The organism is Falsiruegeria litorea R37 (assembly GCF_900172225.1).
Lineage (GTDB): Bacteria > Pseudomonadota > Alphaproteobacteria > Rhodobacterales > Rhodobacteraceae > Falsiruegeria > Falsiruegeria litorea.
In genome coordinates, this window is record NZ_FWFO01000002.1 from 506,469 (window position 1) to 548,428 (window position 41,960).

At 56.6% G+C, this 41,960-nt stretch carries 37 protein-coding genes and 1 tRNA gene (1 of these 38 only partly in view); 24 read left to right on the forward strand and 14 right to left on the reverse strand.

The window, feature by feature from the left end:
• Window positions 1–560, forward strand: partial view of a GntR family transcriptional regulator gene (locus TRL7639_RS16105; RefSeq protein WP_085796863.1) — the 3' portion only. Its footprint begins 88 nt before the window's first position; the window shows 560 of its 648 coding nt (coding positions 89–648); the start codon falls outside the window, past its left edge; the stop codon is at window positions 558–560.
• Between the two features lie 2 nt (window positions 561–562).
• Here the strand turns inward: TRL7639_RS16105 and TRL7639_RS16110 are convergent, their stop codons facing one another.
• Both TRL7639_RS16110 and carA read right to left on the reverse strand, forming a co-directional pair.
• A complete protein-coding gene (locus tag TRL7639_RS16110; protein WP_085796864.1) occupies window positions 563–2,449 on the reverse strand; it encodes a glycosyltransferase in 1,887 nt (628 codons plus the stop codon).
• A gap of 72 nt (window positions 2,450–2,521) precedes the next feature.
• Window positions 2,522–3,688, reverse strand: a complete 1,167-nt coding sequence (carA, locus tag TRL7639_RS16115) for a glutamine-hydrolyzing carbamoyl-phosphate synthase small subunit (protein WP_085796865.1) — start codon at window positions 3,686–3,688, stop codon at window positions 2,522–2,524.
• Between the two features lie 195 nt (window positions 3,689–3,883).
• Between carA and TRL7639_RS16120 the strand changes: the two genes are divergently transcribed.
• Window positions 3,884–4,369, forward strand: a complete 486-nt coding sequence (locus tag TRL7639_RS16120; RefSeq protein WP_085796866.1) for a GatB/YqeY domain-containing protein — start codon at window positions 3,884–3,886, stop codon at window positions 4,367–4,369.
• Between the two features lie 3 nt (window positions 4,370–4,372).
• Here the strand turns inward: TRL7639_RS16120 and TRL7639_RS16125 are convergent, their stop codons facing one another.
• The 4 genes from TRL7639_RS16125 to ctaD form a co-directional block, all read right to left on the reverse strand.
• On the reverse strand, window positions 4,373–4,852 hold the full coding sequence (locus tag TRL7639_RS16125; RefSeq protein WP_085796867.1) for a DUF2244 domain-containing protein: 480 nt from the start codon (window positions 4,850–4,852) through the stop codon (window positions 4,373–4,375).
• 41 nt (window positions 4,853–4,893) lie between these two features.
• Entirely contained in the window at window positions 4,894–5,799 is a 906-nt protein-coding gene (locus TRL7639_RS16130) for a glycosyltransferase family 2 protein (protein WP_165759828.1), read from the reverse strand.
• A 16-nt stretch (window positions 5,800–5,815) separates the two neighbouring features.
• A complete protein-coding gene (locus tag TRL7639_RS16135; protein ID WP_503089929.1) occupies window positions 5,816–6,460 on the reverse strand; it encodes a hypothetical protein in 645 nt (214 codons plus the stop codon).
• Between the two features lie 456 nt (window positions 6,461–6,916).
• Window positions 6,917–8,587: a cytochrome c oxidase subunit I gene (ctaD, locus tag TRL7639_RS16140; protein WP_085796869.1), complete on the reverse strand. Its 1,671-nt coding sequence runs from the start codon at window positions 8,585–8,587 to the stop codon at window positions 6,917–6,919.
• Between the two features lie 272 nt (window positions 8,588–8,859).
• On the opposite strand from ctaD, the gene TRL7639_RS16145 reads away from it, so the two are divergent.
• Both TRL7639_RS16145 and TRL7639_RS16150 read left to right on the forward strand, forming a co-directional pair.
• The gene (locus TRL7639_RS16145) at window positions 8,860–9,276 is read left to right on the forward strand and encodes an HIT family protein (RefSeq protein ID WP_085796870.1); all 417 of its coding nucleotides are present in this window, start codon (window positions 8,860–8,862) and stop codon (window positions 9,274–9,276) included.
• Between the two features lie 275 nt (window positions 9,277–9,551).
• A complete protein-coding gene (locus TRL7639_RS16150; RefSeq protein WP_085796871.1) occupies window positions 9,552–11,336 on the forward strand; it encodes a bifunctional helix-turn-helix transcriptional regulator/alpha/beta hydrolase in 1,785 nt (594 codons plus the stop codon).
• 29 nt (window positions 11,337–11,365) lie between these two features.
• Here TRL7639_RS16150 and lipB read toward each other — a convergent pair whose 3' ends face one another.
• Complete coding sequence (gene lipB, locus TRL7639_RS16155; protein ID WP_085796872.1) at window positions 11,366–12,019, reverse strand: lipoyl(octanoyl) transferase LipB; 654 nt, start codon at window positions 12,017–12,019, stop codon at window positions 11,366–11,368.
• Window positions 12,020–12,061: 42 nt separating this feature from the next.
• Complete coding sequence (locus tag TRL7639_RS16160) at window positions 12,062–12,721, reverse strand: DsbA family oxidoreductase (RefSeq protein ID WP_085796873.1); 660 nt, start codon at window positions 12,719–12,721, stop codon at window positions 12,062–12,064.
• A 211-nt stretch (window positions 12,722–12,932) separates the two neighbouring features.
• On the opposite strand from TRL7639_RS16160, the gene TRL7639_RS16165 reads away from it, so the two are divergent.
• Window positions 12,933–13,019 (forward strand) — tRNA-Leu (locus TRL7639_RS16165).
• Window positions 13,020–13,319: 300 nt separating this feature from the next.
• On the opposite strand, the gene TRL7639_RS16170 is transcribed toward TRL7639_RS16165, so the two are convergent.
• Window positions 13,320–14,741 (reverse strand): amidohydrolase family protein, encoded by a 1,422-nt coding sequence (locus TRL7639_RS16170; protein ID WP_164618642.1) that lies wholly within the window; start codon window positions 14,739–14,741, stop codon window positions 13,320–13,322.
• A gap of 233 nt (window positions 14,742–14,974) precedes the next feature.
• Here TRL7639_RS16170 and TRL7639_RS16175 point away from each other — a divergent pair, with 233 nt between their 5' ends.
• Entirely contained in the window at window positions 14,975–15,958 is a 984-nt protein-coding gene (locus TRL7639_RS16175) for an AraC family transcriptional regulator (protein WP_085796875.1), read from the forward strand.
• A gap of 13 nt (window positions 15,959–15,971) precedes the next feature.
• The gene (locus TRL7639_RS16180) at window positions 15,972–16,334 is read left to right on the forward strand and encodes a DoxX family protein (protein WP_085796876.1); all 363 of its coding nucleotides are present in this window, start codon (window positions 15,972–15,974) and stop codon (window positions 16,332–16,334) included.
• A gap of 315 nt (window positions 16,335–16,649) precedes the next feature.
• Here TRL7639_RS16180 and TRL7639_RS16185 read toward each other — a convergent pair whose 3' ends face one another.
• On the reverse strand, window positions 16,650–17,414 hold the full coding sequence (locus TRL7639_RS16185) for a creatininase family protein (RefSeq protein WP_085796877.1): 765 nt from the start codon (window positions 17,412–17,414) through the stop codon (window positions 16,650–16,652).
• A 91-nt stretch (window positions 17,415–17,505) separates the two neighbouring features.
• On the opposite strand from TRL7639_RS16185, the gene TRL7639_RS16190 reads away from it, so the two are divergent.
• On the forward strand, window positions 17,506–18,093 hold the full coding sequence (locus TRL7639_RS16190) for a helix-turn-helix domain-containing protein (RefSeq protein ID WP_165759830.1): 588 nt from the start codon (window positions 17,506–17,508) through the stop codon (window positions 18,091–18,093).
• 63 nt (window positions 18,094–18,156) lie between these two features.
• On the opposite strand, the gene TRL7639_RS16195 is transcribed toward TRL7639_RS16190, so the two are convergent.
• A complete protein-coding gene (locus tag TRL7639_RS16195; protein WP_110647157.1) occupies window positions 18,157–18,927 on the reverse strand; it encodes a transporter substrate-binding domain-containing protein in 771 nt (256 codons plus the stop codon).
• Window positions 18,928–19,066: 139 nt separating this feature from the next.
• On the opposite strand from TRL7639_RS16195, the gene TRL7639_RS16200 reads away from it, so the two are divergent.
• From TRL7639_RS16200 to TRL7639_RS16215, 4 genes are read left to right on the forward strand one after another with little or no spacing between them, the layout of a single operon-like run.
• Entirely contained in the window at window positions 19,067–19,807 is a 741-nt protein-coding gene (locus tag TRL7639_RS16200) for an amino acid ABC transporter ATP-binding protein (RefSeq protein ID WP_085796880.1), read from the forward strand.
• A 14-nt stretch (window positions 19,808–19,821) separates the two neighbouring features.
• Complete coding sequence (locus TRL7639_RS16205) at window positions 19,822–20,583, forward strand: amino acid ABC transporter permease (RefSeq protein ID WP_085796881.1); 762 nt, start codon at window positions 19,822–19,824, stop codon at window positions 20,581–20,583.
• Between the two features lie 12 nt (window positions 20,584–20,595).
• Window positions 20,596–20,937, forward strand: coding sequence for a carboxymuconolactone decarboxylase family protein (locus TRL7639_RS16210; RefSeq protein WP_085796882.1), 342 nt, complete (start codon window positions 20,596–20,598; stop codon window positions 20,935–20,937).
• A 3-nt stretch (window positions 20,938–20,940) separates the two neighbouring features.
• Entirely contained in the window at window positions 20,941–21,990 is a 1,050-nt protein-coding gene (locus TRL7639_RS16215) for an aromatic ring-hydroxylating dioxygenase subunit alpha (protein WP_085796883.1), read from the forward strand.
• A gap of 52 nt (window positions 21,991–22,042) precedes the next feature.
• On the opposite strand, the gene TRL7639_RS16220 is transcribed toward TRL7639_RS16215, so the two are convergent.
• On the reverse strand, window positions 22,043–23,152 hold the full coding sequence (locus TRL7639_RS16220) for a hypothetical protein (protein ID WP_085796884.1): 1,110 nt from the start codon (window positions 23,150–23,152) through the stop codon (window positions 22,043–22,045).
• A gap of 149 nt (window positions 23,153–23,301) precedes the next feature.
• On the opposite strand from TRL7639_RS16220, the gene TRL7639_RS16225 reads away from it, so the two are divergent.
• From TRL7639_RS16225 to TRL7639_RS16250, 6 genes are all read left to right on the forward strand, one after another.
• Entirely contained in the window at window positions 23,302–23,892 is a 591-nt protein-coding gene (locus tag TRL7639_RS16225; RefSeq protein ID WP_085796885.1) for a carboxymuconolactone decarboxylase family protein, read from the forward strand.
• Window positions 23,893–24,254: 362 nt separating this feature from the next.
• On the forward strand, window positions 24,255–24,785 hold the full coding sequence (locus TRL7639_RS16230; protein WP_165759831.1) for a MarR family winged helix-turn-helix transcriptional regulator: 531 nt from the start codon (window positions 24,255–24,257) through the stop codon (window positions 24,783–24,785).
• Between the two features lie 54 nt (window positions 24,786–24,839).
• Window positions 24,840–25,787 carry a Bug family tripartite tricarboxylate transporter substrate binding protein gene (locus TRL7639_RS16235; RefSeq protein WP_085796887.1) on the forward strand — a complete coding sequence of 316 codons (948 nt, stop codon included), beginning with the start codon at window positions 24,840–24,842 and terminating at the stop codon, window positions 25,785–25,787.
• A 51-nt stretch (window positions 25,788–25,838) separates the two neighbouring features.
• Window positions 25,839–26,264, forward strand: coding sequence for a tripartite tricarboxylate transporter TctB family protein (locus TRL7639_RS16240; protein ID WP_085796888.1), 426 nt, complete (start codon window positions 25,839–25,841; stop codon window positions 26,262–26,264).
• A gap of 12 nt (window positions 26,265–26,276) precedes the next feature.
• Window positions 26,277–27,788: a tripartite tricarboxylate transporter permease gene (locus TRL7639_RS16245; RefSeq protein ID WP_085796889.1), complete on the forward strand. Its 1,512-nt coding sequence runs from the start codon at window positions 26,277–26,279 to the stop codon at window positions 27,786–27,788.
• Window positions 27,789–27,842: 54 nt separating this feature from the next.
• Window positions 27,843–29,402: a sulfatase family protein gene (locus TRL7639_RS16250; RefSeq protein ID WP_085796890.1), complete on the forward strand. Its 1,560-nt coding sequence runs from the start codon at window positions 27,843–27,845 to the stop codon at window positions 29,400–29,402.
• Window positions 29,403–29,707: 305 nt separating this feature from the next.
• On the opposite strand, the gene TRL7639_RS16255 is transcribed toward TRL7639_RS16250, so the two are convergent.
• Window positions 29,708–31,762 (reverse strand): alkyl/aryl-sulfatase, encoded by a 2,055-nt coding sequence (locus TRL7639_RS16255; RefSeq protein ID WP_235820413.1) that lies wholly within the window; start codon window positions 31,760–31,762, stop codon window positions 29,708–29,710.
• A gap of 309 nt (window positions 31,763–32,071) precedes the next feature.
• Between TRL7639_RS16255 and TRL7639_RS16260 the strand changes: the two genes are divergently transcribed.
• Together TRL7639_RS16260 and TRL7639_RS16265 are read left to right on the forward strand one after the other, a co-directional pair.
• Window positions 32,072–33,781, forward strand: coding sequence for a tetratricopeptide repeat protein (locus tag TRL7639_RS16260; protein WP_133057665.1), 1,710 nt, complete (start codon window positions 32,072–32,074; stop codon window positions 33,779–33,781).
• A 408-nt stretch (window positions 33,782–34,189) separates the two neighbouring features.
• Window positions 34,190–35,779, forward strand: coding sequence for a tetratricopeptide repeat-containing sulfotransferase family protein (locus TRL7639_RS16265; protein WP_133057666.1), 1,590 nt, complete (start codon window positions 34,190–34,192; stop codon window positions 35,777–35,779).
• Here TRL7639_RS16265 and TRL7639_RS16270 read toward each other — a convergent pair.
• Entirely contained in the window at window positions 35,776–37,113 is a 1,338-nt protein-coding gene (locus TRL7639_RS16270) for a S8 family serine peptidase (protein ID WP_085796894.1), read from the reverse strand. The genes TRL7639_RS16265 and TRL7639_RS16270 overlap by 4 nt on opposite strands.
• 796 nt (window positions 37,114–37,909) lie before the next feature.
• On the opposite strand from TRL7639_RS16270, the gene TRL7639_RS16275 reads away from it, so the two are divergent.
• The 4 genes from TRL7639_RS16275 to TRL7639_RS16290 form a co-directional block, all read left to right on the forward strand.
• Window positions 37,910–39,727: an ATP-binding cassette domain-containing protein gene (locus tag TRL7639_RS16275; protein WP_165759833.1), complete on the forward strand. Its 1,818-nt coding sequence runs from the start codon at window positions 37,910–37,912 to the stop codon at window positions 39,725–39,727.
• A 6-nt stretch (window positions 39,728–39,733) separates the two neighbouring features.
• A complete protein-coding gene (locus TRL7639_RS16280) occupies window positions 39,734–41,077 on the forward strand; it encodes an HlyD family type I secretion periplasmic adaptor subunit (RefSeq protein WP_085796896.1) in 1,344 nt (447 codons plus the stop codon).
• Window positions 41,078–41,115: 38 nt separating this feature from the next.
• A complete protein-coding gene (locus TRL7639_RS16285) occupies window positions 41,116–41,409 on the forward strand; it encodes a hypothetical protein (protein ID WP_085796897.1) in 294 nt (97 codons plus the stop codon).
• A 64-nt stretch (window positions 41,410–41,473) separates the two neighbouring features.
• Window positions 41,474–41,960: hypothetical protein (locus tag TRL7639_RS16290; RefSeq protein WP_207559686.1), on the forward strand; the 487-nt coding region annotated here is incomplete at its 3' end.

Here is a 41,960-nt window from a genome sequence, read left to right on the forward strand (position 1 = left end):
TCGAAAGCGATCTGGCCGAGCGCTTTGGCGTGTCGCGCACCCCGATCCGCGAGGCGCTGCAACGGCTTGAAACGCAATCGCTGCTTGAACGTGACGGGCGGTCGCTGATCGTGGCCTCGCTGGATCACAACCAGATGTCCGAACTTTATCAGGTGCGACGCGAGTTGGAGGGGTTGGCGGCGCGGCTTGCGGCGCGCCATGCCACCGAGGAAGAGATCAAGGTCCTGCGGGATATGGTGATCGCCGATGATGCGCTGGTGGGGGATCCACAGGCGCTCAGCCGTGCCAATCGTCGTTTTCACGTGCAAATCCACCTGGCCTCGCACAACCGCTATCTGGTGCAGCAGTTGGATCTGGTGCATCGCACCATGGCGTTGATGGCGACGACCTCGCTGGCGGTTCAGGGCCGGGGTGAAATTGCGCAGAGCGAACACAATGGCATCGTCGACGCCATTGAGGCGCGGGACGAAGATGCGGCTGAGGCGGCGCTCAAAGACCACATTTCGATCGCGTTCATGACCCGGCTCAAACAGGACGCGGATATTCGCGAACGCAGTTAGGGCTAATTTGGCGTCTGTTCTTCGTCGGCGTGGCCATGTTGCGTTTTGTCCCAAAAGAACGGTGCCACGGCGAGTTCATAGAGCGCCTTGTAGGCTGCAACAACGCCCAACGGGAAATACAGGATCATTGTCGGCACCCAGGGCATCAGGAACCGACGCTCTCGACGCGATACGGATGTCAGCCCGACGGCCAGAGCCAAAAGTTCAGTGGCAACGAAAAGGCCGACGCTTGCGTTGATGACCCATGCTGGCAGCACCGATTGGATCGGATGATTGAACCCCAAGAGGATCAGCCAAAAGGACCAAAGCACCGGCGCCAGCAGGAATTGACCGAATGTGCCCAGGAAAAACGCCTGGACCCCAAGAAACCGACGCGCGCCCAGATCTCGCCATAGCTGTCGGGGTGAGCGCATGTGTACAAGGTAGGTGACCATGAATCCCTTGAGCCAGCGCGAACGCTGCTTCACCCAAGGCCAGGCGCGGAAATTGGCCTCTTCATAGGTGACCGTATCGATCAGTTCGGTCCGGTATCCGGCGCGGCACAGGCGTACACCCAGATCCGCGTCTTCGGTCACATTATGCGCGTCCCAGCCCCCCAGCTTTTCCAGCGCATCGCGTTTAAAGAACAGCGTCGTGCCCCCAAGCGGAACAACCAGCCCCATGCGCGCAATACCGGGCAGGATGATACGAAACCAGCTGGAGTATTCGATGGTGAAACAGCGCGCGCGCCAGCTGCTGCGGGGGTTGTAGTAATCCAGAATGCCCTGCAGGCAAACCACGTCATCAGCAGTTTGCGCAAAGCGGCTGACCACATGTTCGATCTGATCCGCCATTGGGGCGTCTTCGGCGTCCCAGACACCGATGATGTCGCCGCGGCAGAAATCCAGCGCGTAATTCATCGCCCGTGGTTTCGTGGTCAACCCCGTGTGTGCGGGCACTTCGATCACGCGGATCCAGGCAGGCAGGTCGGTTTCAGCCACGGTCTGGCGTGTCACGTCGTCTTCTTCCTCGAGTACCAGCACCACGTCGAGCAGGGCCTTGGGATAAGTCAGGCGGCCGAGCCTGCGGATCAAAGCCGAGGCGATCTCGCGTTCTTTGAAGAGCGGTACAAGGACCGACACTTTGGGGTATTTGAACCCGACCGTACCGGGGTGACACTTGGGCCTTGGTGCGGTCAGATGGGAATGGTCCAGCAGGTGGGTGACAAAGGCCGTGACCTTGAGCGTGGCAAACATTGCCAGCGTCAACACCGCAACCAGAAACAGCGCTGTCAGGGCCCACGTTGGTGCAGCAATGGCGAGTGCGGTGACACACAGCGTGGCCAGGATTGCGGGCAAACGTTGGGTAATGCGCCAGTTGCGGCAGCTGTAATAGGGTTGGACCCGCGTTTCCGCGGCGACTGCCAGCGTGCGAGCGAATTGCTTGGCAAGGGCATCGTCGATCTGTGATTCACTGGCGAGAGCTGGCAGAACCATGACCCCGGTGCCGTCAAATGCATCGCGGATCATGTCGAATTGATCCGGGCGAGAGGTGGCAATCAAGACCATGGGCCCAAGCTGCATCCAGGGAATGGCGTTGTGGCGCAGCCAGAATTGACTGGTCTGCAATTCGCACAGAACGGGATTCGGGGGGCTTTCAGCCAGATCTGCAACCTGCACGCCGTTCTGCAAGGCGAGGGCGTTCAGGATATCGCCCGGTGCGGCCCAGCCTTCGGCGACCAGAATTTCTCCAATGGGGGCGTTCAGCTGGAGCTGCATCTGAAGCGCGCGGACCAATTGATCCTGCGAGATCACACCGTTGCGCACAAGATACCGACCGAGCGGCAAATTTGGCTGCAGCTCGTGTGTCGCCGGCGCAGCGGCGGTTAGTCGTAACAGTTGCTCACTCATGCAGCCCGCCCGATGTCTAGCACCGGGTCAGGTTTGCAATCATAAGGTTAACAGAGTGTTAACTAAGTCAACTTAAGCGTTGGATTTTTGCTCGTCCATCGCAGCCGAGAAGCGCTCGAACAGGTAGAAGCTGTCTTGCGGGCCGGGCGAAGCTTCGGGGTGGTATTGTACCGAATACACCGGGCGATCCGTCATGCGGATGCCGCAGTTCGAGCCGTCAAACAGAGACTTGTGGGTTTCGACCACGCCCGCAGGCAGGCTTTGGGCATCGACCGCAAAACCGTGGTTCATAGAGGTGATTTCGACCTTGCCAGTGTCCAGATCCTTTACGGGATGGTTGGCGCCATGGTGGCCGTGGTTCATCTTGACGGTCTGACCACCCAAGGCCAGCGCCAGCATCTGGTGGCCAAGGCAAATGCCGAACACGGGAAGTTCGGTGGTGTCCAAGATTTCCTTGATCATCGGCACGGCATACTCGCCAGTGGCAGCTGGGTCACCCGGGCCATTCGACAGGAACACGCCGTCGGGGTTGTGGGCCAGCACTTCGGCTGCGGTGGCGGTCGCGGGCAGGACGGTCACGTCGCAACCGGCACTTGCCAGGCAACGCAGGATGTTGCGCTTTGCGCCATAGTCCAGTGCTACAACCTTGTGACGAGGGGCATCCTGCTTGGGATAGCCGTCAGGCCAAGCCCACCGCATCTCGTCCCAGCGATAGCTTTGGGCGCAGGTGACTTCCTTGGCCAGATCCATGCCTTCCAGACCGGCAAAGCCGCGCGCGGCCGCGACCAGAGCCTCGATGTCAAAGTTGCCTTCGGGGTCATGCGCCAGCGCCACATGCGGTGCGCCCTGCTGGCGGATGGCGCGGGTCAGGCGGCGCGTATCAATGCCGCCGATGGCGATCCGGCCACGGCGCTCGAGCCAGGTTTTCAACTCTTCGGTCGCGCGCCAGTTCGACGCCAGCGTCGGGTCCCATTTTACCACCATGCCTGCCGCCACCGGATCTGCGGTTTCGTCATCTTCGGGTGTGACGCCGACGTTGCCGATGTGAGGGAAGGTAAAGGTCACGATCTGCCCTGCATAGGACGGGTCGGTCATGATTTCCTGATAGCCGGTCATCGCCGTGTTAAAGCACAGCTCGGCCGTGGTTCGCCCTTTAGCGCCAAATCCCACACCGTAGAAAAGGGTTCCATCTGCCAAGGCCAGACATGCGGTTGGCTTGGACGGGGCGGACTGTGTCATGGCGCGACTCTCCTGCAGGGTAAACCGGCGCATACCTAAGAGGGATACGCCGCTGGGTCAAGGGTGTGGCAAGGGTAATCAATTTTTGGGCTATTGTTATTTTTCAATAACTTAGGTGGATTGGCCTCCTGTTGTGCCAGGGTTTTTCTTTCGGTATGGTCGGGGTCTTGTGTTTCCATGGGGATGGACCAGAAAATGGATCTGAGATCTCGCGTCAATGCAGCCCTGAAACAGGCGATGAAGGACAAGGCGGCCCAACGGCTGTCGACCCTGCGCCTGATCAATGCTGCGATCAAGGACAAGGATATTGCTGCGCGCACGGTGGGCGGTGAGGAGGCGAGCTGCATCAGCGACGCTGAAGTCCTTGCCATTCTTGGGAAAATGACCAAGCAGCGCCAGGAAAGCGCGCGCGCCTATGAAGAGGGCGGGCGATTGGATCTGGCCGAGCGCGAGCAACAGGAGGTCGAGATCATCTCGGAATTCCTGCCCAAAGCGCTGAACGATGGCGAAGTGACCAAAGCCATTTCCGAGGCGATCACTGTCACTGGCGCGGCCTCGATCCGGGACATGGGCAAGGTCATGGGCGAGCTCAAGGGCCGCTATACCGGTCAGATGGATTTCGGCAAAGTGGGTCCTATGGTCAAGGACCAGCTCTGTGCGGCTTCTGGCGGACAGTGCTGACGCTTACGGGCGCAACTTGACCGACAACTCATCATAAAGCGCGAGACGTTCGTTTTCTGACAGAAAGGCGCCGATCTCAACCTCGCGCCCCGATCCTTTGAGAGTGACGTAATTCGGCACTGGGCCGCCATCGGGATGCATCTCGATCTGGGCCCAGTAGCGATTGCAGGCCCATTCCTGGTGACCTCCATTCGGGTTGTGGCGGATCAGATGCGCGTGATCGTCGGACAGTGTCAGAACCTCAAGGATGCGACGTTGGCGATAGTTGACCTCGATCGCCCACCACATGCCCCCAACGGCTAGCAATACAAAAGGCAACAGTCCCCACAGCAGGACCGAGCCCAGCATCGTAAACAAGGGGATCAGGGCGAAGCCAAAGATTGACAATACCCATGCCGCCGCCCCCCGAGGTGGGAGCGAATTGTGTGGCCACAGGCGCAGCGTTTGCGAATGGTCCTTGGAGTTTGTCCAGTCATACGGCATGCGCTGTACCTAGGTCGTGCCCTGGGCCGGGTCAAAATTATTCAAGCCATAACTTTGACATTGTGGAATTCGAGCAAATTGTAAGGTTCCAACCGCCGCTGCAAATCGGGCGACAAGACGTTCATCCGGTCAAAGAAGCTCAAAAGCTCATCACGCAAGATCGTGTCGGGGATTTGCTCGGCAGGCGTATCGGTCTGCAAACTTGGCAACGGGTAGGTAAAACCGCCTGTACGCATATTGTATTGCGGATGCCTGATCTTTCCGAGTGTCCGGTCCGCCCAGAGTTCTCGGTTTTCGCAATGCATGTGGGCCACTCTGACATCGGTCATTCTCAAGATGACATTCGTCACGTCTTCGGTCGGGCGGGGAAAGTGAATACCATGCCCCCAGCCGGGCAATCCACTGCGCAAGAAGGATTTCCCTTGATAGTGGCCGAACACACCGCTTTTGAAATGCGCCAGATCGGGCCCATAGATATGCTGGCGCGTCCGGAATTTCAGGTGCACGATAGGCAGTCTGAATGGCACCGTGGGGTGTACATCAGATTGCATCGGTTCGATGGTGCGCATGTGCGCTGTCTGATATCCGTTTGGTACCCGAGACAGCGCATCGCCCAGTGGAACCGCGTTGCTGACAATCAGTTCATCGGCGTCCACATGGGCCTGCCAATCGGTCAGGCATTGTTCATATGCGCGACGTCCGTTCAAGATTTGACGTCGTTCAACATAAGGCGGGCGGCGGCGGTTCAACCCGTCCCAATACTGCGGTCCGCAGCGTTCCGCGATCACCCCTGGTTGGAGCGCAAAATGTGCAAAAGAGGGATCGTCGGGATCATCAAAGAACAGGTGCACATAGCTGGCTCCCAGCTCCAGGTGGTGATTGACGAACCGCTCGAGAACGGGCCGGGTTTCTCTGACTTGCGAAAAAACACTCCAACTGTTGACCATCTTGAACGGCTTTCTCTTATGTCTTCGGCAGTGGCGGGATCGAGTGGTACTCGAGCAGGCCGAACCGTTCCAATCGCCACTTGAGCGTGTCAGACAGGCAATTGACCCGATCAAACAGGTCGGACAGAAGCTGCTCGGTGGACAGACGTTGATCCGGGTCGTCATGGTGCTGATGGAGCTTGTCGACCAAACCGTATTTGCCCATGGACAGGGCGCGCCGCGCATCACTTGTTCTGCGTTGTGTTCGCGCAATCCAGTCGCCCTTGTCCTCGCAATGCATATGCGCCAATCGCGAGGTTTCCATAGGATGAATGAGCAATTCGGCGTCGGCAGGGGGCAGGGGGACATGAATGCCGTGGCTCCACCCTTTCAGACCGCTGCGCAGCATGGACTTGCCATGAAAATGCCCCAGCAATCCGCGGCGCAAAAACATGTTGTCGTCGCCGTACAAACGATGGCGTTGGCGTCGATTCAGATCTTGGACCGAGCGACGAAACGGTGTGTGCCCGTATTCGTTCTTTTTGCCATGCAGCGGTTCAATGGGTTCAAACAAGGCGGCAGGACAGTTCGGGTCGACCTGCCAAAGCAGCTCACGCATATTGCTCTGATTTCCAGGGACAAGCAGCTCGTCCGAGTCCACATGTGCTTGCCAATCAGTCAAGCACTTGTCGTAGGCAAGCTGGCCATTTGCCAACTGCCTTTTTTCTTGCAAGCGTGGGCGACGTATCATGTTGTCTGCCCAATGGGACGCGTCACATCGTACTGCTATGACACCGGGCTGATTGGCGAAATGCGCGTATTGTGGATCGTCCGGGTCGTCAAAAAACAAGTGGACGTAGCTTGCTCCAATCGACAGGTGGTGCTGGACAAAGCGGTCAAGCACCGATCGTCTGTCTTTTACCATGGAGTAAACGCTCCAGGTCGACGTCATGAAATTGCCTCTAAATCTTTAACTGTCTGAGTGAGACAAATCTTACAATTGAATTAAACTCAATTCAAATTTTCCATTGCGCAAACAAACAAGTAAATCTGCGACTTTGCTGCAATGCCCTGCCCCTCGTTTGTAAAAAAAAGCCCCGGACGCTATGCCGGGGCTTTTGGTGTTTTATGCTTTGGGTCAGTGCGCGGGGCTCTTGTCCCAGTCTTCCTGCTTGGGCAGGATCTCGAAGGTGTGCTCCGGCGGAGGCGACGGCAGGGTCCACTCCAGCGTGTCGGCATATTCGTTCCAGTAGTTGTTCTGGGTGATACGTGCTCCGCGTGTCAGCGCGAAGAACATGATGCCGAAGAACAGCAGGAACGAAGCGAACGAGATGAACGCGCCATAGGACGAGATCTTGTTCCAATAGGCGAAGGCTTCCGGATAGTCGATGTAACGACGCGGCATGCCCTGACGACCCAGGAAGTGCTGCGGGAAGAACGTCAGGTTTGCACCGATGAAGAACATCCAGAAGTGGATCTTGCCCCAGAACTCGGAATACTGACGGCCCGACATCTTGCCGAAGTAGAAGTAGACACCGGCAAAGATCGCAAACACGGCACCCAGCGACATCACGTAGTGGAAGTGCGCAACCACGTAGTAGGTGTCGTGGTACGCCCGGTCCACGCCCGCCTGCGACAGAACCACCCCGGTCACACCACCAACGGTGAACAGGAAGAGGAAGCCAAAGGCGAAAAGCATCGGGGTTTTGAACTCGATCGAGCCGCCCCACATGGTGGCGATCCACGAGAAGACCTTGACCCCTGTGGGCACCGCGATGACCATTGTGGCCAGCATGAAATAAGCTTGCTGGTTCAGCGACATGCCGACGGTGTACATGTGGTGCGCCCAAACGACGAAGCCCAGAACACCAATCGCGATGATCGCCCAGACCATCGGCAGGTAGCCGAAGACAGGCTTGCGCGAGAAGGTCGCGATGACGTGGCTGATGATGCCGAAACCAGGCAGGATCACGATGTACACTTCGGGGTGACCAAAGAACCAAAGGATGTGCTGGTACAGGATCGGGTCACCGCCACCGGCCGGATCAAAGAACGCAAAGCCAAAGTTGCGGTCCATCAGCAGCATGGTGATCGCGCCCGCCAGAACCGGCAGGGACAGCAGGATCAGCCACGAGGTGACAAAGATCGACCACGAGAACAGCGGCACCTTGAACAGGGTCATGCCGGGGGCACGCATGTTCAGGAAGGTGGTGATCATGTTGATCGCGCCCAGGATCGAGGAGGCGCCCGATACGTGAACAGCGAAGATTGCGAGGTCCATCGACATGCCACCTTCGGTGGTCGACAGCGGCGGATACAGAACCCAGCCAACACCCGAGCCCAACTGGTCGTTGCCGCCCGGTGTCAGCATCGAAGCGATACCCAGCGACGTACCGGCCACGTAGAGCCAGAACGACAGGTTGTTCATGCGCGGGAACGCCATGTCCGGTGCACCGATCTGCAACGGCATGAAGTAGTTGCCAAAACCACCAAACAGTGCCGGAATGACGACGAAGAACATCATCAGAACGCCGTGATAGGTGATCATCACGTTCCAAAGGTGACCGTTTGGCGTACAAACTTCGTCGCTTGCCAGGAAACGGGCGCCTTCGAGGCACATGTATTGAACGCCGGGCTCCATGAGCTCCAGTCGCATATAAACGGTCAGCATGACCGAGATCAGGCCTGCCAGGGCCGAGACGATCAGGTAGAGAATCCCGATGTCTTTGTGGTTGGTCGACATGAACCAGCGGGTAAAGAAACCGCGGTTGTCTTCATGCTCGTGACCATGAATGGCTGCGTCTGCCATTTAGGTGCCTCCTGTTGAAACTGCACGCGCAGCCGGACCTCTCCGGGCCGCGCGGATTCCTGCTGGTTTTAGAGTGCAGCGGGACCGCCTTCAATGGCGGAGTTTGATCTAGGTCAAGATAAATAGCCGCACCCCCCTTGAACAAAAGGAGCAAATGCCGCCGCCAGGCGCCGTTTCCGGGGCCGCGGGCGAACCGGCTTTCCCTTTGTCGGGTTGACCTTGGATCGCCTGGGGCGCAACAAACAGGACAGTCGCAGCATTTGAGGTCACCCATGACATACGATCCTGACAATATCTTTGCAAAGATCCTGCGCGAAGAGATCCCCTCGAACCGGGTTTACGAAGATGGGGAAACCTTGGCGTTCATGGACATCATGCCGCGGGCGGATGGGCATCTGCTGGTGATCCCCAAAACGCCCTGCCGCAACGTACTAGATGCGTCGCCCGAGCAACTGTCAGCGGTTATCGCCACCGTTCAAAAGTTGAGCCAAGCTGTCATGCAAGCCTTTGATGCCGATGGGGTGACCATCCAGCAGTTCAACGAGGCAGCGGGCGGGCAGGAGGTTTTTCACCTGCATTTCCACGTTTTGCCCCGTCACGAAGGCGTATCGGTACGCGCACCGGGGAAAATGGGGGATTTCGACCTGATCGCGCAACATGCAGACAAGATCAGAGAGGCTCTGGCCTGAAAAGAGCCCGGTTTCGTCAAGGCGCAACGACAAATTGCATCTGAAATAGAATTGCCGCCTCGGGATGGGATCCGAGGCGGCTTAACGTCCTAAAATGGCCAAAACAAGCCGGAGCTCGCCTTCGCCAGATTGCTAAAATGTACCACTCACTCACAGAACGGCCTGTTCAATCTGCATCAGACGCCGATGCGCGACATGACCCAAATGGGTCAAAGATCATCTTTGGTTAGCAAATTTGGCTGGAATTGTTGGCGTACTCACTTAATTTAGTGGGAATGGACCGGCTGGTTCGACAAAGAGACGCAGGGACAGAATTGAAGCACGCAGGCGAGATCACTCGGGATCAGGTTATCGCGGCCATCTATGAGACGGTGCTGCGACCTGAGCTGTATGAGGCGTTCATGCAGGCGTGGGAGGAGCACATCACTCAGATCCTGAGTGAACCGCAGGTTGCTTCACACCTGGACGGGCGCGATGTCCAGGGCGGGATGGAGATCGATCCCGAACTGCAGGCGCATTTTGCCCGTGCTCACGATATTCTGAATCAGATTGGCCGCAAGGTGCCAAGGACAGCGCTGCAAGATCGCATTGCTTCGGTCGACGGATTTGCATTGCTGGCCACGACTGACGGTCGAATAATTGCCCTGGGCAAGGGCGCAGGCGCGTTTTTTGATCAACGGACGTCGATAGATGCGTTGAACGACCGGCTGACCGCTGGTTCGGTCACCATGCTGGAAGAGTTGCGCCGCGCGGCGCATCAAGCAGATGGCGGGTCTGATGCGGTTGTTCTGACGACAGATGCCACACCCCGTCACCTGATTGCCCGAATCGTTGATGACAACGGCGAAGCGCGCCTTGTGATCGAAGGGCTGGATTACCGCTGGACAGGCGAGGCAGAGCAATTGCTGGTTACCTCCTTTGGTCTGTCCAAGGCAGAGGTCGACGTCGTGCGCAACCTCATGGCAGGGCGCAGCCTGCGGGAAATGGCGGCTCTGTCGGGGCGGTCCGAACACACCGTGCGCAACCAGGCAAAATCCGTTCTGTCAAAAACCGGGGCGCCCGGGCAGGTCGATCTGATCCGGCTTGTGGCCTTTTTGGTGGGCAGCGAAGGGCCAAGCATGGCCAGCCACCCTGGAGCCGTCGAATTGCACAGCGAGCTGCGCTCGATGGACACCGGGCTGCAAATGCAGCTGTTCCAGTGCGGGGATCCCAATGGGCAACCCGTGATCTATCTGCACGGTATGCTGGATGGGATGGCGCCGCTCCATCATCTGCAGACACAGGGATCGCTTCGGGGCTATCGGGTGATCGCACCCGTGCGCCCCGGATATGGTCAGTCCGAAACCGTAAGCAGCCCCGAAGAAGCCCTGAACTCGGGCGTGGCCCACATCAATGAATTGATTGCCTGTATGGGATTGGAGCAACCTGTCATCCTTGGCCATATGGCAGGTGCCCTGCATGGGCACGTGGCGTGCAGCAGCCTGCACGGGCGAGTGAAGGGGATGGTTGCCGTTGCCGGGGGCGGGCCGGTCCTGCGGATGAAACAGATCTCGAAAATGGCACCCCGCCAACGTGTGATGGCCTATACTGCGCGTTTCGCGCCTGCATTGCTGCCGTTTTTTGTGCGCGCCGGCATCGCATTGGTCGACAGTGACGACGTGCCCAAGTTCATGGACACACTTTATAAACCCGGCAGTCACGAACGGCAGGTCGTTGACCGTTTGGATCTGGCCGAGTTGATGTATGCCGGGTATCGGTTTGCGGCTCAGGCCGGGGCGGCGGGTTTTACCTCTGATGGGCATCTGATGGTTCGCAACTGGCTGGCCATGATTCAGGGGTCGACAACGCCTGTGCTGCATCTGCATGGCGCGCTGGATCCGGTCATCCCGGCGTGCGCGACCGAGCGGTTTGTCGGCGAACATGACAACATGTCCATGCGCCTGTTCAGGGACGCAGGCCAATTCCTGATCTATGAACGCCCCGAGGCGGTTCTGGCAGCAATCGATGATTTGGTCGCATTTGATGGGCAGGATGCCCAGGTTTTGGCCCTTGGGGCCTGAAGGCGCTGATTGGGGCTATGGCGGGATGGTCAGGATGCGTTCGTAAATATCTTTTCAAACGTCCGCTTCAACGCCAGATCCACATCATCCATCGTCACAGGTAGCCCCAAATCGACCAAGGATGTTACGCCGTATTCGGCGATCCCGCAGGGCACGATGCCGCTGAAATGTTCCAGATCAGGTTCAACGTTGATCGAGATGCCGTGAAAACTGACCCATTTTCGCAACCGAATGCCGATCGCCGCGATCTTGTCTTCAGCCTTGGCGCCCGAAACCGTCAACGGTTTGTCGTCCCGTTCGACCCAAACGCCGACACGACCCTCGCGAATTTCACCGCGCACATTGAATTCAGCCAAAGCCGAAATGACCCATTCTTCGAGCTGTTGCACGAATTTACGCACATCCCGGCCCCGTTCACCCACATTCAGCATCACATAAACAACTCGCTGACCGGGGCCATGATAGGTGTACTGCCCGCCGCGCTTGCTGACGTGGACCTCGAACCGGTCGGGGTCGGTCAGATCCTCAATCTTTGCTGATGTGCCAGCGGTATAGAGGGGCGGGTGCTCGACCAGCCAGATGCACTCATCTGCCGTCCCGGCCGCGATTTGCGCGGCGCGGTCTTCCATGAACTCTACGGCCGCCTGATAGCCGACCAACCCATCTGATGTGATCCATTCCATGGTGTGCTCTATATGCGGCGCGCGCAGGCAGGAAAAGGGGCGTCAGGCCGCTTCGGCCTCGCACCGGCGCAGCAACTGTTCGTAAGTGTCGACGCCTTGGGCCCCGGTCACAAGGTATTTGCCGCCAAAGACCATGGACGGCACACCCGAGATGCCGCGGCTGGTCCAGAACCCTTGTTTTTCACGCACGCTCTGCTGGCGCTCACCGCTGCTGAGCACGTGTTGTGCCGCCTGCTGATCCAGACCGACAGATCCGGCAATGTCGGCCAGAATCGTAGGGTCCGACACGTCCCGACCATGGGTGAAGTAAGCGTCAAACAGCGCCATCTTTAGCGGATGCTGCAATTGTCGCTCTTCGGCCCAATCCAACAGTTGATGCGCCTGAAAGGTATTCACCATGCGGCTGTCATCGGAAAAGTTGAAGGTGAACTCTAGTTCAGTCCCCAATGCGGTCAACCGATCACGCGCCTGCTGGCTCTGCTCAGGCGTGGAGCCATATTTTTCCATGATGTGCTCACGCAGGTTCTGGCCTTCGGGTGGCATGGTTGGGTTCAATTCAAAGGGATGCCAGCGGAGGTTTGCCAGAAACCCTGTGCGCGTCAGAGCCTGGTCCAACTGACGAAATCCCACGATGCACCAAGGGCACACGACGTCCGACACGATGTCAACTTGAACGATAGGGCGGGGCGTGTCAGCGGGCATGAGATCTTCCTCGTTTGGTGCACCCTAAAGGTGCGTGTCGGATTTGGATATTCAAGAGGCTGGTGGAGGCAGCCTCAGGGCTGGCACCCAAAATTTCGGCGACTGGTGTTATGCGGCAGCGCCGCTGTGACCATTGCGAAAATTTCTGCGCTTTTCCTCTTCACAATGGCAACGCTTCACGTTAGACCCCGCTCCACCAAGCCTGGACAGTGCGGTCGTGGCGGAATTGGTAGACGCGCAGCGTTGAGGTCGCTGTGGGGTAACACCCGTGGAAGTTCGAGTCTTCTCGACCGCACCAATCAACCCAATATCATACATGCTTTTCGGATGGCCGCTGGATACTGATCAAGCTCGGACCATCTTTGTGTCCCCACTTAAGACGGGTGGGTCGATACAAGAATACTCGCCTCTGACATGGCCGGAATGCGCAGATAGCAACCTTTGCAAAGTCTGGCGAACGGCCCATACGGGACCATCAAGACTCTTGCGGCGAATTGCTGGTTGGTTCCTAAAACTGCCGCATCATTATGAACTAAAAGACGCGGCTGCTGTTCTGTGCCTATACAGATGCCGGACGGCTGGCCCAACACCTTAACCATTAATCCAGCGTGTTCTTGTATATCACACCGTCTTTCATGATCAGATCCATCGCCGGGATCTCTCCGGGTTTGCGGTCTGGTGCTTCGAACAATTCTTTGCTGCCACCAATCAAAGTGATGTCTTCCAGCGGATTACCATCGATCAACAAGATGTCAGCATATGCGCCTTCCGCGATCACACCGAGGGAGCCGGCGGGATATGGGTTCTGGCCACCCGTGAGAGCGGCGAGATCGCCGCCGATTGAGGTCATGGATTTCAGCGTCTGCAAAGTACCAAACTTGTCGGCCCAAAACCAAATTTCGTGATCGCGGTTGCGGATCGCATTCGCTGGCGTAACTGTGACGGTATCTACGCCAAAGGTGGTCTTTTCCAAAAGCTTGGGAAATTTCAAAAGAATATCCGGAATCCGTGCCATTCCCTTGGCAACCAACAATGATTTTGCTTTGTTCACTGACGGCTCAGGCCCAAACGTGCGCTCGATTGCTTCGAGAGAAGAAACCGAGAGCTGCGGATTATAGAACACGCCTGCTTCGACCATCATTGCGGCTGTCTCCTCATCGAGAAACTGCCCGTGCATGATCTCTCCCAGGCCGAGGCGCAAACCGCGTTGAATATCGGGTGGGTTGTTCACATGCGCCGTTGCGTAGGTGCCCCAATCATTTGAAGCTCGGACCACGGCTGTCACTTCCTCGTCGGTGGCCTGTATCGTATGTAAGCCGTCCTTCGACGAGAAGACACCGCCGCTCATCATCATCTTGTTCAACACAGCCCCGTTCGCGAGGTTCTGTCGGGCGGCACTCAGCGATGCATCGTGCCCATCAACGACATATGCCAGACCAAGCTGCGCTACTTTTCCGGTGTTTCGGCTTTCGAGCGTGTTTTGACCCTTCAGTCTCCAGTCACCATGTCCGGAAGTCTGGCTGATCACGGCACCAGCGTGGTAAATCCGAGGGCCAATTGCAAAACCGCCGTCAATTGCGCGGCGAATCCCAACCTGCAAGGCACCGACGTCACGCACGGTCGTGAAGCCATCCATCAAGATACTTTGAGCCGTAAATGCTGCCATTGCCCCGACTTCTTGCCAGTCACGGTCTTCAAATGTATCGTAGCCACCGACCATATGTTGCATGTTCAGATGCACGTGACTCTCTATCAGCCCCGGCATCAATGTTCGGCCACCACCGTCGATGACCGTGGCATCCGGTGCATCAATGGCATCCGTTGACACGGCCTTGATCAAGTTACCTTCGACCAGAACGCTGGCGTTCTCTATTAGAGACTCGTTCACCCCATCAAAGACATTCACATTGGTGAACAACGTTTGCGCTGGTGTGTCCTGAGCGAACGCAAAGCTGGCAGAAAAGGTTACTGCCGCAGCTAACGCCGCAACCCCAGTCGTATATTTCGACAGAACTTTCATTGGCTTCCCCTGAGATGACCGAGAACGAAATTTGGATCTCTTCTCTAGGCAGAATGCCCGATACTTAAATGACTTACCTGACAGTTCGAGGCGAATCATTACGATTGTCGTTGCAAAATGTCAGGTTATTGCGGGTGCCCTCTCCATTTTCCTGACGATCCGTCTATACTCTTCAACGCGTGACAAGTGAGGGTGTTCTTGTGGCTGCAAATCATGATCGTAGTGACATACCGATGGTTCGGGCCACTGTATTGGCTCCTGTGGTTCAGGCGTTGAAGTCCCGCGGCGAAGACATTGACGTTTTTCTAGCGGCCTTTGATCTTTCCGTCGTGTCCATTACAGATCCGACGTCCTACATACGAAATGATATTGTCTATCGGGTGTACGCAGCGGCGGCTGAACTACGCAATGATCAGCGTTTCTGCACGTCCGTTGGTCGCAACATCAACCTTGCAGACTTCCTTCCGTTCGGCGCCGCCCTTGAGGAGGCCACGACAATTGGTGGGTTTATCTCTCGCTTCACCCAAGCTGTGGCCAGCGAGACGAACTCCATCTCTCAGAGCCTGTTCGTCGAAGACACCACGGCCTATTTTAGCGCCAAACGTAAGTTTGTACCAACCGTGTCACCGGCCCACATCGACGGCTTCATGATTGGGATTTGGATCACATTCTTGCATGAAGCGCTGGATTTCCGCTGGGATCCGGCTTCGGTGTTGGTCAGGATGTGCGATCCGGCTGTTCTACCGCAAGAGTTTCACGGCATCCGGGCGATCAAGAGCAATGACCGGGGCTTTTCCATTCGGTTTCCTGCTGCATGGTTAACGATTCCGCTGAATGGGGTCTTAGCGCCCGAAGACACGGATGATTTAGTCGGCCCGCAGCTGGATATGCTCGCCCCGAAGGGGTTTGTGGAGGCCATTCGTGCAATACTAGAAAAGCACATTAGCGAGAGTAACCTGAGCGTGGAAACAGCGGCAGAGCTGTGCGGGTTTTCAAAATCTGCTCTTGCACGAAGATTGGCCAAATTTGATACGACCATTGTCGAAATTCTTACGGGCTTGAAAATGGAGGCCGCTAAGGGCGCATTGGCCAACTCCAACGCTTCAATCCAGAGCATTGCGCTAAGTTTAGGCTATTCAGACGCGACAGCGTTCAGCAGGGCGTTCCGAAAACGTACTGGGCTATCTCCCCGAGCCTACCGGCAATCGGCTAGTTAACGGAACAATCACAATGATTGAGATCATCAAGGTTTTACTGACTGCTTTCTTTCTGTTTGCAAGTTCGATCAAGATATTCGGCTGGCACGACAAGATATTCCAGGTCCAGCTCGAGATGTTCAAAAGCTACGGCCTGAACCGAAGCATTATGCGATTGGTGGGCATGGTTGAGCTGTTCGGAGCACTCGCAATCTGGTCTTCGGGTACACTCCTCACGCCACTTGGGGCAATGGCGCTGCTGGCGACTTCGATTGGGGCCGTCGGGTGCCATTTGATCTTTGACACCTGGAAACAGGGTGTGCCAGCCATGATAACTGGTACGCTGTCCGCCGTCATCTTTTGGAACAGTAAGGAACTGATTTTAGGGCTGCTTTAACTGGTATTCCAAACCGAAAGCCGCCATTTGTTTAACTTGCTGCGAATGACTGGAATCCGCCCGGCGTGCAGATCGGCCATGTCTGCTTTGGGCTGGGGGCAGCCATCCGTAGGGGATGGCGGCGATGTGCAGATAGCAACCTTTGCAAAGTTTAGCGAACGACCCGAAGGGGCCATCTGTTTCCAGGGAGGCGGAGGGCACCTCGCATGTTGAAAGGGCGCAGAGCGGTCATTCTTCGCAAGTGCGAAGCCGTTGAGGATCCTGAGGAATACTGACCTTCAGACCGACCTAGAAACCCTGAACAAAAGATGCTTTTCAATCGTCTCCGAGATGAAAAGTTCCGTGGGACCTTTGCTCAAATTCGAGAAACTCTCGCGCGATGGCCTGCGTTGCAGTCCGAAGAATTCGACTGCCGTCTTCCGGCGTCGCCAAAGCAGAATGGGAGCCGACCCTACCGTCGGGGAACATTTCCCGATGTTCATCCGGGGGGCCGTGGCGGTCTCCGCTATGCGCAAGGAGATACTCCTTTGTCAGCTTTGTTGGTGGTTCACAGGCATCATCCCATGGCAGGGCTCCCAGCAGGGACTGTGTGATTGCGATTTCCGACGGGGTTGCGTGCATGCCCTCCCAATCGCCGTAAAGATCGCGGCGGAGGCTGTTGACCTCCTCCGGCTCCCACCAACTGCGGATTATCATCTGTTCGGGTTCGCGGGTGGCTGCGATGTTGCGCAAGGGCGCTATATTGGCGCCGTGGCCGTTGACGACGAACACGCCCAGAAACCCCTGATCCAGGAGGCCAGAGATAACGGCGTCGGCATGGGGCTGGAAAATCTCGACCGGCATTGAGACTGTGCCGGGAAAAGCGGTGTTGAACGGAGCCGGAGTATAGGCCAGTGGTGGTGCGACAATGGCGTTGCAGATCTCGGCAGCCTGCAGGGCCACCGCTTCTGCGCAAATCGTGTCGGTTCCAATCCGTCCCATGGGTCCATGTTGCTCGGTCGAGCCAACCGGTAACATGATCGCGGCCCCTTTGCGGATCCGGTTGTCGACCTCTCGCCATGTCATATGTTCGAGCTTCATGCGTGTTCCTTAAAGTTTTCTGGGGGCACGGATCTGAGCATCGCTTTCCCTTTTGCATTTGGGGCGGTACGCTATCTCTATGGAAGATTCATTGCCCATTGAATTAGAGAAACCACCTCTGGACCACTTGATTGGCGCTGCTGTTAAGGCGCATCGCGTTTTGGCGGGACTGACTCTGGCAGAGTTGTCGGCCAAGGCCAAAGTTTCGCCCGCGATGATTTCCAAAATCGAACGGGGCCAGGTTTCGGCCTCGCTCAACTCTCTGGAAGCGTTGGCGCAGGCGACGGGTGTCCCGCTGATCAATTTCTTTGCCGGTACGGTTGAGCGCACGGATGTGTCCTTTGTCGCCGCGGGTGAGGGAATGACAGTGCAGCGGTTGGGCAGTGGCTTTGGCCATATCTACAAGCTGATCGGAAGGGCCGAATCCGGCCATGTGAATTTCGAGACCTTCAATGTGACGCTTGAGGGCCCGTTGTCGCCGCGCCCGCTCTATCAGCATGAGGGGATCGAGTTCGTGCATGTAACCGATGGCGAGATGATTTATCGCTGTGGCGAAGGTGTCTATCACATGCGTCCCGGTGACAGTCTGAGTTATGATGCCAGTACCGCCCACGGGGCGGTGGAGCTTAAAACCAACAAGGTGAGTTTTATCACTCTGGTAGCCAAGGCAGTAGCCTGACAGCAGTGGCCTGAGAAAAACCCGCCCCAATATGGGACGGGCCAGAACGGCAAGCGGATCGGATCACAGACCCCATTTCGCTTTGATGTTCTCAAAGAAACCTTGTGCTTTTTTCACTTTGACCCAGTTGTTCACGTAGTTGATCCAGACCTGATCGGACTGGGGCAGCAGCATGGCGATGGGCGAGGGTGAGCGCGGGCCGGTTCCGTTGACGCGGACCACAGGGAACTTCGCCTCAAGCGTGGAGCCTTCGATGTTCGAAGTGATGAAGACATCCGCGCGTCCGGCCAGAACCTCTTGGAAACCACGGGCAGGGGCCTCAACCACTTTGATGTCGGCATTCGGGAACCACTCGCGCACGCGCTTCTCGAAAGTGGTGCCAAGGGTGGTGGCGACCTTTACGCCGGGCTGGTTGATCGAGTCGTACCCGTCAAAGCGATCTGCCTTGTCCTTGGTGGTAAAAGGGTAGAGTTCGACCGAGATGTAGCTTTCGGAGAAACCAGCGACTTTCATGCGCGGAGGCGAGATCGAGGCGGAACCGGTCATGTGATACTTGCCCGCGACCACGCCGTTGACCAGTGTTTTCCAATCCGTGGGCACGAACTCGACTTCAACGCCCAGATCCTTGGCCAGCTCGGTCATGATATCGATATCAAATCCCTTATAGCTGTTGGTCGCCGGATCGCGCAGCGTCATCGGGTTCCAGTCCCCGGTGGTGCCCACCTTGAGAACACCGCCGTCAAGGATCTCGTTCAGGGCGGATTGTGCGGTGGCGGCCCCAGCAAGTGCCAGGCTGACGGCGGCCGCGGCGGCGACTTTGAGTGCACGTTTCATTGTGTTTCTCCCGTTGGTGGTTCTTGGACTGCCTTCGATTTGAAGCATTTTTGATACTTGATTTAACGCCAAGAGCGACGTTAATCTCAAGAAAAAAATTTCTTCTGAGGAAAATTTAGTGCCAGGAGGAGCCTAGCCAGTGAGCGAAACGGCAATCGAACTTGTGGATGTCAACAAGTGGTATGGCACGTTCCATGTCCTTAAAGACATCAATTTATCCGTGCAGACCGGTGAAAAGGTCGTGATTTGTGGCCCCTCGGGCTCGGGGAAATCGACAGTGGTCCGCTGCATCAACAGGCTGGAGGAGCACCAAAAGGGTACGATCCGGGTCGATGGGATCGAGTTGACCAATGATCCGAACTCTGTGGCTGCGATTCGCTCGGAGGTGGGTATGGTGTTTCAGCAGTTCAACCTGTTTCCGCATCTGACCGTGCTGGAGAACCTGATGCTTGGGCCGATCAAGGCGCGGGGCATTTCAAAATCCGAAGCCGAAGCCAAAGCGATGCACTATCTCGAGCGTGTGCACATCCCGGATCAGGCGTTGAAACGCCCTGGACAGCTGTCTGGCGGCCAGCAACAGCGGGTGGCGATTGCCCGGTCGCTGTGCATGGAACCAAAGGTGCTGTTGTTTGATGAGCCGACCTCGGCGCTGGACCCCGAGATGATCTCGGAGGTGCTGGAGGTGATGGTCGAACTGGCACAGGAAGGTATGACCATGGTTGTCGTGACCCATGAGATGGGATTTGCCCGCAAGGTTGCAGACAACATGATTTTCATGGATGCGGGCGAGATCGTCGAACAGGGCACACCGGATGAGTTCTTTGGCTCGCCCAGATCACCCCGCTGCCAGAAATTCCTCAGCCAGATCCTAGAGCATTGATAAGGGGCGCGACGATGAAGAAACTTCTGGTTCTGATGGTGCCGTTCCTGGTGTTGACGGGCTGTTCCAGCTCCTCCACCTGGGGCTGGTATGTGATCAACCCGATGACGGCCTCGGGCTGGATCAATGTGAAATTCCTGATCTCGGGCATGGGCGATACCATCCTGATTTCGGTGATTGCGGCGGTGATTTCAATTGTGCTGGGGCTGATCGTGGCCTTGCCGGGGTTGGCCAAAAGTCGCTGGTGGCGGTTGGTGAACCGAGTCTACGTCGAGCTTGTCCGATCGATCCCGCTGCTCCCGATGTTGTTCTGGGTCTTCTACGGGCTGCCGATCATCTTTCGTGAGATGGGAATGAGCGTACCGATTGATCCCTTCTGGGGCGCAATCATTACCCTGGCCCTGTCGGACAGCGCCTTTACCGCCGAAATCTATCGCGCAGGCATCCAGTCGATTGCCAAAGGACAGACCGAAGCCGCGCAGACCATCGGTTTGAACTACCTGCAAACCATGCGCTACGTCATCCTGCCACAGGCCATCCGGCGCATTCTGCCTCCGCTGGCTAATCAGTTTATCTACATCGTCAAGATGAGCGCCTTTGCCAGTGTCATCGGCATGCAGGAACTGACGCGACGCGCCAATGAGCTGGTGGTGACAGAATACCGCCCGCTGGAAATCTATTCATTGCTGATCCTCGAATATCTGATCCTCGTGCTGATCATCAGCGCAGGCGTGCGCTGGCTGGAGCGGCGCATGGGTTCGGACGAGCGCGGCTAAAGGAGACAAGACATGGATTGGGACAACTTCATGGCCGAAATCGAGGCCGACATCGGAACCTTTTCCAAGGAGGTGCCCGAGACTGTCAAGGGCTTTGGCATCATGGGCAAGGCCGCAAAGACCAATGGCGCGCTCAGCGAAAAGACCAAGGAGATCATGGCCCTGGGGATCGCGATTGCGACCCGTTGCGACAGCTGTATCGGGTTTCACGTACGCTCTCTGGTTCGGCTTGGGATCACCCGTGAGGAACTCTGCGAGGCGCTGGCCATGGCCACTTATATGGGGGGCGGGCCCTCCTATGCCTATAGCGCCAAGGCGCTGAAGGCCTTTGACGTCTTCTCTGGGCAGGGGTGAGCGATGCGACCTGACCTGATAGGAGCTGAGGGCTATATACGCGACTGCTGGTATGTTGCCGGGCGAAGCGAGGATTTCGGCCGCGAGTTGAGCGCGGTGCGGATGCTGGACGAAGAGATCGTGATCTACCGCGACACCAAGGGTAAGGCGATCGCCTTGGAGGATGCCTGTCCGCATCGCAAACTCCCCCTGTCGCGCGGCACGATCGAAGGTGACCACGTGGTCTGTGGCTATCATGGGCTGACCTTTGATTGCAGTGGCGAATGCGTGATTGCGCCAACGCAGTTGGACAACCCGCCACGCCGCGCCGCGGTGCATTCCTATGCAGCCGAAGATCGCTGGGGCTTTCTGTGGCTCTGGATGGGGGATCCAGACAAAGCGGACCGGGATAAGATCATCGACATCCCGAATTTTGACAATCCAACCTGGGGCAAAACCGCCAAAGGCGCGATGGAGATGGCCTGCCACTATCTTTATATCACCGACAACCTGCTGGATCCGAGTCACGTGGCCTGGGTGCATCTGACCTCTTTCGCGGGGGCAGGGACCGACAGCCATCCGCTGGACCTGGAGGTGTTCGACACCGGGGTGGTGGTGTCCCGCTGGATATATGACGAGCCGCCCGCACCCTACTATAAACCCATGCTGCCTTTTGGTCCGAACTGTGACCGCAAGCAGCATTACGAATGTCGACTTCCCTCTACCGCGATCAATATGTCGGTCTATGCGCCAGTGGGCGAAGGCGGGCCGGACAAACCGATCTCACCTAATGCTCTGGTGAATATCTCGTACAATTTCATCACGCCGGTGGACGGTGAAAACTCGCGCTATTTCTGGTTTCAACACCGCAATATGCATGCCGAGGATAGCGAGCTATCCGAGCGCATGTTCCAGGGCGCGATCATGGCATTCACCGAGGACAAGGACGTGTTGGAATACGTGCAAACCGGCATGGCACGGCGCAAGACGCCTTATCTCAACCTTGGGCTGGATGCAGGGGCGATGCGGTTCCGTTCGCGCGTGGCCAATGCAATTTTGGCGGAAGAGTCGTAGAGACGAGGACTGCAACCGCAGTGGGCCAGAAAACTGGCCTGCCGCGCGGACCTTAGACAGCGCCCATAAGGCGCCCGTTGGAGCCTTGGCCCACCTCCTGGGCTGGGGCGTTGAACACGGCTTGCATACAGGGGTATCGAGCAAGGATCGCCGCACCACCTGGAACGCATTTGGGGTCAAAGACGCCCTCCTTCCAGACCGCGACCCCATCGATGGTAATCGTGGGATCCAACACATTCAGCGAAATCTCTCCTGGGGCGTAATGCCCGCAGGTGTGAAAATGCATCAGGCGGGGATTGCCAAAGGCGCTGCCGCTCCAGCGCTCGAAGTTTTCGGCGGCTGGCATAGGATAGGCGCAGCCGGGATGGATCCCAGCATGCCAGGAATGCATGGTGAGAGGGTCGAGGTCGAACATTTTCCCAACCTTTTCATAATGCATCTGGGCGCAATGCACGTCCATCTCATGACCGCTGAAATGTGTCAGGCGGGTGTTGTCGAAGTGAACGGCCAGCGGTTCACGCAAGTCACAGCCATAAGGGTCATAAAATTTCGACCCGGTGCCGACCAAGAACCCATCCTGCATCACTACCCCAGAGAAACCATTGGCAGGCACCGGCGCAAAGATCGACATGGGAAACCGGGTGACGCTGACATCCGCTGCACCCGCCAGGGGATAGGCAGCACCGGGGCCGGAAAAATTGGTACCCAGCGGACAGGTCACGCGAATTTCATTGGCCCCGGCGTACAAGGCGTTGACTGCGTTCTTCAATGCGACAAAGCCAGCGTAATCCGCACGACCAAAGCCCGAGGCCAGCATCTCGGCGTCTAGCGCATAAGACATGATCGGGCGGATGCCCGCCATCGAGGCGTCAAAGCGAATCTGATCACCAGTACGAGATAGGAAGATGGTGCAATCTGTCTGTTTCATTGCTGCAACCAGATCAGCGGAAATCGCACCGCCCATCGGGGCAAAGGGCACTGTGCGCAAATCGGTTTGCATGTCAAGCTCACGGGCGGTTTCGACCACGGCATCCACAATCCCTTGATCGTAATAGCCATTATCTGGCTCTTCTTGCAGAACAAGCAGCCGGTCGCCTGCAGCCAGCCCGGCGCAGGTGATAAGCAGGTTCTCAGCTCCAAGACGCAATTCAGACCGCAGCATGACTTTATTCCCCGCAAAGGTAACTCTTCGCCGCGACATTAGCGCTGGTTGCGCCCGTCGATCTACAAAAATTTCTCCTGAGTTGAAAATTTGACTGTCAGTAACATTGCTTTTCAATTTAAGTTGGCATGGCAGAACAGGAGACAACTATGAGCGCATGGATTGATATGGTGCCCGACGAAGAGGCCACAGGACGTCTGAAGGAACTCTTGGACAAGGCACGTACGCCGCATGGCACGGTCGATACCGTGATGCGGGTACACTCGCTACGGCCTGAAACCATGAACGGGCATGTGACGCTCTATCGCTCGGTGCTGCATTCGAAAGACAACGTGCTGCCCTTCTGGTTCCTCGAAGTTGTGGCGAGCTATACCTCGATCCTCAACGACTGCACCTATTCGTTGACCCATCACTTTATGAACGTTCGTAATCTCATTCAGGACCAGCCGCGCAGCGATCGGATTTTCCTCGCGCTCAAGGCGCAGCGGCCAGAGGATGAGTTCGAGGGCAAAGAGCTGGCGTTGTTGCGCTATGCGGCCAAGCTGACCACCGATGTGGGCAAGCTGATCAAGTCTGATTTCGAAGCGCTGAAGATCGTGGGATGCAGTGATGGTGAGATACTCGAAGTCAATCAGGTCTGCGCCTATTTTAACTACTCCAACAGGCTTCTTAACGGGTTGGGGGCGACAACAGACAATGACGTGATCGGCTACTACAAGGGTGGCGAGAACGACAGCTGATGATCTGAAAAAAGGGGCGCAGAGCCTTGTCGTATCGCCCCAGTGCTAACTTTTAGAGCAGGGCCGCAGCCCGTGATCGAGTGCAGAACGGTGGGAATGTACCGCCTGGATTTTTTCGATGCTCACAAGTGCCGCGCGGTGGACCAATAGAAGCGTTGACGGGCCGCGCCGCTTCCCCCCTTGCGTCTTGCCCGCAATAGTTTTCGTGGTTTGAGCTTGCTGCATCCTCTGCAAGGCTTCGTTGGATAAACCGGTTTGTCCACAGCCTCGGCATGCAGTGCGCCATCCCGGGACAAGAGAAAGATCTGGCTTTGGTGAATAATTAAATGACTTATCATGTTAAATAATGATATGTCATGTATATGAGCGATTCTACTGATCTCCAGTTGACCGAAGGTGGCGCCTCGGGCGCACGAGTGCCGCTTTCAGATTTGCGACCAGAAGATTTCCCGAAGGGGATGAGTGTTCTGGCTGTGTCTGTGTTCCGCCTTTCACGATTGCTCAAGGCTCAGGTCACAAGGGTCGTATCTCAGGACAAGGACATAAACCTTGTTTCTTGGCGTATTCTTGTGGGGCTCAGGGCGACCTCGTCCGCCACGCAAAGAGAGCTTGTGGATTTCACCAAAGCCGAGCAGGCGCAGTTGAGCCGGGTTCTTAGGCAGATGGAGGAGCGCGGGCTGATCGAAGCCAAGCCAGACCCCAATGACCGCCGTGCACGTGTGTTCACAATGACGGCAAAAGGAAAAGAGAAGTTTCAGGCATTGCTGCCGTTTGTTGCGGATTTTGCCGACGCGGTCGACACCGCGCTCGACGATGTCGAGAAACGGCAATTTTTCGAGATGTGCGAGAAAATCGCACATGCTTCGCGAGTAGCCGGGAAGGTCCGGCAATAACCGGTGCCTTGTGACCTGTGTCACCGTCACCAATCACCCTTTGGGAGGAAAAGGATGAGACTTAAGACGAAAATTCTGGCGCTTGGTGCCAGCATCATGATGGCCCTCGCCGCGCCTGTTGCGGCGTCCGACTGGAAACCCAACGGCCCGCTGACAATTCAGATCGGCTTTGGCGCAGGGGGATCAACCGATACGATGGGGCGGGTTCTGGCGCAGGTGATGAAGGAAAACACCGGCTGGAACATCGTAGTCGAAAACAAGCCCGGCGGTGGCGGTGTTGCCATGTTCACGGGTGTGTCGCAACGCCCGGCAAACGGCAGTGTCATCGGCATGGGCGTGAGCATCCCTGTGCTGGTGCAACTGGTAAACCGCGGCGATCAGCTGCCTTTTGATCTGGAGAGCTTTGATTACCTCGGCACGGTCGCCAAGGCCGAGCTTGCCCTTGTGGCCAGCAAGGACGCACCCTTTGATGATCTTGCGGGCATGATCGAATATGCCAAATCGCAGGGCACGCTGCCCGTTGCGACAATGGCCCCGCCGCAGGTTCTGTTGATGAAGCAGGCGATGGCCAAATCGGGGGCCGAGTTCAATCTGGTCACCGCTGATGGGGGCGCCGAGGTGATGAAGCTTATCCTGGGGGGGCAGGTGTTGGCAGGCTTTGGTTCGGGTGAACATTATCCCTATTTGGAATCCGGTGACATGAAGGTCATCGCGGGCGCCAACCAGTCGCGCCTAAGCTACGCGCCCGATGCGAAAACCTTCATCGAATCCGGGGTCGAGGCCTATGTTGACCCGGTGTTCTTCCTTGCCATGCGTTCTGGCACGGACCCGGCCGCAGTCGAAGCCATTGCGACGGCAATAGATGAGGCCACCAAAGCGCCCGAGTTTGCGGAAATTGTCCGCAACGCGGTCAAAGGTGACCCGATCAACATGGGGCCGGACGGCACGCGCCAGATGATGGAGGACGGCTTGGCAAACGCCAAGGTCCTGTTCGCAAAGTAAGCAGTGCCACCCGCATCGCCCTGCGGTGGGGGACGCCTTGGGAGGGGTAGAATGTCACATTCAGCGGACCGCGCGTCCGGTCTCTTTTTCTTGCTGTTTGGGTTGGCGATGTATTTCTACGTCAACCCCACCTACATCGAGACCGTGGACAGCGGGAACATTGCGCCCGCGACCATGCCCAACATCGTCTCGATCGTAATTGCGATCTGCGGGGCTGTCCTGATCTTCAGGCCAACCACTCAGCAGGTGCGCGATCCCGCTCTGATCTTCAAAACCGGTCTCTATGTCGTGGTGCTGGTCGCAGGTCTCTACGCGATGTCCTGGTTCGGGTTCGAATATGTTGCCCCCGTGCTGGCGCTGATCCTCATGCTGTTGATTGGCGAGCGCCGTCCCCTTTGGATTGGTCTGGGCGTTGTCGTCATGCCGGTCACGATCTGGTTCCTGGTGACGCAGGTTCTTGAACGTGCTTTGCCTTAAGGAAACACGGGAATGGTTGATTTTGCGACGATCCTCGCTGGTTTCGGAGATGCCTTCACGCTCTATAATCTGGCCTTTGTTCTGGCTGGCGTGGTTTTGGGGCAATTTGTTGGGGCGGTCCCCGGTATCGGGCCCATCATGGCGATGGCGATTGCAATTCCGTTCACCTTTGGTCTGGACCCGCTGCCGGCAATTGCCTTTCTGGTGGGCGTCAACAAGGGCGGGTTGGTTGGCGGGGCTGTCCCTGCGGTGCTGATGAACACGCCCGGCACGCCGGACGCAGCCGCCACCGCGATGGACGGCCATCCACTTGCAAAACAGGGCAAGCCCCTGAAGGCCACCAAGATGGCGCTGTTCTCGTCCATCACAGGCGACACCTTCAGCGACATCGTGTTGATCACCGTATCCGCACCGCTGGCCATTCTCGCGCTCAGGATGGGCCCTATCGAGGTCGTCGCCCTGATGATCTTTGCCTTCTCCATCCTGGCGGGGCTGATCGGCAACTCCTTGACCAAGGGCATCATCGCCGCCGCGCTTGGCCTGTTGTTCGCATCCGTCGGGCAAGACCCCGAGAATTTCACACCGCGCCTGATCTTTGGCTATTGGGACGTCTTTGACGGTCTGCCGCTGCCGTCGGTGGCAATTGGCATGCTGGCGATCTCGGAGATCCTGCACCGCATGTCGCTGGCGCATGGCAATGTCCAATCCGCGATTGTGACCAAGGACACCGGAAACCCCGATGATCGGCGCGTGACGTGGGCAGAATATTGGTCTTGCCGCTTCACCATGCTGCGCGGTGCCACAATCGGCACCATCCTGGGGGCGATGCCCGGGATCGGTTCGACCGCAGCTGCGTTTATGTCTTACGCCATGACCAAGGCTGCATCGAAAGAGCCCGAGACTTTTGGCAAAGGCAACCTTCATGGGATCGCGGCGTCTGAATCGGCCAATTCGGCGGTTGTCGGCTCGAACCTCATCCCTTTGCTGACCCTGGGCATTCCCGGATCGGTGGGCGCCGCGTTGATCATCAGCGCCTTCATGATCCACGGGATGCAGCCCGGCCCTCTGCTGTTCGAAAACCAGGGGCGTCTGGTTTACGGTCTCTTTGGTGCGATGATCATGGCCAACTTTGTGAACCTCTGGGTGGGGCAGGTGGGTTTGCGCCTGTGGGTCAAGGTGATCTCGGCCCCGGAATCGATCATCTTCACCTCGGCCATCCTGTTGTGCATTGTCGGCGTCTCAATGGCGACCAGCGGTCTCTTTGGAGTGGCGATCATGCTGATCTTTGCGGTGCTGGGGTATCTGATGGCGAGCTTTGGCTATTCGCTGGTGATCTTCATCATTGCCTTTTTTCTGGGGCCACGGTTCGAGAAATCAATCGCGCAATCGCTGGCCCTGACCAATGGGGATCTGACCCAGGTCCTGAAAAGTCCGGTGGCTGTTGGTCTGCTGGTCCTCTCGGTGATCTCGGTGGTTTGGTTCCTGCGCAAGAACGCGCAAGCAGAACGCGCGTGGCAAAGCTGAGTTCAAATCAAAACACACCCTTCCCGCCTGTGGAAAAGCTTCGAAGGATCCCAGATGGCCAAGCGTCCCAATTTTCTGTTCTTCATCACCGACCAACAGCGTGCCGATTGGCTGGGATGTATGGGACATCCTGTTGTCCGGACCCCCAACATTGACGCGCTGGCGGCGCGCGGGACGATATTTGACGATTTCCACGTGGCCGCGCCCATCTGCATGCCCAACCGGGCCTCATTGTTGACCGGGCGCATGCCCAGTGTGCATGGGTTGCGCTACAACGGGTTGGCGTTGCCGGATACGGCCAACACCTTCGTTGATGTTCTGGCGGCTGACGGATATCGCACCGCATCAATCGGCAAGAACCATCTGCAACCTTTCCTGGATGTTCCCTCCGACCGGGCGGGGGAGACGGACCACAAGTTGATTCCCGAGGCGTGGAAGCCCGATCCGGCGACCTATGTCGAAGAGCAACCTGCAAACTACACCGCAACAGCGCCCTACGGGATGAAGCTGCCGTACTATGGTTTTCAGCACGTCGAGATGGTGACCGGGCACGGTGACCGTTGCGGCGGGCACTATCAACAATGGTTCCGTGATCGCTGTCCCGATTGGCAAGCGCTCAGCGATCCCAAGAACGAGTTGCCGCACAGCTATACCTGTCCGCAGGCCTATCGCACACCCATCCCCGAGGAATTTTATCCAACAACCTGGATCGCGGATCGGGCCATCGACTATGTCAAGGACGCGGCCGGGGAGGAGGATCCGTTCTTTGCCTTCGTGTCCTTCCCGGATCCGCATCACCCGTTCAACCCGCCCGGAAAGTACTGGGACATGTATTCCCCGGATCAGTTCGAGGTGGGCCTGCCGTATGAGGCGCATCAGAACCCGACACCGCCGATGCGACACCTGACCGAGATGTGGGAGCAGGGTGTTGTGTCCAGAAACAAGCAGGCCGCATTCCGAGCCGACCCGCAGCACATCCGCGAGGCCATGGCGCTGACGGCGGGAATGATCACGATGATCGACGATCAGATCGGGCGCGTCATCGAGGCATTGAAGGTTTCGGGGCAGTTGGAAAACACCGTGATCGTCTTCACCTCGGACCATGGGGAATACTTGGGTGATTTTGGTTTGCTTCTGAAAGGGGCATTGCCCTTTCGATCTGTGACCCGGGTGCCGATGATCTGGGCCGATCCGGATTTGGGGCAGGGGCGGTCGGGGGCCTTGACCTCGACCATCGATTTGTCGGCCACCATTCTCGAACGCGCTGGGCTTGAACCTTATAACGGCATTCAGGGGCAGAGCTTTCTGGGATGTATCGGCACCCAAGCCGCGCATCGCCGGGATCTGTTCATGGAATACAACGACAGCGGACCACGCCTTGGGTTCAATCCTCCGGCCCGAATGAGAAGTCTACGGAACAAGCATTGGCGCTTCACCACGTATGGAGGACATGATTGGGGTGAGCTTTATGACCTCAAAGCGGACCCGTGTGAGACGCGAAACCTGTGGGACGACCCCAGATACGCCTCGGCCAAAGCAGAGATGTCGATGCGTTTGATACAACATCTGACAGCCCAAATGGACGAAAGCCCGCTGGCCCAAAAACTGGCCTGACGTTTGAAACACCCGCTTGGGGCCACAGTGGTTTTGCCCAAGAAAGGCGATGAAACTTTCTGGTTTGCGCCGTTTCGCCGAAATGCGGACACCCTGTAGGAAGCCCGTACCGAGCAACGCGCTCGGCAGCTGAAGCGATGCTTTGAAACAGTCGTGTAGGCCAAGATGAAAGGCTGGTTAACGGCCATGCAAAACGGCCGCACTGTCAATTCAATGCGGCCGTTTCAGAGGAGCGGTCTTTTCCCGTGCTCAAGGCGATCTCGTTGCTCGGTTTCTGGTGCCGTCAGCCCGGGTGAACGGTTTGCTTAACCGCCGTTCGAGTTCGCCAACGCGGGCTGGGCAAAGTCATTGGCTTGAGGCGTCAGATCTTTCGCACCGGTGCCAGGCATCAATTCGAACCCAAGATCGAATTGATCCAGTGTGGATGCCAACTGCGCGACCACATCTGCGTTGCCTTGGGATTGGGCCGTGCCGTCCGCCAGCATATCAACCAGCTTACGCTCGCCTGTCATGACCTTTTCAAGATCGGCCCGATTCAACGAGATCGACAAATCCGCGTCTGGGGCTGTTCGGTCAACGATATGTGTCAGCGTGGCATTGCTCATTTCAACCACGATGTTTTCCTCGCGATCCGGGATGGCCAGGTTGATGGTGAATTCCAGATCGGCCGCCTTTGCGCTGTTGACGCGAATGGCGATGAAATCCAGCCACATCGATGTTTCCATGGCGCGAATGGTGTCAGGGCCGGTGGTTTCGATGGTCGCGCCCTGCGGGATGCCGTTGCGCAGTTCATAGGCCGCCCCCAGGAACGAGTTGCGAACAGAGGGGCTTTCTTTCTGATATCCAATCTGCTCGAACGCGTCAGCCAGCAGATCCTTGGCTTTCTGGTTGTCGGGTTCGGCGTAGACCAGTTTGTTCAGAATTTCGGTCGCGTGCAGGTATTGGCCAGCATCAAACAGATCTTGCCCTTTGTTCAAGATCGGCTCTGCTCCGCCCATCATTTCCACGAACAGGGGGGCGCTGTCCTTTGGTGACAAAGGTGTCAGAGTTGTCGGGTTGGCGTCCCAATACCCAAGATACCGGTTGATCACCGCCCGGCTGTTGTGTTCGACCGAGCCATGATAGCTGCGCGCCGCCCACTGCTCTTGCAGGCTTTCAGGGACTTCATAGACGTTGTGGACCTCGTTGATGGTCACGCCCTTGTTGGCCAGGTTCAATACACCGTTGTTGAGGTTGGCATAGGTATCGCGCTGTGCCCGCATCACTTCCTGAATGCGGTCATTGCCGAACCGTGGCCAGGAGTGCGAAGCAAACATCAGCTCAGCCTCCTGGCCGAACTCGTACAACGCATCGTTGATGTGCTTAGACCAGCTTAGCGCATCGCGGACCAGGGCACCGCGCAGGGTATAGATGTTGTGGATCGTGCCTGTGATGTTTTCCGCTGCCCAGAATGCCTTGAGGTCCGGGAAATAGGTGTTCATTTCCGCCGGCGCCTCGGTGCCGGGCGTGTTCTGAAAGATCATGCGCACGCCGTCGATGGTGATCTCTTCATAGTCGTCCGAGACGTAGCGGGTCGGTTCGATCAGCCCGGTGGTACCGGCCGAGATGTTCTTGCCGATCGATTGGTCCACGTGTCCATGTGGGTCGCGGGGCAACAGCACTCCGTATTGGAAGAACAGGCGGCGGTTCATCACATTGCCTGCATAAACGTTTTCGGACACCGCATGTTCCATGAAGCCTTCGGGCGCGATAACCTCGACACCTTCGGCCACATCTTCGTCGGTGATGACGCCCCGCACACCGCCATAATGGTCCGCGTGCGAATGCGAATAGACCACCACCTTGACCGGCAATTCACCCACGGTGTCGTTCAGCAGCTTCAATGCGGCGGCGGCGGTTTCCTTTGAAGCCAGCGGATCGAACACGATCCAACCGGTTTCACCGCGAATGAATGAGATGTTCGACAGATCGAACCCGCGCACCTGATAGATCTGCCCTTCCAGGATCTCGAACAGGCCGTAGTTCATGTTCAGGATCGCCTGACGCTGCAGAGAGGGGTGGATCGAGTCGAACTCCTGTCCTTCTTGCATGAGAAAGTCGTAGCTGCCGATGTCCCACGCAACCGTTCCGTCTTCGGTCTTGATCTGGCGAAAGTCGGGGACTGCAATCAGGCCTTTGCGGCTTTCTTCAAAATCGCGCTCGTCTTCAAAGGGCAGCGAGTCGCGCAATTGCTTTTGGAACTCGACGGTGAATTCCGAAGGCATTTTGCCTTTGGGATCAAAGTGCTCCTGCGCGACTACGGGACCTACGGTCAGTATCGATAGTGCGGTGGTCAGAAATAGAGAGTGTAGGCGTGCCATGAGCATGCGGCTCCTGTCGAAAAAATTCTGGTAACGAAGTCGACAAGGAAGCAGCGGGAAACCAGGTTACGAGGAAAAACATGGTTGGTCGCCTGGGCTGACATTACTTGAATGCAAAAGCCGTTTCCTTGACGCTCCGGCGCTTGCCAGCGCGGCAAAGTGCTTGCTCGTGTTACTGCAAGAATTGCGTCAGGGAAGTGCGAACATGTTGCCACGTGTTCCTGGTTGCTTGTATGACGGGGGGCAGGGGCCACTCGGTCGTTGTGAGTGATTGAAATATTAGGGCTTTTTCGGCTTGGGGTTTGGTGAGTGAGCTTATCGAATGATGATATGCGGGCGCAGTTGCAGCGCCTTTTGACACATCCGGATTTTTCGGCAACACCGCAGCGCTGTGCCTTTCTGTCCTATGTCGTCGAAGAGTATTTGGCGGGTCGTGGAGATCTGATCAAAGGCGTTTCGATTGCGATGTCGGTTTTTGGCCGGGATGAAACCTTTGACCAACAGGTTGACCCGATCGTCCGGATGGAAGCCCGGCGCCTTCGTCAGGATATCGACGGCTACTATGCCGGTCCAGGGCGGGACGATCCGCTTCGATTGAGTATCCCAAAGGGCGGTTATACCCCGCGGTTTGAACGTGTAACCCCAGCCGAGCAAGCAACCCCGGCACCTGAAGCCTTGCATGTGAAGCCTCTTGCCCCCAAGCGGTTTGTTTTTGCTGGTCTCGGTGTTGTTGCGGTTGCAGCGCTGAGTGCGTTGATGTGGGGCCTTGTTGTCGGTTCTTCGGCCAGTGATAGATCACGGCCTGAAAAGATGTTGCCGCAGGGCCCTGTGATGGCCGTTCTGCCCTTCGAAACGCTGGGAGATGGCCCCAGCTTCTTTGCCGAAGGGATTACACAGCAGTTAACCAGCGAATTGGCGCGATTTCGCGATCTTTGGGTGCTTCCACTTGGCAGCGGACAGCGGCAAGCACAGTCTGGAACGGATCTGCAAAGCCTCAGGTCCGAATTCAACGCAGAGTTCGCGTTGGAAGGAAGCGTCGTGGACAAGGGGGATCGCATTTTGCTGTCGGCCCGTCTGATCGACCTGAACAACCAGCGATACATTTGGGTCAATGACTATTCGGTCGGCAGCGCCCCGAAGGAAATCTATGCTGCGCAGGATGAAATCATCCGGGATGTCATCGGGAAGCTCGCCGGGAAATATGGCGTTCTCACGCAAAATGCGATGCGAATTGCTGCCAGAACTCCACCGAGCAACCGAGATGCCTATGATTGTGTCCTGAGCTATTACAGCTACCAAATTTCCATCGACCTCGCGCGTCACCCGACGATCATGAACTGCATCCAACGATCCCTCGAACAAAGCCCGGACTATGCCGAGGCATGGGCTGTGCTGTCCAACCTTTACCTTCAGCAGATCCGGTTTGGTCTTAGCGGAGACAGGCAAGAAATCATTGCCGCTGCCGAAGCGGCCTCGCGGCGCGCGGTAGAGCTTGATCCCAGCCTGGCCGCGGGACATTTGATGCAAGCCAACGCGCGCTTTGTTCGCGGCGACATCGAAGGGTTTCGAAAGGCCGGTCATGTTGCTGTCGGCCTAAGCCCCAACGATGGTGCGATCCTGGCGCATTTTGGCATGAGGCTGGCGTTCAGCGGTGCATGGGACGAAGGTTTGGCTTTGGTCGATCGGGCCATTGCCTTTAATCCGGTGCATCCGCATTGGTACCACTTTCCGCGCGTCTTTTACGAGTTTGATCAAGGAAACTATCAGCGCGCGCTTGCGGTGTTGGATCAGATCGACATGCCGAACTTTCTTTGGACGCCCCTTTGGAGCGCGGCGTTGCATGCAAATCTGGGACAGATGGAAGAGGCCCAAGCCTCGTTGAATGAGTTGTTGCGGCAACAACCGAATTTTGCGGCGCAGGCCGACAGCATTCTGGCAATCTGGCAGTTGGGTGAACGCTTTGAACAGAAATTGCTGGGCAGTCTCCAACTGGCCGGTCTGGTGTTCGAAGACAGCTAGAGTGGGGCGTTTTCCGGTACAGACGGGAACTCAAGCGTTGCACCTGGCCAGAGATTGCGGTTCCGCTCGTCATTGGTTGCACTGGCGCTTACTCGATATTGTTTTCGAAAGGTGACGCATTTCGGATCCTGCGGGCAGGCTCTGCAGAGTTTGACGGTATCGCGAGACCTTGCAGCATGACAGATTTGTTGACGGGGTCGCGAATTTTATCGACACTGGCACAGTTCGACATGTTGATTTTGTACTGCCTGTTCCATTCTACCCGACCCAAGCCTTGGCGGTGTGAGGGTCATTTCAAGCGAAACGAGTAGGGCCGATCTCGCCCTGTGTTGCACAGGATGCTGTCTGGATTTGATCGAAGCGCTCTGCTCTGGCGGCTTTGCCGCCAAAGAAAAAAGTGATGTCTTTATGAAACCTTCTGCGCACCGTTCCAACCGCGCTCAACACAGACCCTCAAAACAAGGCGTCCCACCCCGTGCCGAAGTGCAGCATGTTCTGGGCCTGTTGCAGGCTCAAGACGCCGATCAAGCCCGATCCGCATCAAGGGTGCTGCGAAACAAATATCCCGACAGCCCCATTGCTTTGGATGTATACGGCTTGGTGGCTCGCAAGATCGGCGATTTCGAAGGGGCAAAAGCAGCGTTTCAGAAGGCGATAGAACGAGACCCGAAATTTTTGCCGAGCTTTGTGAATATGGCCAACACGCTAGGCGAGGTTGGCGATCACATGGAAGCATGCGCGTGGTTTCGCAAGGCGATCGCGATCAAGGGCGAAACCGCGCAACTTCTGGTGGGCTACAGCAAAGCTTTGGACGCGGCAGGGCAAGTCGACGAAGCCCAGAAGATGATCGAACGTGCCCTGGATCTGGAGCCTGGCAACCTGCAGGCAGTGGCTTCGCTGGGGCATTTTGCGACCTACAGCGGCGACCGAGAGAAGGCTGCAGAGCGTTATGTCAAGGTTCTGGAGCGTGATCCAAGGAACGCAAACGTCCATCGTAATTTGACAAACGTAAAGCGATACAAGGCCGGCGACCCCCACATCGCGCAGATGCAGGCGTTGCTTCAGGATCCTGGGCTTTCACCAACGGACCGCGTTCACTTGGCCTTTGGCCTTGGGAAAGCCCTTGATGATTGCGGCGCGCATGATCTGGCCTTCAAGAGTTTTGAAGAGGGCAACAGGGGCTATTTCGAACAAAAGCCCTATGACCCGACACACGAGCGCAAACTGGGTGTCTTGCTGCGGTCGTCTTTTGCGTCGCCAGTGCAACCTTTGACCATCAAAGAGAGCTCTGAACTGCGGTCGGTTTTCATTGTGGCGCCGCCCCGGTCCGGGACATCGATGCTGGAGCAAATTTTAACCTGTTCAGATCAGGTCGATGCGGGCGGAGAGCTTGGCTTTATGGTACAATCGGCGTTCGAAGCCCGGGCTCAAGTGCGCCCGCCAGACCTGGCGATGTTTCGCAACATCCGCCAGGGGTATTTGCGTCGACTGTCCGAAATTGACCATGGCAAACCCATCGTTGTCGACAAACAATCTGCCAATAATTTGTGGGTCGGCCACATTCTGTGTGCCATGCCAGAGGCCAAGATCATCCATCTGCGTCGCGATCCCCGGGCGGTTGGCTGGTCGATCTATCGTCGGATCTTTGACAGCCCGCAAATGAGTTGGGCCTATGACCTGCCGACGTTGGGCAGATACCTCAAAGACTACGAAGATCTGATGCAATTCTGGAAGCGACGGTTTCCGAACCGGATCCTCACAGTCAACTATGAGGAACTGACCGAAAATCCGCAGGCCATTCTGCAGCCTTTGGTTTCGGCGATCGGGTTGGACTGGAGCGACAACTTCCTATCGTTTCATTCGGCAGGCCGCACTGTGCGCACAGCTTCGGCCTTGCAGGTGCGCAAACCGATCTACAAAGGCAGTTCAGAGCAATGGCGTAGCTACGAGCCCCATCTGGGGCCGATGGTGACCGAACTTGACCTGCCGTGGGACTAGTTTTGCGGCGCACGTGTTTTGGACAGTACCTCTTGAAACTGTGTCTCGGTGATTGATGTAATCGGCCCACTGACGTGGCCCTTCTGCGCAACAGCCGATAGCACCGCCTGTTTGAGGGCCGCCCCACTCAATCCTTGTTCGCTTACATGGATCTGCGCGGCCAAGGCGGCGACCCTGGGGGCTGCAAAGCTGGTTCCGGTCAAAAGCTTGTCCCGTCCTGAAAATTCCAGTCCCGGCACCTCGACCGCGGGCACGGCAATCTCGACAAGACCCGAACCTGTGTTCGAACGCCCCCAAACACTGCCATCGGGATTGGCCGCTGCAACGACTAGATGATTGTCCTGCGCATAAGCCATTGGGAAAAGAGGGCGTCGGGTCAGATCAACCCCTTCATTTCCGGCCGCGGAAACAAACAGGATCTCGGGGTGCTTGAGCATACCGGCCTGATATGCGGGCCAGGGACGCAAACGGCCCGTCGAGAGAACGATTATGCGCACGCCTGAGGTCGCAATGTCATCAATGATATGGCCGATATCCCGGTTGGGTTTGTGGGGGGCATACCGAAAAGGCGCCAAGCAGACAGGATCTGCCGCATCATTCAGGAGGACGCTCGCGACCGAGGTTCCGTGGCTGATCGGCTCAAAGGCCGAGATCCGCGGGTCAAGGTCCCCGTCGGGCACACCAAAGTCAAAGGGAAGCGGGTCGTTTTCCCAGAAGTCAAATCCCAACAGTTGCTTGTCTTCCGTGGTCGCGAGACGTTCGTAGATTTCGGGGAGCAGGTAGTTGACCCCATTGTCGATCATGGCAACTGGTGTGCAGGCTGACCTATCTTCGATGTCCTGTGGCAGTTTCGGGTTCAGCGGCGTGGGGCGTGCGCGGTTGCTGAATGCCGCATCCAATTGCGCAAGACGTTGCGGGGCAGGGGCGGACGGGCTGTGTGCAGTCTCAATACGCTCTGCGCCTCGGAGCCTGCATTGAGAATCCCGGACGACGCGAATGAGGGCTGCTCGTTCCGGTGATGGGCCATAAACAGCGGCGAAAAAAAGAGGTGGACGTTCCGGAGGAGAGAATTCGCTGACCCGCAGCAAGAAGCCATCCGCTGTTTCCCAGTCACGCGATCGCATATTGCGCCTGTTGAGCGCGCGTTGGTGAATCTCGGAAATCTTGACGGCGCCGGAAACGGGCGGCGTGTTCATGCCTGAGAGGCAAATTCCTTCTGACGCAGCCAGAGCGATGTCTTGCGGTGTCTCGGTTGCTCCTGGCAAAGGCGCTGCGATCAGCATCCCCCCGATAAGCGAGCGCAATGGTCGTGCAAGCCTGTTCAATACGCTCATGACAATCTCTTCGATAGCAAAATCCTAGCCGCTGGATCGGCTTTGAAACCATGCGACAAGCATACAAGCGAAGTACTCCATTCAAAGTGATTTCGTGGAAAATATTCTGGTTCGACCTGAGCACTGCATTTTTGAAGCCCTGTGAATGCCTGAAAAAAACGTCTCAAACGTCGCTTCTACAAGTCCCCAATGGGGCCGGTTTCAACCAATTAGAGAGTTGGGAGGGAGGGGGTAATGCATTGGTTGAAGTTGCTCCCGAGGCTCTCGAAGTGTTGAAAAATTGACAACATTCCGTTATTGATAGTTTGATTTTGAAGATTGATGTTTTTGGTTTGTTTATTATCCAAATTGACGATCTATTTGTTGATTGTCGTTTTTGGCCGTGTTTGTGAGGTGTCTTTTTTGACAGCTTAATTTGTTGAGTGTCAAGTTTGCCAGTTAATAAGTTTAATGCCAATTTTGGCAAAAAATCTGAAATGGAACTTCTGATGCTAGAAGCGTTCTTTGTTATATTTTTTGTTTTCGCCTGTAGTTCTCACCAGGCATTCTTAGTTCGGTCAGGGTGCAATCTTTCCAAAGTTTGTCACGGCAGAGAAACAGCATGCAAAGTGCGCCAGTCGTGATGTCCGGATCTGGAAATAAACCTAGCAAAGAACGTTCGGCTACAGCGCTGCGCGGAGGCATTCTAGGGAGCAGAGATTATTTCGCCATTGTTGCCGTCTTCTGCTTTTCGATGTTGTACAATGTACTGCTTCTGACTTCGCCGTTGTACATTCTCCAACTTTACCAGCGGGTCATGAATAGCCAGAGCCTGGAGACATTGGTCACTCTGACCGGTGTGGCTTTGATTGCTTTGCTGTTTGCCGTGATGCTGGGAGTGGCCAGGGCGGTTTTGCTGCAAAGGTTGGGAAACAAGGTTTATCTGCGGCTGGGTGAGAAAGTGATCCTGAAGTCGCTGGGGCCGGCGTTGACCATCCCTTCGCGTACGGGGCCGCTGTCTGACGTCAATTCCGTCCGTCAGTTCATCGCAAGCCGGGAACTGCTGAACATGATGGATCTGCCGTTCACGGCCTTGTTCCTGTTCGTGCTATTCCTGATCCACCCGACGCTTGGCTATCTGGGTATTGTCATGTGCGGGTTCATGATGCTGCTTGCGATCGTTTCGGCGCACTTCTTTGCCAAGCGCCAAATGATCGCTGCAAAAGAACTTAGACGCTCGGAAAAGGACTATGCCAGCTTTGCGTCAGAAGGTGGGTTGGTCAACGCACTGAGCATGACGGAGCAGGTGGGACGCAAGTGGTTGCTCGGGCAACTGAGCTACGTCACTGATGTGCGCAAGGCGGGGCGAGGGCGCAATGTCGTTGATGGATTGTCCCAAGCCCTACGTCTGTCTGGCCAGATTATCGGCATGGGGGCTGCGGCGATGCTTGCTCTGGCGGGCGAGCTGAACCCAGGCATGATCCTGGCAACATCGATCCTTTTGACCCGGGCCATGTCGCCGATTGAAGGAACGATCACAGGGCATTTGAAATACAAGGCCGCCCGCGAGGCATATCGCAGGGTGTCGATCATGATGTCGCGACCGGATCGCCAGACGATGTATGACCATGCTCCCAAAAGCGGCGGGGTGAAGCTGACAGGGCTGGTCTATATGCCACAGGGAGGGGTGCGAAAGCAGCCCGTTGTCCGGGGCGCGAATATGACGATCTCTGCTGGTGAAACGGTTGCGATCAACGGCCCAAGCGGTGCTGGGAAAAGTATATTGGCGCAGTTGGTTATTGGGGCTCTGGACCCCTCGGCAGGATCGGTACAGCTTGATGGTGCCGAGTTGCGAAACTACCCGCGCAACAGGTTGCTGGGGGCCGTTGGGTACCTGCCGCAGACGTCGGACGCAATGCCCGGTACCGTTGCCGAGAACATTTGCATGTTCCAACCAGACAGTGATGACGCCGTGTGGGACGCGATCCGAACCGTGGAGATGGAGGCCGAAATCGGAGCGCTGCCAGATGGCGTGGACACTTCGATGAGCTTTGCACGCGACCATCTTGCACCGGGTCTCTATCGTCGGTTGCTGCTGGCGCGCGCGATGTTTGGATCGCCCAAGCTTGTCGTAATGGATGAGCCCGATCTTTACCTGGATCAGGTTGGTGGAAAAGTTCTGCTGAGCGTCGTTGCAAAGCTGAAGCAGGCTGGCTGCACAGTTATGCTGATTTCCCCGCGTGGGCCTTTGTCACAACAGGCTGATGCGCGCTATGTCATGAACAACGGTGTCATCGAGCCCCTGGGGGCCGAAGGCGGCGCGGGGCAACGCCCTGCGCAACCGGGACCGGTTCAACAGCCAGCCGCGCAGCCCCAAATGCCAGCTGCCGGCGCGCTTTCTCGCCAAGTCGCCGCCCCCCCAGGTGCGGGCCCGAAACCCAAGCCCAACCCAACGGCAGGTACGGGGTCCCCACCGCCCACGCAGCCGCAAAACAAGGCCTTGCCCCAACAGCCGGACAACATACCCAAACCAAATGGTGGGCCGCCCCGTCGGGACCCTCCGGCCGGTGCGCCGCCGAAGCGGTTACAAAGCCCGACAAGCGGCAGAAAACTACGACTGATCAAGGAGGAATGATTTGTCATGAGCAAAGATGCTGAATCCTCCACCTCTACTGACGAACTTAGAAAGAGCCTGGAGAAAAACACCGATCTCACCCCGGCTTTGCGGTTCGGGACACTTGTTCTGATCCTGATCGTGATCGCTGCAGGCTTTGGCGCGGCTTATCTGAAGTTTGACGGCGCTGCCGTGGCGGCTGGCAACATGATGGCGCGAGGGCAGAACCAGATTGTTCAACACCTGGAAGGGGGGATCGTTTCAGAAATTCTGGTGGATGAAGGTGAAGAGATCAAAGCAGGCGATGTTATTGTCCGCCTGGACACGACCCAGGCGACCTCGGACCTACGGACCTACATCGCCGAAATGAACAGCACCGCTGCACGTCTTGCCGCCTTTCATGCCGAGCGAGAAGGCGAAACCGGGATCACCTATCCCGCGTGGCTGCTCGACACTGCCAAACGTGATGCCGAAGTCGCCTCGTTGATGCAGGATCAAGACCATGAATTCCAGGCCCGTCTTGAAGCGTCGACAGCACAGGCCGGCACATTGCGCAGCCGGATTGAAGCGGCCAAGGCGGAACTTGAAGGGTATGAAGTACAGCTGCGCTCTTTTGAAGAGCAAAAGGCCCTAACTGTCGCGGAATTGGCCGACGTTGAAACACTGTACAGCAAACAATTGGTCGGCGCGTCCAGAGTTTATGATGTGCGCGGGCAATTGGCCGAATTGGATGGCCGAGTGGGGCAAGCGCATTCGAAAATAGGAGAAATTGAACAACGCATCCTGGGATTTCAACAGGAAATATTTGCACTTGAAAAAGATCGCGTCGAATTGGCGGCGGAACAAGTGGTGACCTTCCGACTTGAGATGCTGAAACTTGCAGCAGCGATCGAAGAGACCCGCGATGTGATCCGGCGCAGCACCGTGCGCGCGCCTGTTGATGCCGTCATCGTGCGGCGTGCCGTAAACACGATTGGTGGCGTCCTGGGAAGCGGTGGCGAAGTCGTTGAGCTGCTGCCCCAGCCTGCTGATCTGGTGGCCGAGGTGCGAGTCTCTGTCGGGGACATCGATCGGATCTACCTGGGTCAGGATGCCTTCGTGCGCCTGAGTGCTTTGGACATTCCATTTGCCCCACTTTTAGATGGGAAAGTGGAGTACATTGCGGCGGACCGAGCCGTGGATGAAATATCTGGAGAGGAATATTATCCTGTCAGAATTTCTAATATACAAGTGCCTGAGGATATTGGGGATAATCGACTTTATTCCGGAATGCAGGTGGAGGCGTTCATAAAGACAGGGGAGCGTACTTTCGCGCAGTACGTTTTTGAACCACTAAAGAGGAGTTTTGAAAGGAGCTTGCGCGAGCGTTAACTTTTTTGATATCATGAAAGTGAGAGGGTAAATCTCAAATGGACGACAATACGAAGAAACCCGATTACGTCGCTGACTATTCTGTTCGCGAAACTTTTGGCGATGCAGTCGTGTCACTGGTCTACGACGGTGCGAATTTCCGGTTGGAAATTGGGGTTTCTCGAATGGATCAAACCGGACAAGGCGGAAATACGATGCACCCTGTTGCAAGGGTGATCATGCCTATGCCTTGTGCAAATGATCTTCGAAATAAACTCACCGGCCTGTTTGAACAGTTGGAAAATCAGGGCGTTCTAAAAAGAGGAAATCAAGAAGGAGCAAAACTGCAGTAATCGCAATTTAGTATCCGTCGAGCTTTAATTTCAGAAGCTCGGCGGTATTAAGGGGGAATACAAAATGTCTACGACATATTTTTATTATTGGTACGATCCTACCACAAACGACTACTTCTACGGTTATACTTACGACTCTGACGGATCTCAGGGGCTTTACGACGGATACACCTATTACACCACAACTGAAAATGGTGACTCCGCGTACTACTACGTCTATGGCAGCTCCAGCGGTGACGTGTATGGCCTTGGCGAAGATGTAACCTACAACTACTTCTACTATGATGGCGAAACGGGGCAGAGTGACTCTGATCCGTATTACGCGTCGAACTATGGCTACTCTTTGGGGTCCGGCATGGTCGGATCGTATGACTACGTCGACTTTGACGATGGCGACTATACCGATGGTCTGTTCGGCTACGGTGGCTACTATGAGGCCGATGACGAGGCTGGCGGCGCGACATACTGGTACTACTGGTATGACAGCTCGGGGTCTGGTGACTTCTACTACGGCTATACCTACGACAGCGACGGCTCTCAGGGTCTGTCGT

Coding starts and splice junctions, on each gene's coding strand:
- TRL7639_RS16250 (WP_085796890.1), top strand. CDS start 27,843: ATGGCCAAGCGTCCCAATTTTCTGTTCTTCATCACCGACCAACAGCGT.
- carA (WP_085796865.1), bottom strand. CDS start 3,688: ATGACACAGTCCGCCCCGTCCAAGCCAACCGCATGTCTGGCCTTGGCA.
- TRL7639_RS16150 (WP_085796871.1), top strand. CDS start 9,552: ATGGACCGGCTGGTTCGACAAAGAGACGCAGGGACAGAATTGAAGCAC.
- TRL7639_RS16170 (WP_164618642.1), bottom strand. CDS start 14,741: ATGAAAGTTCTGTCGAAATATACGACTGGGGTTGCGGCGTTAGCTGCG.
- TRL7639_RS16265 (WP_133057666.1), top strand. CDS start 34,190: ATGAAACCTTCTGCGCACCGTTCCAACCGCGCTCAACACAGACCCTCA.
- TRL7639_RS16225 (WP_085796885.1), top strand. CDS start 23,302: ATGAGCGCATGGATTGATATGGTGCCCGACGAAGAGGCCACAGGACGT.
- TRL7639_RS16240 (WP_085796888.1), top strand. CDS start 25,839: ATGTCACATTCAGCGGACCGCGCGTCCGGTCTCTTTTTCTTGCTGTTT.
- TRL7639_RS16205 (WP_085796881.1), top strand. CDS start 19,822: ATGAAGAAACTTCTGGTTCTGATGGTGCCGTTCCTGGTGTTGACGGGC.
- TRL7639_RS16120 (WP_085796866.1), top strand. CDS start 3,884: ATGGATCTGAGATCTCGCGTCAATGCAGCCCTGAAACAGGCGATGAAG.
- TRL7639_RS16175 (WP_085796875.1), top strand. CDS start 14,975: ATGGTTCGGGCCACTGTATTGGCTCCTGTGGTTCAGGCGTTGAAGTCC.
- TRL7639_RS16270 (WP_085796894.1), bottom strand. CDS start 37,113: ATGAGCGTATTGAACAGGCTTGCACGACCATTGCGCTCGCTTATCGGG.
- TRL7639_RS16145 (WP_085796870.1), top strand. CDS start 8,860: ATGACATACGATCCTGACAATATCTTTGCAAAGATCCTGCGCGAAGAG.
- TRL7639_RS16110 (WP_085796864.1), bottom strand. CDS start 2,449: ATGAGTGAGCAACTGTTACGACTAACCGCCGCTGCGCCGGCGACACAC.
- ctaD (WP_085796869.1), bottom strand. CDS start 8,587: ATGGCAGACGCAGCCATTCATGGTCACGAGCATGAAGACAACCGCGGT.
- TRL7639_RS16280 (WP_085796896.1), top strand. CDS start 39,734: ATGAGCAAAGATGCTGAATCCTCCACCTCTACTGACGAACTTAGAAAG.
- TRL7639_RS16210 (WP_085796882.1), top strand. CDS start 20,596: ATGGATTGGGACAACTTCATGGCCGAAATCGAGGCCGACATCGGAACC.
- TRL7639_RS16195 (WP_110647157.1), bottom strand. CDS start 18,927: ATGAAACGTGCACTCAAAGTCGCCGCCGCGGCCGCCGTCAGCCTGGCA.
- TRL7639_RS16235 (WP_085796887.1), top strand. CDS start 24,840: ATGAGACTTAAGACGAAAATTCTGGCGCTTGGTGCCAGCATCATGATG.
- lipB (WP_085796872.1), bottom strand. CDS start 12,019: ATGGAATGGATCACATCAGATGGGTTGGTCGGCTATCAGGCGGCCGTA.
- TRL7639_RS16130 (WP_165759828.1), bottom strand. CDS start 5,799: ATGGTCAACAGTTGGAGTGTTTTTTCGCAAGTCAGAGAAACCCGGCCC.
- TRL7639_RS16245 (WP_085796889.1), top strand. CDS start 26,277: ATGGTTGATTTTGCGACGATCCTCGCTGGTTTCGGAGATGCCTTCACG.
- TRL7639_RS16125 (WP_085796867.1), bottom strand. CDS start 4,852: ATGCCGTATGACTGGACAAACTCCAAGGACCATTCGCAAACGCTGCGC.
- TRL7639_RS16160 (WP_085796873.1), bottom strand. CDS start 12,721: ATGCCCGCTGACACGCCCCGCCCTATCGTTCAAGTTGACATCGTGTCG.
- TRL7639_RS16275 (WP_165759833.1), top strand. CDS start 37,910: ATGAATAGCCAGAGCCTGGAGACATTGGTCACTCTGACCGGTGTGGCT.
- TRL7639_RS16255 (WP_235820413.1), bottom strand. CDS start 31,762: ATGGCACGCCTACACTCTCTATTTCTGACCACCGCACTATCGATACTG.
- TRL7639_RS16185 (WP_085796877.1), bottom strand. CDS start 17,414: ATGAAGCTCGAACATATGACATGGCGAGAGGTCGACAACCGGATCCGC.
- TRL7639_RS16180 (WP_085796876.1), top strand. CDS start 15,972: ATGATTGAGATCATCAAGGTTTTACTGACTGCTTTCTTTCTGTTTGCA.
- TRL7639_RS16230 (WP_165759831.1), top strand. CDS start 24,255: ATGAGCGATTCTACTGATCTCCAGTTGACCGAAGGTGGCGCCTCGGGC.
- TRL7639_RS16220 (WP_085796884.1), bottom strand. CDS start 23,152: ATGCTGCGGTCTGAATTGCGTCTTGGAGCTGAGAACCTGCTTATCACC.
- TRL7639_RS16215 (WP_085796883.1), top strand. CDS start 20,941: ATGCGACCTGACCTGATAGGAGCTGAGGGCTATATACGCGACTGCTGG.
- TRL7639_RS16285 (WP_085796897.1), top strand. CDS start 41,116: ATGGACGACAATACGAAGAAACCCGATTACGTCGCTGACTATTCTGTT.